Genomic DNA, 53,641 nt, shown 5'->3' on the forward strand with positions numbered 1-53,641 from the left:
TAGATTGCGTGCTGTCCAACGCCATTGCCCTATCCCGCCTATTGGCCGCCGAGCGCCCCTCGCTTGTGCACTGGGTTGGCGCGCATTGTGGGCGAACCGGCTGCGGAGGATGTTGCGCAGAGCCTCTATATGCGCATCCAGCGGGTCGAGGATAACTCACCGACTGTCAACACGCGCGCCTATCCGATCGTCGGCGATCGAAACGGAGGGCCAAGAGCGTTTAAATGCCCTCCCCCGTCATGTTGAGTGCCACGCTATTTGGCCGCCTGTTGCCATGATAAATGGCCAGTATGGATTCTGGCAGCAAAGATACGCGGGCCGCGCTAGCTGAATTGACGCCGAAAGATCGCGTAACGGCGCTCGCGCGGTTTTCGCAGCTCCACCCCCATCTGGAGGAAGGGAAACCGCTGCTGGCGGTGTGCCGTGAAGCGGGCTTGGCATATCGAATTGGCCGCCGATGGCGACAGCTCTATCTCGATCATGGGCTATCCGGCCTGGTTCGGAGACCACGCAACGATCGGCATACGCGCCGAGCGATGCCACCTGACCCGTTGAAGCTTGCGGAAGGGTTGGCGCTCCAACGACCCGCATCCAGGGTTCGGGAGATCACGCGGACGGTGGAGAAGGCGGCGGCGGAGCGTGGCGTGTTTGCCCCGAGCTATCGAACCGTGGCACGCATAGTCGGCGCGATCTCGCCAGCGCTGGTCAGCCTGGCGCACGATGGGCCAAAAATCCACAGCCACCGCTATGACCTTGTGCATCGCCATGAGGCGGATCGACCGAACGCGCTTTGGCAGGCTGCCTTTGGGCGGAGAGGGAGACGGGGAAGCGGACGCGGCCCTGGCTCACGATCATCGTTGACGACCATAGCTGTACCGGCTCGCAATGATGATCGCCCGGGACTGCAATAAAGGGCGGTTTGCGGCTCACATTACGTGAGCCGGATCGGCGCGGCAGACGCATGATCGATGAGACGCAAATCACGATCGTTGCGACGGACGCACAATACTGACCGGGCCACGCGCCATACCTGAAACCGTCAGAAAAGCCGGTTGGCAGGGACCAAGCACGCACTGATTTCGGGATCGGGTTTCTTGGCGGCAAAACCTGCTGTGACAAGGGCGTTCACCGCCCGCCAGAAAACCGGTCGTTTTCCTTGCGGCAACCGTTGGCGTGGCCTATGTTACATGTAACGAATTGAAGTGGAGTAACCCCGGTGCCGGCACCAATAACACAACGAGTCCAGAAGCGTCGCGATGCCCTGCGCGCGGCCGGTCTGCGCCCCATCCAGATATGGGTTCCCGATACCCGACGACCGGGGTTCGCGGAAGAATGCCGGCGACAGGCGCTCGTGGTCGCGGTGGCCGACGCGGCGGATCATGATCTGGCCGCCTTCATGGATGCGGCCCTGATCGATCTCGACCCCGAGGGCGACGCGTGAACCGGGGCGACCTGGTGACGATCGCGCTGCCCGGCGATTTCGGCAAGCCGCGACCGGCTCTTATCATCCAGTCCGACCAGTTCGACCAGACCGGCACTGTCACGGTACTACTGGTGTCGGGTACGCTGGTGGACGCGCCCCTCATCCGCACGACGATCGACCCGACACCGGCCAATGGCTTGCGCAAGCGGTCGCAGGTCATGGTGGACAAGGCCATGTCGGTGAAGCGCGACAAGATCGGGGCGCCGATCGGCCACCTCGATGCCGAAGCCATGGTGGCGGTCACGCGAGCTCTGGCCGTCTTCTTCGCCATCGCCTGATCCGACGATGACGAAAAATGCGGCTACCCCGGATAACGGGCTCTTTCCTCTCGAGGACAGGATGGGTTTCGCGGTTCCGGTTTCACCCGCCCATGCGCTGCTGCTCCTGAACAGCTACATGCGAACGGACCTGCTGCTCGGCATCCACGGGCACGTTCATCAAATGAGGGACCAAAACGCGGCGGGATCGCCGATCCACCATCTGGCGGACAGCATCGTCCATGTCATTGCCGCTTATGACGGCATCAATCTGTTCGAGTGCGTTGCTCGCAACACCCTGCACATCGATCCCGATTTCGAGTTCTGCCCCGAATCTGACTATGCTCATGACATCAAACTCATGAAGCATCATCTCCGTTGTCTGCGACGGACAATCAAGGATTTGGCGCGCTACGACTGAGGCGTGGCCGACCGGTCGAACCTGTCGTTTCGGGTATGCCTGGATTTGAGAAGCGGCTTGCCCGCCAACCCCAGCTATACTCGCGTGTCGGTTTCGTTCACTCGTATCGGCCGCTCGGTGCCGACAAGTTGGTTTTCCTGCCCAGTGCGCTTGGTCTGGAGCTGCCGAGAGACTGCACCATTGCCGCTGAAGCGGTGAGCGCGGTCCAGCGGATCACTTCGGGCAATTTTCGTCTCGCGCTTCGGCTGTTGAGCCAGGCTGGCCGAATCCTGGCGGTGAACGGCATGAGCGTCATCACGCAAGCGGTTGTCGAAGCCGCGCGGGTGAGTTTGGTGATCGGGCGCGCGTGATATGGCCAAATAGCGTGGCAAGCCTTGGCCATTTATCGTGACAGACCACATTTCGCTATGCGGGATTCACGCCCCGTTCTATATGTGATAAAGGACATTATCACATATTATCGGAGAGCGTTGTGCGAGCGGAACACGGAAAGATCGAAGGCCCCTTTGCCATCGAAGAGGATATCGCCCTTTATGGCATGGTCGCCGGCGATGCGACGCTGCGCCGGGGCGTGCGCTTCATCCTGCACGGCACGATCGCGGGCAACCTGACGATCGAGCGGGGCGCGCGCGCGATCATCCACGGCACGGTAGCGGGACGCATCTACAACGAAGGTGGTCGCGTCGAGATTTTCGGGATCGTCGATGCCGTCGTCAACGGCTCGCGCGACGCCATCACGATCATTGATCCCGCCGCCCATGTCCGGGGCCGGCCATGACCGAGATCAGCGGCGTCCCCGACATGCACGACGAAGACGACTATCCCTATGACAATCCGGTGTCCCGCGCCCAGGCTCAGGGCTTGCGTGAGCAGGCCCGCGCGGGCGGGTTGCGGTTCGAGGCCTACCTGCCCCCTGCGCTGGCCGACTGGCTGCTGGAGCGGATCGAGCGCGGCATGTTCGCCGATCCTTCGGAAGCGATGTTCGCGATCGTCGGAAACTTCCGCGATCTGGAGCCGCATCGCGACCTGCGCGACGAGCTGCTGCGCCGGCTGTTGCAGGCGGCGGTCGATGATCCGAGACCCGGCATTCCCCATGAACAGGTGCAAGCGGAGATGGCGCGCCGCCGCGCCGAACCGCGCGCCGCGCCTGCACGCTGGCGGAGGGAGGGGTAATGGCCCAGCTCGCCCCCCTGGCCTTTCCCGGCCTTGTATTGCCAGCGCTGGTCGCGTCGGCCGATGATCGGGCGCAGCTTCGCTTCCTCGAATTTTTTGCCGTCACGATCCGCAATCCGCATACGCGCCGCGCCTATGCACGCGCGGCGGGCGCGTTCCTGGCGTGGGTAGCGGAGCGCGGGGTCTCGTCGCTTGGCGGTGTGCAGCCGCTGCATGTCGCGGCTTGGATCGAGGCGCTCGGGCGAGAGGTCAGCGCGCCCAGCGTCAAGCAGCAGCTCGCCGCCGTGAAGCATTTGTTCGACTGGCTGGTGACGGGCCAGGTGGTGCCGGTGAACCCGGCGGCATCGGTACGCGGCCCTGTGCACAGCGTCCGGCGTGGCAAGACGCCGGTGCTCGATCCCAGGGAAGCGCGGGCGTTGCTCGACGCGATCGACGTGACGACGCCGGCAGGCCTTCGCGACCGTGCGCTGATCGGTCTGATGGTCTATTCGTTCGCGCGGATCGGCGCGGCGCTGGCGATGCGCGTCGAGGATGTGTTCATGCAGAATCGGCGGCTATGGGTGCGGTTGCACGAGAAAGGCGGCAAGCGCCATGAGATGCCCTGCCATCATAATCTGGAAGAGTATCTGATCGCTTATCTTGACGGATGCGCGCTGCGCGACGACCGCAAGGGGCCGCTGTTCCGCACGATTGCGCGCGGCACCAAGCGACTAAGCGATACCCCCCTGCCTCAGGCCAATGCGTTCGCGATGGTGCGCCGGCGCGCGGCAGCGGCCGAGATTGGAACAGCGATCGGCAACCACTCGTTCCGGGCAACCGGGATCACCACCTATTTGAAGAATGGCGGCACGCTGGAGACGGCCGCGACGATGGCGAACCACAGCTCGACCCGCACCACCCAGCTCTACGATCGGCGGCCCGATGACGTGACGCTGGACGAGGTGGAGCGGGTGCTGATTTAGCGCTGGCCGGTGACGGCATCTCATATACCCTTCGGGAGAGAGGGCAGCTTTCGTAGGGATTCATTACATATCTCCTCATCGGGGTCGGGTTGCTTGGCGTCGTAACATTATTCGTCGGAAATCGTGCAATCGCATTCCGATTCCTGATCGCATTGCCTTGCTATGCGGCGATCCTCTTCGCTCATTTCAATATAAAGCTCGAGTGTCCTTTGATATAGGCCATGCCCGATCATACCGAACCCGCAACCATCCGGGAATCCGCTACGGAGTTTTCGGACAGACTGAGGTGAAACCCGCCATCACGCGGCGGCGATCGGCGCGCATTCCCAGCGGTCCCCTGCCCTATGGAATCCGACCCGCTGCGCGTTGCCGATCGCCGGCGGTTCGCCTTTGCGCCAGAAGCCGAGCATCTTGGCGCGGTCGTCCAGATGAGCGTCGGCGACGATCGCGCGCGCGGCCTGGATGAACTGCCCATGCCCGAATACATAGATCAGCGAGTCCGCAGGCATGGCGGCGAGGCGGGCCAGCGCCGCCTCACAGCGGCGTAGCAAGGTGCCGAAGCTCTCCGCCCCTTCCCCGTCGCAATAATCCGGGTCGGCCTCGCTCCAATAGCGTTCGAGGTGCGGCATCCGTTCGGCGCTGGCCGTGCCGTTCCAGCGTGCCGGTTGCAGATAGGTGAACTCCTCTATCGGCCAGACTTCGACTGGGACGGCGGGGAATCTGGCGATGGTCGGCGCGGCCGTTTGCCGGGTGCGGGTATAGGGCGACGTGACGATGAGCGCGGGCGCTTGCGTCCAACTCGCCGCGACTTCGAGCGCCTGCGCCTGGCCCAGCTCCGTCAGCTCGATCGCCGCGAGATCGTGGCACGGCACGCCGGCGTTGCCGGTGCTTTGGCCGTGGCGGATGAATATGGCCCGCATGGCTATTTCAGTAGCAGGGCGTCGGTCCCCTGCCCTTTCAGCAGCTTCACCGCTTTCCTGTCGAACGACACAAAAGTTTCGCCGCCGTGGAATCGGCCGTCAAAGGCGATCACCCCATCCGCGAAGTCGCCGCCAGCATCGAGGACAGCAAGGCCCGCTTCGACTATAGGGCGGTTCACCACGACATTGCGCGTGTTCATGAAACGGCGGATCGCGGCGGCAACGTCGGGCCGCGCCGCATCGTAGCTCCGTTCCATCACCCATGCGAGTTCACAGAGGGAATGGACACTGATCGCCACGGAATCCGCTTCCTTGAGTGTTTCGATCGCGAGCTTTTGTTGCGCTTCATCGCCGGGGACGACAAGGCGCAGCAGCACATTCGTATCAGCGGTAATCTTCATTTCTTGCCCATGCCGGCCATGCCGGCGGCAGCGCCCGCGTCGGCGATCGCGTCGTTGATTTCTTCAATCGACAGCCGCGCGCCATTCGTCTTTCCGGCGAAAAAGTTTCGCAGATCGTCCCAGGAGCCATCGGGTTCATCGGCCTTCAGCTCCGCCCTGCCATCGGGCAGCAGGTCGAGCCTGATCTTGTCACCGGGCCGGATACCGAGATGCTTCAAAACATCCTTCCGGAAAGTTACCTGGCCCCGCGCGGTTACGCTTAAAGTCGTCATGGCTATTACCTCCGTATCGAGCAGAGGTAATGCATAATAGCATTATTTCAAGGCCGAAACCCTGATAGCCAAAAGGATTAGGTGTTTGATCCCACGGTTTGACGGTGCGATCCTGTCGTTGGGATGGGAACCCGTATATAACAGGTTCGTTATGGGCTAGCCTGTAGTCAGTTTAGGGTATAACCTATCCGGACGTCAGGCGGTCGCGGTAAAATATGTCAGATAAGAGCCGTCTTTCGAATTTGTTGACATATGGTGACCGACATCTAAAGCTCTAACCTGACATTTTGGGCATCAGGGGGTAAAATGAAGGGGCAAAAGATCGGCTATGTCCGGGTCAGCGCCTTTGAACAGAATGTCGACCGTCAGTTGGATGGCATCGCCCTCGATCGGGTCTTCACCGATCGCGCCTCCGGCAAGGATGTCGGCAGGCCGCAGCTAGCCGCCCTGCTCTCCTTCATCCGCGAAGGCGACACGCTGGTCGTCCACAGCATGGACCGGCTGGCACGTAATCTCGACGACCTGCGCAAACTGGTTCAGTCGCTCACCCGCCAAGGCATCCGCATCGAATTCGTCAAGGAAAGCCTCTCCTTCACCGGCGAGGATTCTCCGATGGCCAACCTCATGCTCTCGGTCATGGGCGCCTTTGCCGAATTCGAGCGCGCCCTGATCCGCGAACGCCAGCGCGAAGGCATTGCGCTCGCCAAGCAGCGCGGTGCCTATCGCGGACGCAAAAAGATGCTGTCAGAGGAAAGGGTCGCCGAACTGGTGCGGCGGGTGGGCGATGGCGAGAAGAAATCCGTCATCGCCCGCGACATGGGGATCAGCCGGGAGACGCTTTACCAATATTTACGGGCGGTTGCCTGAGCCCCGAAAGGGTCGGCTTCACTGTGCCGGCTGGCCGCGCGTAGTTTGCTCAGCCGCGACTTCGAAGGGCGAGGTGGTATTGGCGGTCGGGTCATAGGACCGATCGATCCGGTTGCGGATCCGGTTCTGCACCCGGTTCTGGATTCGGGTGTTGACGCGGCCCATCGGCCCGGTGTCGATGGCCGTGGCGGTTTGGCGCTGCCCTACCTGCCCTACCGCCGACTCCGCGATCTGGCCGGGGCGGTTTATCTCCTGCGCCGGGTCAGTTTGGCGCTGCTCCATTTGTCCCATCGGCAATTGAGTGATCTGGCCGGGGCGGGTCGTCTGCTGCGCCTGCACGGCGGAGGCTATGGTTAGCAAGGCCGTCGCCATGCCGAGGCTGGATATGCGAAGTTTCATGACGCTGTCCTTGCGGGCGCGGGGCGGAGCGCGATACGATCGATTTGCCCCGACACGCCCCCAATGTCATCGGTCGAACGCGCAACCAGCGCCAGCATCTGCACCGGGCAGTTAGCGGGCACGCGGATGGCCCCTTGGAACCGACCGCCGGCCTGCGAGGAACTGGGCAATTCGACCCGGCCGATCTCCCCGTCGGTTTGGCAGCGCACTATCCAATAGGGCCGCGAGCGCGCGGGCTGCTCGATCCCGATACTATGGCCTTCCAGTATATAATCGCCGGCGGGCAGCATCTGAAGCTGTTGCAGCAGGGGGCCGCCATTGCCCATCGACACGGTAAAGTCGAACAGGCCGTTTTGTGCCTCCGGCAGGATCGCTGTCGATACGCCGACGCCGTTCACCGCTGTCCAGTCGAGCACAGTGCGCGCTTCGACCGTGTTCGTGAAGGCGGGATCGCGCGACTGCCGCCGGTCGCTGCCGGGATGAGCACCCGCGTAATAAGCCCAGGCATCGTCGAACAGTTGGGCCGCCAGCAGCCGGTTGATGACCGCCACGCCGGCTGCATCGGGCACGGGAACGCGTCTTGCCTGCAAAGCCCGGAAGAAAGCGGCGCTCGCTGCCGGATCAACCTCGCTTCGTGCCGCATGATGGATGAACCCGGCCGCCCACTTGGGTTGACCACCAAGGGTTCTGACCAGCTCTGTGCGGATCGCGGGGTCAGGCAGGGCAGAGGCTAGCACCGGAAAAAGCAGCTCAGGCGCATTCTTCTTGGTACGAAGCGCGATATCATAATGCCGCAGCGCACCGGGAATGTCGCCCTGCGCCACGGCCAGCTCGATCGCCATCAACTGCGTGCGCAGGTCCCGCCGTGACAGTTTTTGCGAATAGGCAAGCAGGCGCTCGCCTTTGGCCTGGTCGCCGCGCGCGAATGCGTCGGCGGCCAGCGTTGCTACCGCTTCAACGGCTGTCGGATCATGCTGTAGCGCGTCGCGTGCGATGGTAACTGCGCGTGCCCGGTCGGCTTCGCTTGCGCCGGGGCGATAAAGCGTCTGCGACAGGCGTCCGGCAATACGTCCATTAGTGGGCGCAAGCGCATAGGCTTCCTCGATCCGGCTGTCGGGCAGCACCAACGCCACCGACTGCATGACCGAGAGATAGCCGATCCAGCCGACCGCCCCGGCCAGAACGAGGCGAACGCCCCACTCAAGCGGCGAGCGCCGCTGCCGGGAGCCTCTGTCCTTCATCAGGCGGCGTCAGGCTCCGCCTTGCGGCCGTAGCGATAGCCATATTCATAGCCATAGCCATAGCCATAATGGGCCTTCTTGGCATCGAACTTGGTCAGTACGCAGCCGATGATCCGGACATTAGCGGTGATGAGACGGCCGAGCGCCTCCTTCACCAGGCCGGTGCGGATGCCATGGGATTCGACGGCATAGATGACGCCCTCGACCTTGGCAGCGATGAGCGGTGCGTCGGCAAGGCCCATGACCGGCGGAGAGTCGATGACGACATGATCGTAGGTCTCGAGCAGTTGCACGATCAGTTGCGAGAGGCGGCTGCCGGTCAGCAATTCTGCGGCATTGGGCGGCAGCGGCCCTGCCGACATCGCGGTAAAGCCCAGATCCTCCATCGGGAAGGTCAGGGCGTCGATATTGTCTTCGCCGGTCAGATAGTTGCTGAGGCCCCGATCATGCCTGACCCCGCCCAGATGATGGACCGACGGATTACGCATGTCGCCATCGATGAGGATGACGCGCTTGCCGCCGCGCGCCAGCGTCGTGGCGAGGGCGAGACAGGTGGTGGACTTGCCTTCCCTCGGCCGTGTCGAGGTGACGGAGAAGGAACGCGGCACGCCATGCTCGGTAGAGAAGGCAAGGTTGGTCTGCACCGTGAGATAGGCGTCGACCAGGTCGGATTTGCGGTCGAGCAGGATGTCCTTGGGCGCTTCGTCGATCTTGGGGATCGAGCCGAGCAGCGGCAGGCCAAGCTCGCGCTTGGCTTCTGCCGGGTCGGTGATCCCTTCGTCGATCTGCTCGAGACCAAAGGCGAGCGCCGCGCCAATACCGAGGCCAGCGAGGATAGCGATGGCGAGATTGATCAGGAGTTTGGGGCTTGATGGCACTTTCGGAGCTTGGGCTGGATCAACGATCGAAATATTGTTGACGCCGACGCCGCCAGCAACGCCGATTTCCTTGAAGCGTTGCAACAGGCCGTCATAGAGCGCTTGGTTCGTGTCTACTTCCTGCTGGTAGATATTATATTGGATGCTGCGGCGACGCAGGTCGAGATAATCGCCCTTGAGCTGCTCGACCTTGGCCTGAAGTGCTTTTTCCTGCTCCTCTGTTCGACGATAGTCGGCGAGAAGTGATGAGGTCACGCGGCCTTCCTCGCTGGCGATGCTGCGGTCGAGCTGGGTGATCTGCGCCTGAATGGCCTGAGCAGTGGGATAGCCCGGCTCGAACTGCGTCATCAGCCGCCGATACTCGGCAGCGAGTTCTGCGCGGCGCTGGCGCAAGCTGTTGATCGCCGTATTGCTCAAAGCTTCCGCTGATGCGCCCGCTCGCCCGCTTTGCTGATAACGCGCCTGGGCTTCGATACGGCTCGCTGTCGCTTGCGCCAGTGATGCATTGAGCGCGGCCAGATCGTCGACGACGATCGAACGCTCCGAACTGGATTGGCCGTTGCCCGATTGCGCGGGCAGATTGATGATCTTGGCGGAAGAGGCGTAATTGACCAGCTGCCGCTGCGATTCATCCAGGCGTTGCTTTAATTGCCCCAACTGTTTTTGGAGCAGATCGCGGCCATAGGAGGTCGCCTGTATCTTGCGTTCCAGATTGGTCTGGATGAAATTTTCGCCCCATGTGTTGGCGACCTTGGCTGAAAAGGCAGGGTCGGGGCTTGTGAATTTGATCTCGACCAGACGCGACATGCGCGTGGGGCTGATGCTTAGATGCTCGCGTAGGATTTCGCCGGCGACACGCTGCCGGTTGGCGCGGCCCGAAGCGGGGTATCGACCATTTGCAAGCTGGAAGGTCGGATCATCGCTCTCGAAACCGAACATTTCGAAGAAATTCTGGGATTCCGTCAGCTTGAGTTGCGTAGCCACGCGCTCGGAAAGCGCACGGGACTCCAGCAAGCCATATTGCGTCTGGTAGAATTCCTGGTCGGCAATGCCGGCCTCGCGCTCGACCCCCTGAAGATCCGTGACCTTGTCCGCCTCGCGCGAAATCTCGATCGTCGAGGATGCCGTATATTGCGGCGTCATCAGCAAGGTCGCGATCAGGCCGATCAGGAAACAGACGGCGACCGCGCCGAGAATCACATAGCGCCAGCGCATTGCGATGCGCAGATATTGGCGCAATATGGGCGGGCCGCTATTTTCTGATTGCGCCTGCAACAGGGCTGCCGGGATCATTGGGTTGCCCGGGTTCAAAGCGATATTAGTCATAGGACTGCAGGCCTCAGCGCAGGACCGCGACAAGGGGTGCCGCGAGTAGAGGTGCTAGAGAAACGACATCCCGGAAAAGACGACGCTGCGGGGAATCTCCGATGATGACGACATCATTGGCATAGACCGGTGGGTCGGCATAGGCGCCCTGGCGGATTGCGGCGATATCGTACAGGCCGGCCATCCTTTGATTGTCGACGGTGCGCAGGATGACGACCTGTTCCTGCTTGGCAAATTCCGACAGGCCCTTGGCCGAGGCAATGACGCGCATCAGCGTCATCTGGTTAGTGACCGGATAAAGTCCCGGTTCCTTGACTTCGCCATCGACCGTCACGACCTGACTGACCGAGCTTTTGATATTGACGGTTACTTGCGGGTTACGGACATAACGCCCCTGCAGCGAAGCTTCGATCGCGCGCGCCAGCTCATCCGCAGTCTTGTTACGCGCATCGACGGTGCCCACCAGCGGCATGGAAATGCGCCCGCTTGCATCCACCTGCATTTCGCGGCTGAGCTCTGGCACGTTGAAGATATCGACGTTGATCGTGTCAAGCGGACCGATCAGCGCGGGCCGGTCAGAGGCCGCCAGATCGCTGCGATTAGGCGCGGGTAGGCCCTGGCTGTCGGGGATAACGGTCAGTTGCGCGCTGGACTGTGGGGGCGGCGTGCCTGCGCAGCCGGCAAGGCCGGCAGCGATGATGATCGAAACAAGAATTTTGCGCATGCGCTCCACATCTTCCCGCTGAAGAGACTTTCGCCTTAGATGCTGATCGCGATCAGGTAAAGTCGGCCCTCATGGACGCTGTCTTATTGGGCAGAGCCATAAGCCAGCAATGACGATCATCGCCATCATCATCGGCGTGCGCGCCGGATAGTCGAAGGCGCTTGCGACAAAGACGAGAAATAATATGGCCGACCCCAATTTGGGCAGGACAGAGTGTCGTCCACTTCCCCGCCAGGCACTCACGCTCGCCATTCCATACCATCCGATTGCAACGAGCATGAGCAGAAGCGCAGGCAGGCCACCGTCGAGCACGATCTCCAAAAAATCATTATGGGCATGATTGAAATAGGTCGGCTTGAGCAACTGAAACGGCTCATGCAGGCGAAAGATTGGATCGAAACCGCCAAAACCCGCGCCGGCGGGGAAATAGGCAGTGATCATCGACAGCACCGTCGGCAGGCCGCGCGTGCGCATATCCTGCCCGGGATCGATCTCGAACGCGCGGCGAACAGATTCCGCCCTATCGGCGGCGATGCTGACCAGGATGAACAGGGCGACGACGCCGATGATCGCCGCGATCAGCGTCGGGAACACCCAGCGCGGCGCTCCGTGTAAGGCGCGACGGACGTCCTGCCAGCATAAGGCGAGGCCCAGCACCAGTGCCAGCAGGCCGGTCAGGATGCCGGCGCGCGATCCGGTTGCCAGGATGATGAGCGCGAAGAGCGTCATCAGAGCCAGCGTGACCGGCGCGCGCCACCTTGCGCTTCGTTTTCCGGCAAAGGCCCATACAGGCGCGATCAGGCAGCCCATGGCCAGGAACAGCGCGAAATGATTGCGATTGGCGAATGTACCGCCGACGCTGCCTTTTGAGTCATTGATGAACGGATTGTCGATGATGAAGCCGGAGAACTGGAGCAGTCCGACCAGCATCGAGAGGAATATGGCCCCGAGCATAATCGCCGGTAGCCATGCCCTCTCCTCCTGCGGCATTGCGCTGACGAGATAAAATGTGACAACCGGCACGATCAGGGAAGAAGCGGCGTTGATCGTCGTGGAGGGCGTGAGAGACCAGGGACGCCATGTTTCCTGGCTTAAGGGCGCGCTGAGGAAGAATTCCCGGCCCGGCAGCGCCGTCCAGAGGCCGGGGGGCAAGGGCACAAGCTGCAGCAGAACCAGCAGCACTGTCGCCAGCAGCAACCAGAAAACCGGCCCCGTGCTTCTGCCCATGGGCCGCACGCCGCACAGGATCGCCAGCACCAATATCAGCCACGTCGCGGTGCGCGTAACGACCTGACCCGTGACATCGGCATGAGAAGCGCCGCCTGCGACCCATAATGTGCCGAGCAGCAGCAGGAAGAGGAGGAGCGCAGGGCTCAAGCGATAGGACGGAAAGGCAGACCGGATAGGCATTTTCAGGGCAGCGTTTCTTCCGTGCGCGCGGCTTCCTTCAACACATCGCCTATGGCCTGCGAAACGCGCGTCATATCGTCGGCAGAGAGCGTGGGGTGGACAAGGAACATGAGGCTTGTCTCGCCCAGTTCGCGCGCGACCGGCAAGGGCGCCTCGGGACGCCAGCCGGTCCCGTCAAATGCCTTTTCCAGATAGACTTCGGAGCAGGAGCCCTGGAAGCAGGGGATACCCCGCTTGCCGATTTCAGTGACGATCTGATCCCGAGACCAGCCGGGAGCCAGATTTTCCGGCCGGACATAGACATAATATTTGTAGAAGGCGTGGACCGACCCTTCCGGCCAACTCGCGTCCTGGCCAAGCGGGCCGCCCAAGCGGATGATCCCATCACGTCCTGCAAAGGGCGTCAGCGCATCCTGAAGGATCGTCGCATTGGCCGTCCGCGCACGCGTCCACTCCGCCATGCGGCGAAGCTGGATGCGGCCGATCGCGGCCTGCATCTCCAACATTCGCCAATTGGTGCCGATGCTTTCATGCAGCCAGCGGAAACCCGGCGGGTGCGCGCGTTCATAGACCGCGTCCCAGCTCTTGCCATGATCCTTAAACGACCACATGCGCGACCAGAGATCGCGATCGTTGCACGTTACCATGCCGCCTTCGCCGCCGGTCGTCATGATCTTGTCCTGGCAAAAGGACCAGGCGCTGACATGGCCGATCGACCCGACGCTGCGTCCCTTGTAGCGCGCGCCATGCGCCTGCGCGCAATCCTCGATCACCTTGATACCGCGCGCGGCGGCGAGGTCCATGATCGGGTCCATATCGCAAGGCCAGCCCGCCAGATGCACCGCGACGATCGCTTTCGTGCGCGGGGTCAGGACAGCGGCAATCGTTTCCGCCGAGATATTGCCGCTGGCGCGCTCGACATCGGCGAATACCGGCTTGGCGCCGGCATTGGCGACGCAGGAGATCGACGCGATGAAGGTGCGTGGCGTCACGATCACCTCATCGTCGGCGCTGCCGCCATTGGCACTGCCGATGCCGAGCCCTTGCAACGCGAGATCGAGCGCGACCGTGCCGTTGGCGACGGCGATGGCATGGTTGCTCTCCGACCAGGCGGCGAACTCCCGCTCAAAGGCGCGGCATTCCTCGCCAGTCCAATAGTTGACGCGGTTGGACAGCAGGACGGCGGAAACGGCATCCGCTTCTTCCTGCGTGAAACTTGGCCAGGGCGCGAAGGAGGTGTTGAGCATGTCAGTTTTTCTCGAGAATGCGGGCGGGGTTGCCGACCACGGTTACGCCTGGAGGAACATCCTTGGTCACGATCGCGCCCATGCCGACGACGGCGTCCGCGCCGATCGTCAGATTTTGGCGGATGACCGCGCCCGAGCCGATATAGGCGCGATCGCCTATCCGAATATTGCCGTTGCAGCGTACCCCCGGCGCGAAGGTGACATAATCGCCGATCACGCAATCATGCTCGACATAGGAATAGAGGTTGGCATGGAAGCAGCGGCCGACTTTGATATTGGACGTAAAGGTCACATAAGGTGAGACGAGCGCGCCTTCGGCGATCTCGACATCGTCCATCACGATAACGTCCTTTGCCCAGACGGACAGCAGCGGCAACCCGGCTTCATCGCATTTTCGCGCCATTTCCGCGCGAACCGCTGACGCAGCCACAGCTAAGGCAACATGCTTATCGTCCGCTTCCTCTTCCTTGAAGCGAGCAAAGGACGTGACGGCATGGCCATTGATATGGCTTTGCGCTGCGCCATCGTCGATGAAGACAAGCCGAGCGTCTTCGGCAAGCGGCATGGCCCGCGCGAGCGGCATGATCCCGCGGCCGCATCCACCGGCGCCATATATGCCGATCAGACGCCTCACAGCCGGGTTTCGCTTCCGGTGAATTTCGGCATCGTTGCTTCCCCGGCGGCGCTGATGCCATCACGCACGAGCACTTTACGCACTGTGAGTAACAGGATCTTCAAATCGAGCTTGAAGGAGCGATGTTCGACATACCAAAGGTCGAGCGCGAACTTTTCATCCCAGGAAAGCGCGTTGCGGCCGTTCACCTGCGCCCAGCCAGTGATCCCGGGCCGCACTTCGTGCCGTCGCGCCTGCTGCGGGCTGTAAAGCGGCAGATATTCCATCAGAAGAGGGCGCGGCCCAACCAGGCTCATATCGCCCTTGAGCACGCTCCAGAGGCCAGGGAGTTCATCCAGGCTGGTCGAACGAAGAAAGCGGCCAAAGCCGGTTATGCGGTCCGCGTCGGCAAGGGGAACGCCGTCGCGATCATAGGCATCGCGCATAGTGCGGAATTTGAGCATCTGAAATGGCCTGCCGTGAAGGCCGGGGCGAAGCTGGCGAAACAGGATGGGCGCACCAAGATTCAAGCGAACCAAAAGTGCCACTATGACCAGCAGCGGCGACAGCAGGATCAGCGCGGTAGCCGCAATCATCATATCCAGCAGGCGCTTCATTATCAGCTTCCTGCCGATATGGCGGGTGGCGGCGCGGAAGCATGTCTCTCACGGCTATGAACAACACCTTCCGTAACCCAGTCGACCCACTGTTTTGAAAGATGCTCACGGTTCATTGGCCCGCATGCGAATGTTTTCGCTCTTTGCCCCATCTGCTTCAAGGCGGCACGATCATTAGCTGCTTTTTCCAGCGCATCGGCAAATGCCGCTGGAGAATCGGCTTGTATGGCGAAGCCCAGCTTCTGCTCGCCTATCATGTCGGCGAGCCAGCCTGGATAGTTGTTGAGGACTGGAAGTCCTGCAGACAGGTAATCGAAAAATTTATTCGGCGACGTCCCATAGGCAAATTCGGGAATATTCTGCAAGATCTGCAAGCCAAGGTCCGCTTGAGCTAGGAGACCGGTCAAGCGTGTTTTGGAAATGGGATCGAGAAAGCGGACATTGTTAAGATTTTCTGCCTTTGCCCGTTCCATCAGCTGCGCTTTTTTCTGACCTTTGCCGACGAGGATCAGCAAAATATCATCTCGGCCGCGATTGCGGAGTTCGATCCCCGCGTCGATGACCGCGTCCAGTCCATTCGCCAGTCCATGCGTGCCGCAATAGACCGCCAGAAGCTGATCGTCCGGAATAGCGAGATCGCGCCGAAAATCCTCTTTTGTGTCAGACGACGTGCCGGCGAAAAGGTCGACATCGCATCCGTTGGCAATCATCGCGATGCGTGACCGATCAACGCCCCGGCGCGCGATGCCATCGACGATGCCTGGCGACAGGCCGATGCAACGCGTCGCCGAGCGATAGGAGGCCCATTCCAAAACCGACATGGCCTTGAGCACGAACGGATTTGTGATGACACCCATCGCGCGGGGTAATTCGGGCCACAGATCGCGCACCTCGAACACGAAAGGCTTACCCCTTAGCCATTTAGCGAAAATACCGGGAATGCCGGCGGTAAGGGGCGTGGTGGTGGCAAATAGCACATCATATTTTTCGGAAAATGCCAGGCGAATGGATGCGAGCGCGAACTTGATGAAAACGCCTGACCGTCGCGCAAAGCTATCTTCATTGGCATATTGCAGGTCAAATTCAATGACATCGATGCCATCGACAAAGCCGCGGCGAAAGCCTTTGCCAAACGGGGTGGTCAATCCCGTTTTGCCTTGGGCATAGGAACCGCAGACCATCGTAACGCTATGGCCTTCGCGCAGCAAACGGCGCGCCATCTCATAGGAGCGGGTGCCAGCGGCACCATCTGGCGTCGAGAAATGCTGATGAAAATATAAAATATGCACGTTAGAATTTACCTGTTGTGTCGATCCGGCAAGGGCGCTTCAACCTAATCTCTAGAACTGGGATTTCCGCCTGATGCAAATAATAACGGGACTCTGCGCCCGTGGTCAGGTGCATAGTGAAATTGGGATCGTCGCAGCTTATCGACAGCCGTAAATGCGCCCCGATCAGATGATGGCCTTCCAGCTGATAGAGACCGGGCAAAAGGCGCCAGCGCAAGATCGCGTTATCGAACGGCCCTGAGATCGTATCGACACAGGTGAAGCCATCCGGCTGAAGTGACACGTTCCGATGGTGGAACATACCCCGATCGTCGGTAAAGGCGGCGGCGCAGCGATTGTCGGGATTACGGATCGAGCGTACCTCGCGCGCTTTTGGCCAAGCGCCGAACAGGAAGCGGCTAAGCCGGGGCATTTGGTCACGGCCATTAAATTCGATGCTGTTATGCGCAGCCGTTCCCGCAAAATAAGCGCTGATATCGGGTGCCGCATTATAGCTGAAACTTCCCGCGTCGCGCAGCAGGTTGCGTCCGTCGGCCCAAAGATCCAAGTGCAGCAAATCGGACTGACTGGGGCGGAAACGGAACCGGGGGTAGCGCAGACAGGCCATCGCCCGATCATTGCGCAGCACATGAAACCCACCGTTGTCGAAACTGGCGCTCACTGGCTCCGGCGCGAGTTCGATGGCCGATGAAAGGCCCAGCCAATGGAGTTGGTCGTCCCACGGTCCAGCATCTTTTATTGCGCGCTGCCCCCGGAACAACACGGACGCTAATTGCAAGGAAGGACGGAAGTCGCGATAATCCGTCTCAGTGAGCGGCAGGATATGGGCTCCGTCATTGGCCCCTAGATTGGGCGTATCGCCGGAAGTGCGTTCGACCATCCCATCGAGCCATGCTGTCGCCGCATCCAAGCGATTGCGCATCGTCGCAGAGAAAGGAGCGAGGTCATGCCGCCGCCGCCACACTTCGACAAAAGAGAAAGTGTCGAGCATCAGGCGGTGATAGACGATCGAATATTGGCTGAAACTGCCATCAGGCGCGATCAGATGACGCGCCCTATTCTCCAGCCAGCGGCGCCCCGTTCTGGCCCATGTCCGAGCTTCGCGCCAACCGAGCGCGGACAGAAAGCTGCCTCCGATGAACATGGCGGCAGCTTCCGATGTGCCATGATTATTATCCTGCCCGATCGCATAGGACATAGTCGGCGCGATACGTTTCAAATGTAACGCAATCGTTGCAGCGAGCGTCGGTTGCGGCGTACGATCCTGATCGAGGACAAGTGCGGCTGCCATGAGGTGGATGACCCGCAATGCAGCTTCCTGCCCGCATTTCCAGTTGACGCCGCGATAGGGCGGATTGTCCTGTAGCCAGGATTGCAGCCAGTGATTGATCGTTGCAAGGGCCTTGGTATCGCCATGGGCCGCTTGGGTTGCGCAGGAGGCGAGCCACCCGAAGCGCGACAATTCCCATACGCCCTTGATATCCCCGGAACCCGCAAAGTCGGGGATCGTCCACCAGGGGCGCGTCCGATCGCCTCGCGCATTGGTAAAGGGATTGAGGTGCCAATCAGGCGTACCTTCGGACCGCTTCATGCTGAACCAGCCGAACCACCACAGGCGATCTGTCCAGCGCCTGTTAGGCGGCGGTAGACCAGGGCGGGCCTGCGGTGTAGCGAACAACGGCCCGGCCGGCACATCGGCGACAATCCGCTGCACCGGATGCCGTCCCGATTTCAGGCCTAGACGATAGAAGCCGACGCGCGCGATAGAGGCGGGGCCGAGTGCCGCTAACGTTTTCAGGGATGTCCAGTGCTTCATTTTATCGCTGCGCGCGTAGCATATCCGCTGCTTCGATGGTTATGCGGGCGACTTCCTCCAATTCGTCGAATGGAATGGGCGCTGGCCCCCCGTTGCTGATGGCAGAAAGGAAGGCGGCGGCGCAGGCTTCCTGCCCCTTGTCCTGCCGCCAAGACTTCTGATTGCGGAAGCCGCGCCAATTATAGCCGCGCAACCGCAGGAAATTATCGAGTTGCAGCGTACGGCCCGCAGTGAATATTTCCACCCGTTCCTTGGGGAAGGACGCGCCGCCGTTGGCAAGATAATGAATGGTGCCGAACGAACCGTCGGCAAATCCGAGCGTGAGCACGGCCTTGTCTTCGGTGATTTCTACGGCATGATTGTCCCCCATCCTGCGCGCGGACATTGAAACGATCGGCGCGCCGACCAAGAAGCGCATCAGGTCGATATGATGGCACGCTTCCCCGATGATGCGGCCACCGCCAGTCGTCTGGTCCTGCGTCCAATGATCTGCCGGAATAGCGCCTGCGTTCATGACCATGATGATCGATTTGGGTTCGCGCACCGGGTCAAGTTGACGCTTCATCGCCTGCACCAGCGGCGCAAATCGGCGATTGAAGCCTACCATCACCAGCCGATTGGCCGATGCATGGGCTTTCTTGACCGCCTCCAGTTCCTCCAAATTGAGCGCCAGTGGCTTTTCGACGAAGATGTGCTTCCCGGCATGGAGGGCGTCGATCGTCAATTTAGCGTGGCTGTCGTGGCGCGTGGCGATGGCGACAGTGTTGATGGCAGGCTCGTTGAGCAAGCCGGCCGTGTCGGACGTGGCATTTGTGAAACCGAGCCGCTTGCCCTGTACGACGCTGCTGACGCCGCCCGCGGAGGCGATGCTGTGCAAGGTCGCCCCGGCTTTTCGGAAAGCGGGGATGAGCATGCGTCCGGCATAATTGCCGGCGCCGATGAAGCCGACGACGGGCGCGGAAGGGGCGATAGTCGTTACCGTCGGGTGCAACTCTACCGTGCGCTTGTGCCGTTCCTCAACGGCATGCTGATACCCCAGCAGGATGCCCAGAGAGCCCTTGTCGCTGGCAAGTCTTTCATAAGCGGCCGGCGCGTCCTCGAAGGGGAAGCGATGCGAGATAAGCGGGCGGACATCCATCTGGCCGCTGGCCATCAGATCCAGCACGGCCTCGAAGTTGCGCTGCTCGGTCCAGCGGACGAAGCCGATGGGGTAATCCTGTCCCTGATCCTCATAGGCTGGATCGTAGCGACCCGGCCCGTATGAACAGGATACCTGAAAGGACAATTCCTTCTCATAGAAATCGGCGCGATTGAGGTCCAGCCCGGTCACCCCGACCAGCACGATGCGGCCGCGTTTCCGGCACATGCGCGCTGCCTGCGTCACGGGATCGGAGGATTTTGTGGACGCGGTGATGATGACGCCGTCCACGCCCGCTCCGCGGCTAAAGGCAATGCCCGCTGCGATCGGGTCTTCGCCCTTGGCTGGATTGCATGTGTCCGCGCCAAAGCCGCGCGCGATGGCAAGCTTGGCCTCGTCAAAGTCGATCGCGAGCACGCGGCAACCCTGCGCGCGCAGAAGCTGAATGGTGAGCAGGCCGATCAACCCAGCACCGGTCACGACAAAGGCTTCGCCAAGCGTCGGGCTCGCCAGACGGATGCCCTGCAGACCGATGGCGGCGACGACCGTGAAGGCCGCCTCTTCATCGCTGACACCATCGGGGATGCGCGCGCACAGATTGACCGGCACCGACACCACATCTGCATGCGGCCCGTTGGACACGACCCTTTCGCCAGGCTGGAAACCATTCACCCCAGCCCCGGCTTCGCGCACGACACCGACATTGCAATAGCCAAGCGGGATGGGCTGTCCAAGCTTCGAGCGGACCGCCTCCATGGTGGTCAGCAGCCCATCCGTGCGCACCTTGTCCAGAACCTGCGCGACCTTTTCCGGCTGCTGCCGCGCCTTAGCGACAAGGCCGGCGCGCCCGAAGTCGACCAGCATGCGCTCCGTCCCGGAGGAGATCAGCGAGACGGCCGTGTCGATGAGCAACTGTCCGCGCCGGCTTGTCGGCGCGGGGCAATCGACGAGTTCGGTTCTGCCTGCCGAGAGGTCTTGAAGGATTTGTTTCATGGTTTTTCAATCTCATCGATGGCGCCAGCAGGTATATCATTTACGACAAAACGCAGCTTGCCACGCTTTGTCCTTTCAATTGCCTGGACATACGCCACGTTGACTTTCATGCTGGAGCCAAGACGAGATGCAAACTGCCGCCGCATTTCAGCTTCGTCGCCATCGTGATAGCGGGCTGATTTCACGATCAGTACGGTGACTTCGCCTGGCTTCGATTGCCTGATTTGGGCCTCGCGCACCCCTTCCAAATCCTTAAATACGTTGCCAAGACGACCGACTTTCGCACCGGTGGCAGTGATGACATAGTCGTCCTTGCGCCCATCGATCGTTTTAACGATCCGGCCAGGTCGACCGCACAAGCAGGATTGTAATGACAACTCGGCCTGATCGCCAACTTCGTAACGCAGTAGGGGAGTTGCCAAGTTCGACATATTCGTCCCCACGATTCGATAGATGTCTTCCTGCCCAGTCTCGAGAAACTCGACTGCAGCGAAATCTTCATCGACATGCAACCGGCCAAGTTCACATTGGGAGATATTCGCTATCGCTTCGGCCATTCCATAGTGCTGCAATGGAGCACGGCCAAATGCTGCCTCTATCAATGCTACTTGATGAGGTAATAGATTCTCCGCGCCAATCGTAATCCATCGAGGCTGGTAACCAAGCTCAAACCCGGTTTCTAGAAGATGGGATGCCAACACAGCAAGCTGGGACGGAAAACCATGTAGCCATGGGGGCTGCCGCATTCTCAACTCATTAAGATAATGCGAAAGATTCTCAGGCGTAGCATGATAAGCACTGAACAGAATTTGACGCCCAGGATGATTAATCCTCCAGAAAGGAGGACGATCCTGTGCAACAGGCACGATCGGACGCCACCCGAAATTTGCGGACCATGTTCCTGGGCGAATGCCGTGCCAGTCCCAGTACCGCCACCAGACCGCCCATAGCTCATGTTGGGCCTCAGCTGTGGATAAAAACTGAAGTCCAGATCCAGTCGTACCGCTCGTATGAACAGAAATTAATGCCCTCTCGGAAATTACATCAGATCGGAAGCGCTCCGGCTCGTCCTGGACCTGTGCTTTGTTCAAAACCGGCAAAGCCTTCAAGTCATCTAATGTTTTAATATCCTCTGGCCGCAACCCAAGTTTTTTAAACAGATCTTGATAATAGGGCACAGTTTCGACCGAATGGCGGACAAAACTATTAAGGCGTATATCCCTGAATACCTCCGCCCCCAGCAAACCAGCGCTACCTCTTGCTTGGACAGCCGTGAACATCTTCCAAAATGACGATGAATATCGCGTCTTTTGTATTTTCCACCCTTGGAGGCTACAGATAGCATTCTGGATCGATACAGGAAGCCGACCGTATAATTGCTCAACTGTCATTTATCAAGTCCAATAAAACCGAATATATTATTAAATACATACTATAAAAAAGCATAGCCGCCGTCAACTGTCACATAGTTTAGAGCATAAGCCACAAATGACCAACTGGCGACACAGCATAACATTCCACAAATAGCATGTAATGGATATATCTTTATTAACCGCGCCATCATCAGAAAAGCGCCTGCTTTAGATGCAACCATTAAGACAATAATTTTATAAAGCCCGAGTTGTTCTGAAGCAACTATCAGATAGATAAGGCACATAAAGGCTGGAGCAAGAAGGCTAACCGACAGGCTTCGATCCATAGACCGACTTCGAAGAATAGCTTGACCAAAATATCCTAGGGTATGCACACCGAAAGATGAAAGCAAACAACAGAAAACTAAAAAAAAGTCTTCAATCTTGTCTCCTAAATACCATATGTAAATTTCTTTTCCATAAAACAAAAATAATATAGATACGCAAATTATAGATGCCGAAATGCAAATTCCTGCAACAAGAAATATCTTCGCTTTTTCATGGTATCTGCACAATATAGGATACGACTGTATAGTTATCAATTGCGTGAAAAAGTTAGCTCTGCTAGCAATATCGGATACAATTATATATTTTCCGCTTCCTGTCACAGGAAGATAAAGCATAGCTAAAAGTCTATCACCAAAATCAATAACCGATCTTCCAATATTTTGGATAAGAACATTGAATACTTCAATCCAATAAGTTTTATCTATGCTCCAGCCGTTCTTTTCTAACAAGCTTCGGGACAGATAACAAAATATAAATCCTGGTACTAAATTTGCCATTATCAAGCTTGCGTATATCACTTCATCACGGCCAGTAAGCGCTCCTACGCCCAGCGCACTGTACAAAAACGCAACGGATAGAGACCTAATCAGATATGTATCTGAAACCCTAAGGTTAGCATTAAGCAAGCCCCAAAACGGAGAATAAATTCCGTATATAATTACGCAAAACCCTATACTCAAAACTAAAGGAAAATATAAATCTGGTAAATAAAAATACCCTGTTGATGTAAAAACCAAAGAAATTATGATTGATGACAAGAACGAAGGAATAAATAAATTATTTATGGTCGCAAATTTTGGATTTAAAGAGATTCTTCTAATAATGATTGGCTTAAAAAAATCTAAGGTACCCATTAACCCATGAGCTAAAAGCGCACTTGAGGCGAGCGTGAGTTGCCTCTCATCCCAAAAACGAGTCATTAAGGGGGGAGAAAGAATCGCTGCAACTGCAACAAATCCAATTCCCAAAATGATTTTAATTCCTTTCATAAATAACTATCTCAATTCTCAAAAATATTTCTTTAATTTGAGATCGCATATATATGATTTCCGTAACTATGATGCATATCTTTTTATTTAGGACGCAGAGGATCATTTATTAGGGGGGCAGTTACACCATTATCCCCACATCTGTTAACTACCGCCATTCCTGCAAAAGCCAAGCCTAGGTAGAGCTGGAAGGCAGGAAGCTTATAACTAGCAGCAGTTACGGTAAGTATTAAATAAGACACCATTATGTAATCAGATTTACCAGAATATATGCGAGAATAAGAAATTATAAGGATTAAAAATATAGACAATCCTAACAGGCCACCCGATGAAATAACATAAGCCATGAGGTTGTGTATTGTATATGCTTGGTAAAATCCACGATCATACGATGAACCAAATCCGATGCCGAATATGGGATTGTCTATCAATGATAAATGAGCAATATATATCTCATATATTCTTTCAAACTCCTTTGGAAAAAAAAGATATACCTCCCTCCAATTCATTGCGACGATAGAATTTATAATAACAATAAGACTAACTAATACCGCTGATGCCCAAACTCGAGAATAAGTCGTTAAAAAATATCGAAGAGGCAGAGCTATAGCTAGGAGCGCGAGCCAGTTCGTATACTTAGTGGAGTATATGTATATCACTAAAGCCCACAATTTCCATTGAGTTATAGACCGCAGTCCATACCGCCAAATTAATAGCATAGCTGCAAAGGTAGGTAGCGGGTTTACTGACCTAAATTCCGTCCACGTAAATCGAGAGTTGCCAGTTATAGAATTAATAAATTCCGATGGATGCCCTAGTATTAGCGCAAAACAGAATAATAAAGATGCATTTACACATATGCTATCAACGTCTAATAGAATCCAATCCTCTCGAGATATATTAATATTTCTCAAAAATGCATATGATATAGGAAGTAAAAGAAAAGAAGCAGTGCTTATTACTGGTCCAAATGAATTTGAAAAAGAATAAGAAATTAAAGACGAAATTGATGCGTAAAAGACAAATGCCAAGCTGATGTACAATTGAAAACCAGAATATACATAGTTTTTCTTAGAAGATCTTGTAAAGACTATACATATTATAAATAGTAAAGCTGAAAATAGAGATATAGCTATGTATATATAGTCTACTTCATTCCCATTGACACCGAGAGATAATGCAGCTATGCATAGGGCGAAGAGTGCATTCCCGAGACGCATATTAAAATCCGTAATAGCTGCAGGGCAATTTCGTTAAATGGAAAAAGTCGGTTGGCGCCGTCTTTATATTTAATTTTTCCATGCGTTTCGACAATCTATGACACACTGGGATGGCTTATTTCTGCCACGGAACTCGCGATGATCTACAAGCAGCACATGCACGTTTGCAATTCCAGCCTCATTTTGTCTGACTAATTTGATCCCATTTAGCTCTACAGGGAGAGCTTCTATATTTGGCTCTACCGCAAGCACCTGCCCAAGATGCGTTTGCGACAGCGCCTTCACAATTTCCACCGCCGGGCTTTCCCGCAGGTCATCGATATCCGGCTTGAACGCCAGCCCATAGCAGGCAACCGTCACGTCCGCTTCGTTCTGTCCTGGGTTCGCGTCCAGATGCCGCGCGATAGCTTCTTTGATCTTGTCCAGAACCCAGTGCGGCTTGGCGTCGTTCACTTCCCGCGCGGTGCGGATCAGGTGGGCTTCGTCCGGGGTCTTTGATACGATGAACCACGGGTCGACCGCGATGCAGTGTCCGCCGACGCCTGGCCCGGGTTGCAGGATGTTGACCCGCGGGTGGCGATTGGCCAGCGCGATCAGCTCCCATACGTCGATATTCAGCTTGTCGCAGATCATCGACAGCTCGTTGGCAAAGGCAATGTTGACGTCGCGGAAGCTGTTTTCGGTCAGCTTTGCCATCTCGGCTGTACGGGCGTTCGTGACGACGCATTCGCCATCGACGAAAATCTTGTAGAGCGCGACTGCGGCGGCCGAGCATTTGGGCGTCATGCCGCCGATCACGCGGTCGTTATGAATGAGCTCCTGCATGACCTTGCCGGGCAGAACACGCTCGGGGCAATGCGCAACGCGGATATCTGACGCTTCGCCTGCTGCCTGCGGAAAGCTCAGGTCCGGACGCGCGGCCGCCAGCCACTCGGCAAGCTGTTCCGTCGCGCCGACGGGCGAAGTCGATTCCAGAACGACCAGATTGCCGGCCTGAAGGACAGGCGCGATCGCGCGGGCCGCTGCTTCGATGTAGCTAAGATCAGGATCATGATCGTCGCCCCGGAACGGTGTCGGCACCGCGATCAGAAAGGCGTCTGCCGGCTCAGGCGTGGTGGTGGCGTGCAGGAAGCCCTCAGTGACGGCCGCATGGACCGCGATGTCGAGGTCGGGCTCGACAATATGAATTTCGCCACGATTGATCGTCTCCACCGCTTTCACGTTGACGTCGACGCCGATCACCTTGACCTTGCGCGACGCGAACATGGCGGCTGTCGGCAAGCCGATATAGCCCAGGCCGATGACGGAAATGGTGGGGCTGGTCATGCTGCCTCGCTATCCTTCTTCTGAAAATGTCGTTCGGCCCAATCGGCCAAGGCATCGGCGATGCGCTTGCACGCAGCGCCGTCGCCATAGGGGTTATGGGCAAAGCTCATCCGCGTATATTCTTCTTCATCTGTTAGAAGACGGGTGACTTCCTGTACAATCAATTGCGTATCGGTGCCGACGAGCTTGACAGTTCCGGCCTCAACGGCCTCGGGACGCTCGGTCGTGTCGCGCATGACGAGGACGGGCTTGCCCAAGGATGGCGCTTCTTCCTGTACGCCGCCGGAATCGGTCAGCAAGATATGCGCGCGATCCATAAGATATACGAAGGGCAAATATTCCTGCGGCGCGATCAAGTGGATGTTTGGGATATCTACCAGCAGCCGGTTGACCGGCTCCTGCACCTGCGGGTTGAGGTGAACCGGGTAGACGATGTCGACGTCCGGGAAATCTGCAGCGATCTTCGCCAGCGCCTGGCATATGCGTTCAAAGCCTCCACCGAAACTTTCGCGTCTATGGCCTGTCACCAACATCATGCGGCGGTCATTGTCGAACTGCGGCAGCTGCGCCTGAACCTCGCGCACAAGGAGCTCGTCAGTCTTCAGCCTGTCGACGACTTGTAAAAGCGCATCGATAACGGTGTTGCCCGTCACCAGGATATTGCTCTGATCCACGCCCTCGCGAAGTAGATTGGCTTCAGACGATGGCGTCGGCGCGAAATGCAGTGCGGTCAATGCGCCGGTAAGCTTTCGATTGGCTTCCTCGGGCCAAGGCGAGTAAAGATTATGCGTCCGAAGACCAGCTTCGACATGGCCGATCGGGATTTGGTGATAATAAGCAGCAAGGCTTGCTGAGAAGGTCGTGGCGGTATCGCCATGGACAAGCACCATGTCCGGCCGGAACTGCTGGAAGACCTCACGCATTCCCAGCAAAACCGCGCTGGTTATATCGCTAAGATCCTGCTTCGGCCGCATGATCTCAAGATCGTAAGACGCCTTGAGATCGAAAATATTGAGAACCTGGTCCAGCATCTGGCGATGCTGCCCTGTAACGCATATCCGACAGTCAAAACGCTCATCATGAGTAAGCATAAGGGCGAGAGGAGCCATTTTAATGGCTTCAGGACGCGTGCCGAAAACAAGCATAACCTTTATTTTCATCAATAACCGTCCTATTAAATGATTACAATCAGATAGTTACAATGCACCCATAATAAATTATGGATATTATCTTAATTTGCCATTTCTAGAAGAACTTTGGGCGAATATTCTGGTACAAGCCTCAGTAAAATGCTCAGTGCTTCTGGCACATCGCCCTGTCTTAGATAATCTTTTAGATCGTCCAGGATTTCCGACAATGAATTCCACGGATGCACCACCTCGCGCGCCTGCATGATCCGCGAATGCATAGTCGGCGCTGGATTGTCGCCGATAAGAAGTTCCTCATACAGCTTCTCGCCAGGACGCAATCCGACCTCGACGATCTCGATGTCGCCCTCCGGCATCGCCGCATCGCGGACTGACAAGCCCGACAATTTGACCATCGTTTCGGCGAGATCGCGGATGAGCACTGGCTGGCCCATGTCGAGGACAAAGACCTCACCACCCTCGGCCATGCCACCCGCCTGGATCACGAGCTGCGAAGCTTCCGGGATGGTCATGAAGTAGCGGGTGACGTCCCTGTGTGTGATCGTCACCGGGCCGCCCGCAGCGATCTGCTTCTTGAACAGCGGGACCACTGAGCCGCTCGATCCCAGCACATTGCCGAAACGGACCATGGTGAAGAGCGTCTTGTCCTGCACCTGCGCGCGCGCTTGCAGGATGAGCTCGCAAACCCGTTTGGACGCGCCCATGACATTGGTCGGGCGCACTGCCTTGTCGGTGCTCACCAGGATGAAGCGTCTGACGCCCACGGCCTCGGCGGCGAGCGCGCAATGGAGCGTGCTGAAGATATTGTTACGCATGCCCGCAATCGGATTGCTCTCGACCAGCGGCACATGTTTGTAGGCGGCCGCGTGATAGACGGTTTCGGGCTGCCAGCGATGGAAGATGCGGAAGACGGAATCCCTGTCGGCGACATCGGCCAGCTCGGGGATCAGCTCGACCTCCCAGCCTTCGGTTAGCGCCATTTGACGCAATTCGCTCTCGATCGCGTAAAGAAGATATTCCGATTGTTCGACCAGGATCAGGCGCTTGGGACGCGAGCGGATGATCTGACGGCAAAGCTCGCTGCCGATCGAGCCGCCAGCGCCCGTCACCAGCACATTTTTGCTCAGAAGCGATTTGCCCATCAGCAGTTCGTTGGGCGCCACGGCATCGCGGCCGAGCAAATCCTCGACCTGCACGTCGCGAATGTCGCTGACAGCGAAATGACCATCGATAAGCTGGCCGATGCCCGGCAGCATGCGCGCGCGAATCTTGCGGGTCTGCAGCGTCGTCACGATCTCGCGCCGCCGGACGCGTAGCGCGCTAGGGATCGCAAGGACGACCTCGTCCACCCGTCGTTCTTCCAGGACGCGATCGAGGATAGAGGAATGCCAGACGGTGACCCCGTCGAGCTGCTGGTTGCTTAGCCGCTCGTCATCGTCGATATAGCCGACGAGCATTAGATGCGGCTCCTGCCGCAGCGAGTTCGCCAGCTGCTGGCCACCGCGTCCCGCGCCATAGATGAGCAGTCGCCGCCGCTCTTCGGTCTTGCCACGCGCGAGATGCAGAAAATCGCTGACAACGAAGCGCATGGCAAGGCGCAGGAAAAGCATTGCCAGAAAGAAGATGATCGGGTGCAGGATGGCGATCGTACGCGGAACGCCGTTTATCTGGATGAAGCCGAAAATGGTCACTAGCGGCACCGCCAGCAACGCGCAGGCATAGAATAGCCGGCCCGATGCGCGGGCGCCGGAAAAGCGGATAAGGTTGCGATAGACCCCGGCTGGCCAAGCGATCATCGCCCAGAAGAAGAGCGTGGTAGCCGTCAGGATCAGCAATGCGCGCAGATCGTTCGGCCATTCGCCTAGGCGCAGGGCGAGCGCGATCCAAGCCGCGACGAGGCAAAGTAACCCGTCAAAGCCGAAGACCAGCCATCTGCGGAGCGAGCGCGGCAGGCTGGTCAGGGATTCCAGCATGGTAAGAAGGGCGCTGCGCGTTTCCTTCGTCATGTGCTTCAACTGTCCTTGATTATCATACGGCGGGTCCTCACTCCACCGTCACCGATTTCGCCAGGTTGCGCGGTTGGTCTACATCGGTGCCTTTTATGACAGCTACATGATAGGCCAGCAATTGCACCGGCACGCTGTAGACCAGAGGGGCGATTAGCGGGTGGACCTTGGGCATGGTGATCGTTGCCAGACAATCGGTGCCTGCGGCTTGGATGCCGTCATAGTCGCTGATCAGCACCACCTTGCCGCCGCGCGCCTGCACTTCCTGCATGTTGCTGACGGTTTTTTCAAACAGCGGACCCGAAGGCGCGATGACGATGACGGGCACATTTTCATCAATGAGCGCGATGGGGCCGTGCTTCATCTCGCCTGCGGCATAGCCTTCGGCGTGGATATAGCTTATTTCCTTGAGCTTGAGCGCGCCTTCAAGCGCGATCGGATAGTTGGTCCCACGGCCCAGATACAGCACGTCGCGTGCCATCGCGATCTCGGCGGCGACCGTCTTGATCGTGTCCTCATAAGCAAGAGCGGCATTGAGCGCGGCGGGCGCTTCAGCCAGATGCTTGACGACGGCATGCTCGTCTGCAGGCGTCAGCCGGCCCTTGGCACGCGCCAGATTTGCGGCGAGCGCAGCAAGCACCGCCAGCTGGCAGGTAAAGGCCTTGGTCGAGGCAACGCCAATTTCAGGACCGGCATAGGTCGGCAGCAGCAGATCGGCCTCGCGCGCCATGCTGCTGGTCGGCACATTGACGACGACGGCGATCTTCTGCCCCTCCTCGCGGGCATGGCGCAGCGCCGCGAGCGTATCGGCGGTTTCGCCCGACTGGCTGATGAAGAGCGCCAGGCCACCCGGCTCGATTACCGGCGCGCGATAGCGGAATTCAGAAGCCACATCGAGGTCGACTGGCACGCGCGCGAACTGCTCGAACCAGTAGCGCGCGACCATGCCGGCATAAAAGCTAGTGCCGCAAGCGACGATCGTCACCCGTTTGATAGCCGAGAGATCGAAATCGGGGATCGGCAGAGTCAGCGTCTCGTCGATGCGCTGGAGATAGGAGCGCAGCGTTTGGGCGACGACGATCGGCTGCTCGTAAATCTCCTTGATCATATAATGGCGATGATTGCCCTTGGAGATCAGTTCGCTATCGACCCCGGACTGGGTAATAGCGCGTTCGACCGGCTGATTGCCCTGATCGAAAATCTGTACCTTGTCGCGGTGGCAGGCAGCCCAGTCGCCTTCCTCCAGATAGATGACCCGCTGGGTGAGCGAGGCCAGAGCAAGCGCATCCGAGCCAAGATAGGTCTCCCCCTCCCCGACCCCGACGACCAGGGGCGAACCCAGCCGCGCGCCGATCAGCAGATCAGGCTGGTTGCGGAAGAGGATGGCGAGCGCGAAGGCGCCGCGCAGCTGCGGCAGCACGTCGCGTACCGCGTCGATCGGATCGGCGCCGGCTTCGAGCTTTTCGCTGATCAAATGGGCGACGACCTCAGTATCGGTCTCGCTGGTAAACACGCGGCCGCGCGCGATCAGTGCGTCGCGTAAGGGCTTGAAATTCTCGATAATGCCATTGTGGACGACGGCCACCTCGTCTGTGGCATGGGGGTGGGCGTTGCTCGTGGTCGGGCCGCCATGCGTCGCCCAGCGCGTATGGGCGATGCCGACGGCGCCGGGCAGCGGCTCAGCCTCCAGCACCTTGGCAAGGTTGCCAAGCTTGCCCGATGCCCGGCGTCGTTCGATCGCGCCGCCATCGACGGTGGCGATGCCAGCGGAATCATAGCCCCGATATTCAAGGCACTTGAGACTATTGAGAAGCCGCGCGGCAACATCTTCTTGCCCGATAATGCCCACTATTCCGCACATGGAAATTCAGCCCCCGAAACTGTGGGCGCTTCTTACGCATATTAGGCAAATCAAAGCAAGTTGATCGCGTCATTGCCTATCCCGCTTTGCCACCGGCGGCCACCGTTCAACGAAGCTGATCATCAGTGGCCAGAACAGGGTGTTGGCGATATCCCAATAGGTGTCGGTAGGTCGCCAGCGATAAGCCATATAATCGAGGATTTCATTGCCCGCCTCGGCCAACGCGACGCACAGAAGCGGCACGAAGCTGCGATAAGGGCGGCGTGTTACGAGTCGCGCCAGTAGGAATATGATGAACCCGCTATGGATATGGAGAAGATTGTCGGCAAGGCCTGTCTTTTCGCTGACCCACAGGATCAAGCGATGATAGTCCTGCGGGATAGCGGTCAGGTCGGGAATGAGAAAAGCCATTCTTGTTTGGAGTGGGACATGCGCGGATTGCGCGCAGTGGCCAAGGCTATGGCACCCTATAATGTGTCGTTTTGCAGGATGGTTAAATAGGAAGAACCGCAAGATGCCGGTTTAAAGTCATGCGGCTTTATATTATAGGTATCATAGCGGCGCGACAGCAACAGGGATGAAACTTCCGATGATATTTCAGGATGGGGAACTGCGTCAGGTCGAGAATAGCAAGCCGATGCTGTTTGACGGATGGGCCTATGTTCCGATGGAGACCAGATCCGTCGCCGTCGAGGCGCAGTTGATGACGGAACATGAACTGGCGACGCGGGACGCGCTGCCCGCACCCGGTTCCAGATAAGATACATTATCCGGTAAGCGGCATGCCGATCCTGGGTTGGGAGCGGCACGTTGCTTGGTGCCCAGCGCAGGCGGATCGTGCTTTCCCCCGCGTGCTGACGCGATGCGAAGATCAGTCGCTCAGGTTTGCCCAGATCAGGCAGGGCTTTAAAAGCCCTCCGTCCAGCATGGGATGGAGGGCAAAAAAATGGCGGCTAGAAAGCCGCCATTTTATTTCGCATTCAGCAAAGTTTTAGTTGCTGTCAGAATCGTCATCGTCGAGCAGAAGAATTCCGCCGATGACGACGATACCAACGCCGGCGAGGGCAACGCCACCATTGAGTTTGCTCGCCTTCTTGGGCGACGTCGCTGCCTTCACGTTGCTCGCCTTGGCGACCGAAAGGGCCGAAGCGGAGTTCGCCATCACCGGAGCGGCAACCAGCGACGATGCCATCAGGCCAGCAATAAGAAACTTCAAACGCATGTCGAACATCCCTTTCGAGAAACAAGTTAGGCGTCGCTATCATTGTCATTGCAGCCATGCAAGCAAATTGTCGTGCGAGCGCATGGGGTCCGGCCAAAAAACACACTCTATGTTACGACTGTTCCGACCTTTTCTTGAATAATCCAGCGGTTGGAACCTTCAAACGCCATCGCGCTCAAGATGCCGGAGCGATAGGCACCGGTATCCAGGCCGATGCGACCTGGAAGTTCGACAACTTTTTCAAAGATGGTATGGCCGTGAACGACTGTCATGCCAGGGATGACGGGCGCGCTGCCTCCGCCTGATTCGTCCAAAAATTCCTCGCGGATCCAGCGCAAGTCGCCGGGACGCTGCTTCTTGAGCGCGACGCCGGGGCGCACGCCTGCATGGACGAAGACATAGTCGCCCTCGACGATCATATCCTCGAAGCCGTCGAGGAAGCACCTGTGCGCGGGTGGAACGGCGGCCTGCAGCATCGCTGAGAGTTCGGCATAGTCAGCCGCGTCATAAGCCTCAGGCGTGATGCCATAGCTCAGGATCGTCTCGGCCCCGCCGACGCGATCGAAAAAGCGGATCGCCTCGCGATTGCCGTCGAGCGCGGTCAGGAACAACTCTTCATGATTGCCGAGCAAAAAGCGCGTTTCGGGGCGCTGCGCCCTCAGGTCGATCAGCCGATCGATCACCTGCGCCGACTGCGGCCCGCGATTGATGAGGTCGCCCAGGAAAATAAGCTCGCCCGATACGCCGCCTGTCCTTTCATCGGCGAAAATCTGCGCCAGCAGTCCGTCGAGCAGATCGAGATGGCCATGAATGTCGCCGATCGCATAGATGCGGCGTCCCTCGGGCGCCTGAGCGAGCGGCGCGGGGGCTTTGGCGAAGTGGGAGAATAATTTTGCAAGCATCGAAAGCGGTGATATCTTTCGGACCCTTAAGCCCGCTAAAAATGATGATAATGGCCAAGCATAGCAGGATCGCGATCATAAAGAGCGGGAAAAATGGAGGTGCGCTTCTGCTGCTGGCCGCCGCCGCGATGCTCGTGATGGGCGCGCCGATATCCGCGCAGGAAACGCCCGATTTCGAAGCCATTCGTAGCGTCGACACGGACATCGCGGCGATCGGCTATCGTCTCGCCACCGCCAATGCTTCCTTATGTGACCAGCAGGAGCCAGGCCTTGGCCTGCTGTTCCACACGCCCGACCAATATGCACGCGATGTGCGCGGCGCGGCGATCCGCCACTTCCGTTTCGCAGGGCTAGTGGGGGTGGAAGCGGTGCTGCCTGAATCGCCCGCGGCCGCTGCCGGCGTGCGGAGCGACGACACGTTGCTGGGCATCGGCACCATGCGTTTCAAGCCCGCCGATCCGCAGGCCAAGGCCGGCACCGCCGCGCTGATCGATGCGACCCGTGCGGTCATGGCCCTGCCCCCTGCCCGCCCACTGACGCTACGCCTGCGCCGGGGCGGGGTCGATCACGACCGCAGTGTCATTCCCGTCCCGGCCTGCCGCTCGCGCTTCGAGGTAGTGCTGGGCAACAGCTTTCTCGCGCAGGCCGATGGCGAGCTGGTGCAGATCGGCAGCCGTTTCCTCGCCGATTATCCACAATGGGTCGCTGCGCCGATCGCGCACGAATTGGCGCATAATATCCTGCGCCACCGCGAACGGCTGGAGGTAAAAGGGGTAAGCTATGGCCTGTTTTCGGGTATCGGCCGCAATGTCGGCTATTTCCGGCAGACGGAATTGGAGGCCGATATCCTGTCGGTCTCGCTCCTCGCCAATGCAAATTATGACCCGCATATCGCTCTCGCCTTCTGGCGCGCCTATGGCCCCGCGCATGCCTCCAATATTTTCAACAGCCGCACCCATCCCGGCTGGAAGACGCGCGTCGCGGTCATCACCCGCGCAATCGCGCAACTAGGTCCTGAGCGCCCGCATCGCCCAGCGCTCCTCGACGCGCGCGAACGCCCGCTCGATGGCGACTGGCAGTCCTTGCTGGGAAAAGCCGCTGACCGTTCCGGCAGCAATATATATGATGCGTCGGCGGGGGTACGGGGATAGGGCGAAGTAACGATGAGCACTGGCGCTTCGGCCCAACGCGCCGCGACCGGAACCGCCTGTTCCTAGCCCCGCTCCGTCAACTCGCTCGTCGCAAGATCGTGACAGGGCACGCCGGCGTTGCCGGTGCTTTCGCCGTGACGGATGAATATGGCCCTCATGGCGCCCGTCGCTCGATCCTCAATTTAGTTGCAGGGCGGTGTCATGATCCTGTCCTGGGCCGATGATCCGATAGACGAAGATGCGGTCCGGCTCGACGGAATAGAGAATCCCATATCCCTTGTGGGAACGACGCCTGATCCCATGCTGTTCATAGCGCGGGACCAGCGGGAAGGCGCGGGGCATATCGCCTATGCGCTTCGCGGTATCGCGCAGATCGCCAACGAACGAGATCGCGCGGCCGGGATTATCCTTCTCGATATATCTGCGGATGCCTTCGAGGTCGTGCTTGGCCCGGGTGGACAGCGTGACCTTCATTGACGCGATGCACCGCTCGCTGCTTTCTCAATGTCGGCAATGATCGCGTCGCAAACTTCGTCGAGATCGTGACCGCCACCGGCCTTCATCTCCTGAAGGCTTTCATCAATCGACGCATCGAGTTCCTTCAGCCAGCGTTCTTCGTCAACGATCGTGCTCTGATCGCGGCGGATCAGGTCGCGCACATAATCGCTGACGCTGGCATATTGGCCGCTGTCGATGCGGTTCTGGACATAGTCCCGCATGGGATCTGGCAGAGAAACATTCATTGTAGCCATCGGCTGATACCTCCAATCGCCCTTGTATGACAAAAATTGCCATTATATTCAACCATGCCCTCTCACTTCTCCTCCTACCGATCCCACTTCGTTCAAGTATCTATTATCTGTATATCATAACGCTACCGCTATGCATCCATTTCGATATTAGAAGGAAATACCGGGCACCGCCCTTCAGGCACGGCTCTATCTCCGCGTGACCGCTCCGACCAAGGCAATCGGCGAGTGCTGGGATAACCGCCTGAGCGCGCACGAGCATTTTGAAATCTTCATTTGCCCGGACCTAGCGCACGCGCCCGACGCCATGCCGGCGCAGATCGCAGCCATCCTCGCGCACGAGCTGATCCATGCCGCTGTCAGCATCCCAGCAGGTTATGGGAAGGTGGTTAAACGGGTCGCGCTTGGCCTTTGTCTGGTCGGGCCGATGCGCGCCGCCACCCCCGGCGATGCCTTTCTTGCGGCTGTCGCGCTGATCCTCGCCGATGTCGGCCCTCTCCCCCATGCCCGTCTCGACACGGACGGGGAGTCGCCCGCGCCTAAGAAGCATAAACCCCGGATGCTCAAATGCGAGTGCGCAACGTGCGGTTATACCGTCAGGACCGCGCGCAAATGGCTGGAGCTGGCCGGAGCGCCGCTTTGCCCGATCGAGGATCATGGGCAGATGGAGCATGAGCTGCTGGACGACGAGGGCGAATAATCGCCGCGATCGAATGTATATCGTCTAGCTTTACAAAGGATGCTATAGCGCATGCATATTGCCAGCGGAGCGAGAGCGGAATGATATTGGTAGTCGGGAACACCAAGGGCGGCGTCGGCAAGACCACGCTCGCCGTCAACCTTGCGGTGGCGCGCGCGCTCGCGGGCCGCGACCTCCTGCTGGTGGACGGCGACGAGCAGGGGACCGCCCTCACCTTCACTCAGCTTCGCGCCGAACGGCTAGGCGAAGCCGGCTATACTGCCGTCGCGCTCACCGGCGCTGCGCTGCGCAGCCAGGTCCGCCAGCTCGCCGCCAAATATGCCGACATCATCATCGACGTGGGCGGGCGCGACACCGGCTCGCTGCGCGCTGCACTCACCGTGGCTGACACGCTGCTGGTGCCGGTGCAACCGCGCAGCTTCGACGTGTGGGCGCTGGATCAGGTGGCGACGCTAGTGGCCGAGGCGCGCGAGATCAACGAGGGGCTACGCGCCGTCGCGATCCTCAACGGTGCGGACTCGCAGGGCGGCGACAACGAGGCGGCCCTGCAGATGATCGGCGACATTGAGGGGATCGAGGTGCTGCCCACGTCGATCGTGCGCCGCAAGGCGTTCCCGAACGCGGCGGCCGAGGGCAGGGGGGTGGTCGAGCAGACCCCGCGCGACGCCAAGGCGATCGATGAATTGACGGCGCTGATCGGCGCGGTATTTGTATAGCATGATAATAGCGGAGTGAATTGTGATGGCTATCGCTCGTAAACCGAACAGCAAGCCCAAACCCCCCGGCGATGACGATGCGGCGGACGCCTTCATTGCCGGGGCCGCCAAGCCCGCGACGCGGGCGATCGCGACGGCGGCCGAGGATGGCCCGCGCAAGTCGCCAGTCATGCTACGCTTCGACCGCGCCTTGCTGGCGAAGGTCGATAGCGCCGCGAAGCGGCGCGGTATCAGCCGCAGCGCATGGATTCAGTTCACCGTGAGCAGGGCGCTCGACGCCGGCGAAGGGTGAAGCGCTGGGGGTGAAGCGCAGCGGATCGTAGCGCGCCGCGCGAAAGGTGAGTTTTGGGGTAGGGGCTCACCGTTCGGCGGCGGGCAGGTTGAAGTCCACGAGCACCGGCATTTCGGGAATACCGCCGCGCATCTTCGCGCGGCGGACGATGCTGTGCTGATCGATCAGGTTTTGCGCGTCGCGGCGACCGCTCGATGTTTTGGACATCCACAGCATCGCGACCTTTTCGACCTTGCGGCCTTTCTTGATCGGCGTGAAATCAACATAGAAAGGGCAGAGCTTGTTAATTTCCTCCTGGGCGACCTTGAGGCAATATTTGTTGAGATCGGCGAAGCGTTCAAGCTTGCCTTCGGGCACATTGAGCAGTCCGCGCAGCTCCGCGATCGTGAATTCTTCGCTTTGCTTGTATTCGAGGCCGATCCGGCGCTCGATCATCTCATAGAGGCACAGCGCGTATTTCGACTCGAAACAATACATCACTTGCGTCTTGAGGCGCGCATAGACCTCGCTGTTGCGCAGTATCTCGATCAGTTCCTCGGGGATGCGGTAGTGGAGGAAGCCGTCCTTTTCGAGGCTTTCATCGCTGGGGCCGAGAAGCTGGACGCGGCGCTTGTAGCTCTTGCCGGCCTTGCGGATGGTGACGATCGCGATGGTGCCCATTAGGCGCAGCAACGAGCTTTCGATGCGCTCATTGCCCTGGTGCGTGCCCTTGAGCGCGGTCTTGGCGATGCGATGGATGACCGGCTCGCCGATGCGCTCCCAGGCGTTGGCGATCAGCAGATTGTAGATTCGGCGATCGGCGAGGGTGAGGGGGGTCAGCTCGACAATATCGACCAGCTCGCCGGGTTTGACGATTTCCCCGTAATTGGCCGGATCGAACGGGTTTCCGCGCCCTTTTTGCGCGAGGGTGCGGGCAGGGGTATCGATCAGGGCAAGCTGTGCCTTTGCGCCGTCCAAAGGTGAGGTTGCATGGGACATGCGCTCACCTTAACACCAATGGTGAGCCAGGCAATTCTTAAAACTCGCCGTTCGAGCGAACGGTGAGGGGCTACCCCAAAACTCACCGTCGATCGGGCGACTACCCCAAAACTCACCGGACTCGACCCCAAAACTCACTTTTACCGACCCCAAAACTCACCGAAGGCTACCCCAAAACTCACGCGACTCGACCCCAACGCTCACTTTTCGCGGTCATTCCCCTAGGGTTTCTGCGGACTTGAAGGCCCCTGAATCTTGAATCTAAGAAGAATCCTTGAATCAGAAGGCGAACGGTGAGTTTTGGGGTAGCCCTGCCTGTGGATAACTTCGGTCCCAATACACCGGCAGCGCCGGAAAAGAAGAAAAACACCGCCTCTTGGGGCTTCGCCCCGCCGGCTCGCGGCCTGTGGCCGCCCCGGATCGCTTTAGCGATCCTCCCACCCGGCATCCCCATGATGAGCCGGCTTCGCCGGCACGCTATCTGTTTTGATTGGAGATTGTTTAAACACTGCGCCTCACCCACTGCCACAGCGCCAAGCGCCACCCTTGCAAATTGGCTTTCCAGGAAAGCCAGGCGGATAGGACGGCGATCCGATCGAGAGGGCGGGGGAGGTGGAAACGTCGCCACAGGCGCGATTTGCGGGCCGCTCAGCCCTGTTTCGAACTTCTGATAGGTATAGGGAGAGGTCAAGCTCCAAGCTGCGCTCCACAGCCTTCCTGGGCGGCCTAGTCCGGGTGAAGATCCTCGGGGTATCACCCGCCACGTCAATGGCTGGCGACTCGCCACCGGTGAGTCCATACCCCAAAACTCACCTTTCGCCCGCCAGAGGCCGACTTTTCCGCGTTCGGGCGCGATTCTCTCAGCGAATGGATATCTCCTCGCATATATAGCGATATGAATGCATATCGTTATACATTCGATAGCATTATGATTGCAATTTAGCCGGAGGGTGGCCATTCAAACGCTGTCAGGCGGGATCGAACTTCCCGGCGAACTCGGCCCAGTCGGCCCGAAGCTGCGATTTTGGTCATCTTGGAGAACACGTCGGGAACGGGCTGGTTGTTGTTGACGATCGCCCATGCGAGGAACGACGTTCCGCTCCGATAAGGGAGCGGCGTTATGAGCCTTGGCGTTTCGAGTGGGGATCTGATCGGCTCCTGGAGCCTGAGTTTTTCGGACATCGCGTTCGTGACCGGCAAAGCGGAGACGGCACGACTGGGATTGGCGGTTCAGCTTAGATTTTTCGCCGGGCATGGCTTCTTTGTGCCGGATCATGCGTCGATACCCTCCGACGGTGTCTTGTATCTGGCGGAGCAACTTGGTCTCGATGCCAAATCCGTGAACCACTATGATTTTTCCGGGCGCACCGCCCGCCGGCATTGCGCGGAGATTTTGCGGCATCTCGGGTTCCGCCGTATGACGCAGACGGATCGCAGGGCGTTGTCGAGGTGGATTTCCGACGATCTTTGTGCGGGCGGGCAGCCGATCAATGCCATGCTCGAGCATGTTTTCCTGTGGTGCCGCGACCGCCGTATCTATGGGCCGTCGCGCAAGGAGCTGGAACGCCTCGTCCGTTCGCAACGACACCTCTATCTGGAGGCCCTGTTGGCCCGAGTCCGCGATCGGCTTGCGCCGGATGCGGTCGCCTTGCTGGAAGCCTCGCTCGCCGATCCCGATGGCCCGACCGGCTTCAACACGATGAAGGGGGATGCAGGTCAGGCGACGCTCGAAAACATTCTTGGCGTGACCGCCAAACTCGCCTTTATCCAACGGCTTGCTCTTCCCCGAGATTTCCTATCGGTCACGGGCAAGGCATGGGTCGATCAGATCGTTCGCCGGGTTGCCGGCGAGAAAGCCTCGGAGATGCGCCGGCATGTACCGGCGCGCCAGCTCGGGCTCTATGCCGTTTATCTGATGGCGCGGGAAGCTCAGCTTACGGATGCGATGGTCGACCTGCTGATCGAGACGGTCCATAAGATCGGATCGCGCTCGAAACGCAAGGTGGTGGGCGATATCGCGAAAGACATCGAGCGGGTCTATGGCAAGGAGCGACTCCTGGTCGAGATTGCCAGCGCTTCGATCGACGATCCATCCGGGCGCATCTGCGATGTCATTTTCCCAATCGCCGGCAAGGACAAACTGGCGGCGATCATCAAGGAAAGCCAGGCAAAGGGCGCCTTGGATCGGCGGATCTACAAGGTGATGCGGAGGTCATGGGCCAATCATTATCGCCGTATGCTGCCAAGCCTGCTTTCGGCACTGGAGTTCCGGTCGAACAACGCCGTGTGGCGTCCGGTGCTGGCGGCCCTGGACTGGATCAGAAGCAAAGTGGATGATGGATGCCGCTACGTGCCGCCGCACGCAGTGCCGGTCGACGAGGTCATTCCGGCGAGATGGCGCAGTTCCGTCATTGATGAAGAGGGGCGCGTAAACCGGATCAGTTATGAGCTTTGTGTCCTCGCGCAACTGCGCGATCGCATCCGTTCTAAGGAAATCTGGGTTGTCGGGGCGGACCGATACCGCAATCCCGATGACGATCTTCCCAAGGACTTCGATGCGCGGCGAGAAGCATATTACACAGGATTGAACCTGACGGCGGATGCGCGTGCATTTTCAAGCGCCATCCGGGAAGAGCTTGCTCAGGAACTGTTGCTCCTCAATGCCAATATTCCCCGGAACGACAAGGTTCGGCTGCTGTGGCGCGGCGAGAACCGTATATCTCTCACCCCGTTCAAACCCTTGCCCGAACCCAGGGGTCTCGCCTCGATCAAGACCGAGATCGGCCAACGCTGGCCGATGACCGGGCTGCTCGACGTACTGAAGGAGGCTGCCCTTGATACGGGACTTCTCGAAGCGTTCGAAACATCGGCCTCGCGTGTTGCACTGCCGAAAACCGCGCTGGATCAACGTCTCCTGCTATGCCTCTACGGCCTGGGAACGAATGCCGGGCTCAAGCGGATCGCCGGCGCCACCCCCGATGTCAGCTATGAAGAGCTGCTGCATGTCCATCGCCGCTTCGTTCATGCCGCGGCGCTCAAGGAGGCGTGTGCCAGGGTTGCGAATGCGACCCTGGCAATCCGCAATGCTGCAGTCTGGGGGGACGCCGGCACGGCCTGTGCGTCAGATTCCACAAAGTTCGGAGCCTGGGATCGCAACCTGATGACGGAATGGCATGCGCGTTATGGTGGACGGGGCGTCATGATCTACTGGCATGTCGAACGACGCGCGACATGCGTCTATTCCCAGCTCAAGCGCTGCTCTTCCTCCGAGGTCGCCTCCATGATCGAGGGCGTGCTGCGCCATTGCACCGACATGGAAATCCAGCGACAATATGTTGATAGTCATGGCCAAAGCGCGGTTGGCTTTGCATTTTGCCGGCTTCTCGGATTTGAGCTTGCACCCCGCCTGAAAGCGATCGCTCGCCAGAAGCTGGCTCTTCCCGATGTCGGCATGCGAACGCGGCTTCCCCACTTGCAGCCGATCCTCTCCAGTCCGATCAACTGGGATGAGATCGAGCAGCAATATGACGAGATGGTCAAATATGCAGCCGCGATGCAGACAAAAACCGCCGACCCGGAGGCGATCCTGCGCCGGTTTAGCCGCTCCGAGGTGATGCACCCGACCTACAAGGCGTTGAGTGAGCTGGGCCGCGCGGTCAAGACGATCTTCCTGTGCCGGTATCTGCGCGAGGAGTCCTTCCGCCGCGAAATTCATGAAGGCCTGAATGTCGTTGAAAACTGGAACAGTGCCAATGGGTTCGTTTTCTTCGGCAAGGGCGGCGAGATCGCCACTAACCGCATCGATGAGCAGCAGCTCTCGGTCCTGGCGCTACATTTGCTGCAAGCGTCGCTTGTCTATGTGAACACCCGAATGCTTCAGAGCGTGCTGGTGGAACCGAAATGGACGGGCCGGATGACGCCGGATGATTATCGCGGCCTCACACCGCTGATTTACAGCCACGTCAATCCTTATGGCCGCTTCGACCTCGATCTGAATAGCCGGATCGATTTTGGGCGGCTTGCTGCCTGACCGGGGCCTTTCCGCTCGCACCATTTGGGTGCACCCGAACGTGACGATCGGAAGTGACATATACGACATGTCACAAAAGGGTGGTTCCGTCACCAATGTTACTGTACGAGGGCAAAGCCACCCTAATGTGACGGATTTGCCCATGACCCGCGTCGGCTACGCCCGCGTCAGCACCATCGACCAGGATCTCGACATCCAGGTTGCCCGGTTGAAGGCAGCGGGCTGTGAAATCCTCCGCTCCGAAACAGGCTCGGGCGCATCGCGCACTGGACGCACGGAGCTTGAGACGATCATGCAGTTCCTGCGCGCCGATGACGAACTCGTCGTCCTGCGTCTCGATCGGCTCGGTCGCTCCACACGCGATGTTCTCAATCTGGTTCATGAACTCGACCAGAAGGGAGCCTCATTGCGGGTGCTTGAGCCGGAGGTGACGACGGCCGGAAGCATGGGGCGGATGGTGATCACCATTCTGGGCATGGTCGCGGACATGGAACTGACGTTCATCAAGGACCGGCAGCGCGCCGGGATCGAGGCGGCGCGCGCCGAAGGCGTCTACAAAGGCCGGAAGAAAAACATCGATGACGATGAAATCCGACGCCGGATCACCGCCGGCGCGAGCAAGGCCAGCGTCGCGCGCGACCTCAAGATCTCAAGAATGACCGTCTATCGGGCGCTTGACGTCATTCCTTCAAGGATCGGGCTGCCGGAAAAGCCGCCTTCTGTCACCATCGCCCTGCATCTGACCATCGAGAACTTCAACAAGCATGGTCGTGGCAGAAAGCCCGCTCGCGAGCGCATTGAGGCGATGCTGGAGCGGGATTACCAGATGCAAAAGACCGGGAACTGCGATTACACGCTGACCGTCGCCTATGATCAGGGTGCCGATGGCGTCAGCCTCGATGATGAGATCGCATCTCTCCAGACAGAGATGTTCAACATCGCAGAGAGCTACAGGTGCTCGATCGAGACCGATGTTTACGAGATTGGAGGACAAGAGCGAGCCTGGTAGATCGCCATGTTCAATCTTTGTTCTCCAACATGGCCAAAATCGCAGCTTCGGGCCGACTGGGCCAACTCGCGATCAGCATAGTAGCGCAGCTTGGCGGCGACGATCGGCCGTTGCCCCGCAAGGAACAGGAGCTGCAAATCCTCGCGCAGCGTGCGGACCTCATCGGGCGTGAGCAGGGGACGGCCGACATGCTGCGCGCCGAACGATATGCCGGTTTCCTCTGCGTCGATCGCGCAGCTCATCGTCTCGAACACGACCGTTTCCTGGCCGAGCAGATCGGAGACCAGCCTGGCGCTGTCATGATCGTTGACCCCGAACACCTGTAGCACGCCGGCGTTGGACAGGAAGGTGCCGGCGCGGCGCTCGTAGAGCGCGCGGAGCTGATGCACGTCCTGGAGGATCGGCCAGAGCTGGATGCCGTAGCCAGCCATGAGGCCCATGGCGCGCTCGACGGGTTCGAGGCGGCCCAGCGCGGCGAACTCATCGAGCAGGAACAGGACGGAGCGGGCAGGGGAGGCCGGCGCGCGGGCCAGATCAGTCAGCCCTTGCGCGAGCATCAGGCGCAGCCAGCGGGCATAGGTGGCGAGCCGATCGGGCGGCAGCACCAGATAGACGCTGGTAGGCTGCGCCTTCACATGGGCGAAGGTAAAATCCGAGCGCCCCAGCACCGCCGTCATGCGCGGACTGTCAAGGAAATGGGTATGGCGCTGCGCGGCCGACAGCACGCCGGCGGCTTCGCGATCGGATTTGCCGAGGTGGCGATTGGCGGCGCGCGCGACCAGGCCGCCGTGCGATTGCATGTCGGTGAGCATGTCGGCGAAGGCTTGCGGCGCGAGGGTGAGGCGGTCGCGCAGCGTGGCGAGATTCCGCGTCGCCGGTGGCTCGCTGGCGACGATCGAGGGTCGTGCGGCTGAGCGGAACAAGAAAGTGTCGTAAGGGGCATTATTTCTTTTCAAAAGTCCCATTCGGAATTAGGTTGGCGTAGCGGTCTGAGGCCGCCGTTTGCGACGGCGTCGGGCACGGAGAAGTCGTAGCTCCCGAGGAAATTGATGTGACGCCAGAATATCGGCGAGAGTCGAGCGATATCGGCGGGCAGCGGTGGCGCCCCGGCCTCGCTGAGTTGGCGCACGGTTTCCTGCATGTAGACAGCGTTCCAGTGGACGATGGAGTTGAGGGCGAGACCGAGGACCCCGAGCTGCTCCTCTTGGCCTTGACGCAAAGGGCTTCTGATTTCGCCCCGATCGCCGTGATGGACGCGCCGACCGAGCTTGTGGCGCAATTCCTGCCGGTTGAGCTGAAACAAGATCCGTCGGCGGAACGGTCGGTCGTCGATGTATCGCAGGATGTGCAGCGTCTTGATGATGCGCCCCAGTTCAGACAGGGCCTTGGCCAGGGTCGTTGGGCGGTCTTTGACCTGCAGCATGCGCATGACGCCTGCGGCCTTGAGGTGGCCGAGCTTGATCGACCCGGCCAAACGGATCAGGTCGGACCAGTTTTCCCTAATCAGATTGATTTTGATCCTGCCCCAGGCAATCTCATCGAATTGTCCGTAGCTCGCCTGGCGGTCGATGCGCCACAGCTTCGCGCCGCCGATGTCCGCCAGACGGGGGCTGAATCGGTAGCCCAGGAGCCAGAACAGGCCGAAAATTGCGTCGGAATAGGCAGCGGTGTCGGTCATAATCTCCAGAGGATCGAGCTCGGTTTCCTGCTCCAGCAGGAGAGCCAGGACGACCAAACTGTCGCGCAAGGTGCCGGGGATGACCGCTCCGGCCAGCCCGCTGAACTGATTGGAAATCATGTTGTACCAAGTGACGCCGCGCTCCTGGCCATAGTATTTGGGATTGGGGCCGGCATGTATGGCGCTCGACGGAGCGACAAACCGCATTCCGTCCGCGCTGGCCACCTCTCCGGCGCCCCAGTGGCGAACGATATCCAGGCGATTGTGGGCGGCAACGATCGCGGCGTTCGCCGCAGCTATGGTCTCAGGCCGAATGAAATTCTGATTGACCCAAGACAGCCGGTCGCGACGCAGAGCCGCAATTTCCGGGCGCACAACTGGCTCAAGACCGATGTTGCAGGCGCCGCCGACCAGGGTTGCGCACAGGCTTATCTCGAAGTGCTCGACGGTGGCCTGACGCTCGCTCAGATGGGTAAAGGACTTGGCGAATCCGGTTCGCGCCATGACTTCAAGAAAGATGTCGGGCATCCCCGCCTTCGGCATGCGCGTTTGGACGGCGCCGCGCAGCGCACGAAGGCTCTCGGATTCATCAAGCTTGTCGAGGGGCGTGACCACAATCCCGGTCTTGTCGGCGACCGTCTCGAAACGCAGGTCAGGATTGTGGCCGGCGCGCGCGACGACATGTCGATATGCCTCGTCGAGAAGGCGGGAGAGACCGTCAATCTCAGTGTCGGCTTCCAGAGATCGGCCCAGGGCGCGTGCCACCATCAACCTGGAATTGTGCCAGGACTCGCCCTCGAGCATCCCGCGCCGAGGATCTCCGTATCGGATGCCGGGCTTGGCGAACACATCGCGATGCTTGATCGCGAGACGCCATGCATCGATGATCGCGAAGACATAGGCTTTCGGGTCCCGCACACTGCCTTCATGATCCAGGACATGTTGCCTCCACGCCTTTGGGATCGCAGCGGTCGGTGCGCCGCGCATCTTGGCGAGAGACGACCAGTCGTCTACGCCCTTGAGGTAGCTGATCGCGGCCTTGACGTTTTTGCCGCCCGGGGCGGCGTCGGTCTCGATGCGGTTGGTGATTTCGAAGAACAATTTCCGGGCACCCCGCCACTTTCTCCGCAGTTGGTCGTAGGGCTTGCTCTCTGCGGGCTTGGCGATCGCCTCCACCTTGGACATGGCGGCCTCGATGTCGGGACGGGGCAACCGCTCGAAGAGCACATCTCTCCATTCATTGAGGGGCAGGACATCGTCGGTCAAAACCAACAGACCCATCGCGTGGAGCAGCATCGCGGCGCCATCGAGATCGCGCAGACTGCGCAGACGGTCCTGTTTGTCGGCGGCTTCGGCCCCCTTCACCAAATCGGCAAGCAGAACCTCGGCCAGCTCGGCGGCATCGTCCTGGGCCGCCGCTTCGAGCGTATGGAAGAGCGCGGCTACAGTCGCGGTTCGACGAGGCTCCTGAAGGGCCGCAATGGCCGAAGGCTTGCTGACACGCGCTACCCGCGCGAGCCGCTCAAGGGTTGTCGCGGGAACACCCCTTGGTGGCGCCGGCCGCAGATTGAACGCCCGGACCGCATCGAGCCGATCAAGGTGACGGAAGAGCTCGGTCGGCATGCGCTTGGAGGGCACTGTCCGCAGCGCGTCCAAGGCGGCGAACGTGGATGTGTCGCCATCGTCAAACAGGGCGGCGATGCGCGCGCGTTGGTCATCGCTCAAGCTGGCGACCAGATGGCGCCAAAGCCTGGTCCGCGCACGATCGCGGATTCTGCCGACCAATCGCTCGACGACCGTGACGCCTGGCAGCAGCACCTTGTTGGCGATCAGCCAGGCCGCCGCTCGATCAATCAAGGGGCCGGGCCGCTCGTCGCCGCTCCAACAAAGGGCGTAGAGCCATCTGGTCAATCGGAAACGCGCCACCGCGTTGTCGCCAAAGTCCGTGAAGCCGCAGTGCGTCCGGATGAGCGCGAGGTGCCGGATGCGCCGGCTTCCCGCAAAATAGGCGTCCACGTCCGTGGCGGGCTCAAGAGCGAGTTGTTCGATCACGGTCGCCAGGACCGACGCGGGGATCTCGGAAGGAGAGACTGGAAATGCGCCCAGAAACCGGGCGCTCGTCAGCATCACGGTGAAGCCGAGCCGATTATGGTCTCCGCGCAGAGTTCCAATGAGGTCGCGATCAGTTTGGTCCAGATGGAAATATCGCGCGAGTTGGTCGGCCGACGGTTCGCCGTCGAAGCGAGAAAAGCCCTGACGCTGGGCATCAGTGAGGTGACGGGTGGGCATACCGTGCGAAACTTCCAACTTTTGCGAAGGGGACGGCCGATGCCGATAAACAAGGCGAATTTCTTCGCAAAATATATGTGCGAAATAAAGTCGTTTTGCAGCAACTTTCGCACAATGGCGGGAGCCTCCGCATGAAGCTCGGCTACGCGCGCGTCTCCACCGAGGATCAGAACCTGGACATCCAGTGCGCTCGGCTCTCGGAGGCTGGCTGTGAAATGATGTTCGACGAGAAAATATCAGGGGCCGCTCGTGGCCGGCTCGAGCTTGAAAAGCTGATGGGCCACCTGCGCAAAGACGATGTTCTCGTCGTCACCCGCCTCGATCGTTTGGCGCGATCCACCATCGAACTCTTGCACATCGCGGAACGTATCAGGGAAAAGCAGGCAGGATTACAATCGCTTGATGAACCTTGGGCCGATACCACGTCCCCGTCTGGCGTGATGATCATGACCGTATTCGCCGGGATCGCCCAGTTCGAGCGGTCTCTAATATTGAGCCGAACCGACGAGGGTCGAAAGGCGGCTATGGTGCGCGGCGTGACCTTCGGACGCCCAAAGAAAATGCGACCCGATCAGGCCGAGCTTGCTCGCCAACTTGTTCTGGAGGGCAAATCAATCAGCTCCGTCGCCAGGACCTTCAATGTTCACCCGGCCACTATCTATCGCTGCATTGAGCCAAACGGCTCCTTATGACACTTTTCTGTTCCGCTCAGCCGCACGACCCATCGACAGGATGATGCCCGAGATCAGCGCCTTGGCTTCCTCGTTCCAGTGCGCCTCGCCGGCCTCGCCGGGGGCGTCATAGACCAGCGCGTCGGCGAGCGTCATGGCATCGTCGGCGAGATCGAGGCCGGCAGGGTCGATCCGGGCGAGCGGATTGAACGCGGCCCCGACCATGCCCGTCACCCCGAACGGATCGAGGACATGGACCGGGCCGAACCTGGCGCGGTAGTGGGCGGTGACGCGGGCGTTCTCGCCCTTGGGGTCGATGCACACGACCGGGCCGGGATAGTCGAGCAGATTGGGGATGATGGTGCCCACGCCCTTGCCGGTGCGCGTCGGCGCGATCGTCAGCAGATGGGCGGGGCCGGCATAGCGCAGCGGCTTGCCCGATTTTCGGTCGCGGCCGATCAGCAGGCCGTCGCCGTTTTGGGCAAGCGGGCGGGTCTCGCGATCGGTAGCGAAGCGGGCCGAGCCATGGGTGTCGTCGCCCTCGGAACCGCCGTAGCACAGGATGAGGGGCTGGAAGAGGGCGCGCAAACCGACGAGGATGATGACGAGGGCCGTCAGCATCATGCCGATCTGGTAGAGATTGGAATCGCGCGCCAGGCCGAGCAGCGCGTGCAGGACGAACTGCATCCCGCCAGCAAGGACCAGGCCGACGATCAGGAACAGGATCGCGACCCGGAACAGATGGCGGATGAGCGCGATCGGGCTGAGGGTCAGCGCCGTGATCGCCCATATCGGATTCTGGCGCGACAGGCGGGCGAGGTTGCGGATCGCGCGGCCGAGCTGGCGCAGCCATTCCATCGTCAGGATACTCCTTCCTGTGCGTCGCCCGATCGGCGGCGCAGATCACGGACGGAGCCGACGAACGCTACCGCATAGGGATGCAGGCTTTTCGCCGTGCGTGTCATCCGCAAGGTTCCCGCGCGCTGGAAAAGCCGGCTGTCGGCCTTCACTTCCATCGCGGCGATCGACGCCTGCATGTCGCGCACAGTCCGTTTCAGGCGGCGGCTTGCGGTCAGCAGGTTGCCCGTCTCGGCAATCTCCACAAAGGCTTCGAGTTCGGCCATCGTATATTTGTGCAATAGGTCGAACGACACGTCAGGATGCCCCGTCTGGCGTGCCGGCGGGCAGATGATGGAGATCGGCGCGCATCGTCATCCGATCGTCGCCGGCGAGATCGCCAGCGCGGGATCGGCGTCGGGATGGCCGAGCAGCCTGAGGATGATCGCGGTGGCGAGGGGAGGGGGCACGGCTTCGTCGCGCAGCATGTCGAACAGGGCATCCTCATCGGGCGTGAGCGCCATGCCTTCGATCGCGAGATTGGCGCGCGATTCCGCATCGTCCTCGCGCCACATGGCGACATCGGCCGGCGTGCCCGCCACGAAATCGAGCGCGCGGACCTGGGCGCGGATCGCTTCGACATCGAGCCTGGTCATGCTGTTTCACTCCCTTCCGCTTCCGCGTCGAACGCGCGTTTGCCGCGCCGTTTCCAGAGCGCGAGCGCATCGCCATCGTCGCGCGCCTTCGCCGCCAGTTCGAGCATTGCGCCGTAGAGGGTGGCGCGATCGTCGTCAGCGAGATCGACCAGACCGGTTTTCTGGACGAGGCCACCCAGCTCGATCAGGTGGCGGGTGCGTTCGCGTCGCTGCACAACCCATCCTCTCGTATCGGTGCGCCGCTGTCCGGCCTCAGCCCTGCGAACCGCTTGCGCCAGCTTCGCTTGCGCCCTGGCCGTTGCCTGCATCGGCTTTGCCAACCTTACGCCCGCGCCGCTGAAAGAAGGCAGCGCCATCGGAGCGCCACGCCTCCCGGTTTCCCGCAACCTGCGCTTCGGCAACGATGTGGAGCAATGCGCCGGCCAGCACATCGGCATCGAGCGCATCGGCCCCGGTGGAGGTGACGAGTTCGCCGAGCTGCTGGACTTTCTTCGCCTTCAATGTTCTGGCCTTGTCGCCGAGCGCTTTCAGCTCCGCGTCATAGTCCCGCACCTTGCGCATCATTCTCTCCCTCGTGTCCAACAACCGGAGCTGCAGGATAACACAGCACGCGCGAAAAAACCGGACGCATCGAAAAATGCGGCGAAGTCAATCATGCGAACGGCAGAGAGTGTGAGTGCGCGCTTATACGTCGTTGCCGACGTGCGCTTAGAAGTGCAGAATGCGATTCGTTATGGCGATCTACCATTTCTCGGCCAAGGTCATCAGTCGCGCCAGCGGATCGAGCGCGGTTGCGTCGGCCGCCTATCGTTCGGCGTCCGAGCTGCACGACGAGCGGCTAGGGCGCGATCATGATTTTTCGAACAAGGCCGGCGTCGTCCATTCGGAAGTGATGTTGCCCGAAGGCGCGCCGGAGCGTTTAAACGATCGCGCAACGCTGTGGAATGAAGTCGAGGCGGGAGAGAAGCGCAAGGACGCGCAATTGGCGCGCGAGGTTGAGTTCTCGATACCGCGCGAGATGAGCCAGAGCCAGGGCGTTAGCCTTGCCCGCGATTTTGTCGAAAAGCAGTTTGTGGAACGCGGCATGGTGGCGGACCTCAATGTGCATTGGGACATCGGCAAGGATGGCGAACCCAAGCCGCACGCGCATGTCATGCTGTCGATGCGCGAGGTTGGCCCCGAGGGGTTCGGGCAGAAGGTGCGCGAGTGGAACAGCACGCAGCTCTTGCAGGGGTGGCGCGAGGCCTGGGCCGATCATGTCAACGAGCGGCTCGCCTCGCTCGATATAGACGCGCGCATAGATCATCGGACCTTGGACGCGCAGGGCATCGCGCTTGAGCCGCAGCACAAGATCGGGCCGGCGGCATCGCGTATGCCCGATCAGGGGCTTGAGGCCGAGCGGGTCGAGGATCATGCCCGGATCGCGCGCGAGAATGGCGAGAAGATCATCGCCGAGCCGGAAATCGCGCTCGACGCGATCACCCGGCAGCAGGCGACGTTCACGCGGCGCGACTTGGCGCAGTTCGCGTTCCGGCATAGCGACGGCAAGGATCAGTTCGACCAGGTGATGAGCGCGTTGCGGACCTCGCCCGAGCTGGTGGCGCTGGGGAAGGACGGGCGCGGCGAGGACCGCTTTACCTCGCGTGACATGATCGACGCCGAGCAGCGGTTGGAACGCGCCAGCGATCGGCTTGCGGGAAGAGCGGGGCATGGTCTGCCGGCGGCGTCTCAAATGGGGGGGCGAGACACCGCCGAGAGTGGAAGCCTTGCGCTGGGAGGCCAGCAGAAGGATGCGCTGGCGCATATCACCGGCAAGAACGACCTGGCAATCGTCGTGGGCTATGCCGGCACCGGCAAATCGACCATGTTGGGCGTTGCGCGCGACGAATGGGAGCGCGCCGGCTACCAGGTGCGCGGCGCGGCCTTGTCGGGGATCGCGGCCGAGGGGCTTGAGGGCGGTTCGGGCATCGCCTCGCGCACGATCGCCAGCATGGAATATCAATGGGACCAGGGCCGCGAGCAGCTTGGCCCGCGCGACGTGCTGGTGATCGACGAGGCCGGGATGATCGGCACGCGCCAGATGGAGCGGGTTCTTAGCCAGGCCGAACGGGCCGGCGCGAAGGTCGTGCTGGTCGGCGACGCCGAGCAGTTGCAGGCGATCGAGGCCGGCGCGGCGTTCCGCAGCCTTGCCGAGCGCCACGGCGCGGCCGAGATCAACGAGGTTCGCCGGCAGCATGAGGACTGGCAGAAGGAGGCGACGCGGGCGCTCGCCACCGGCAGGACCGGCGAGGCTGTCCATGCCTATGAGCGGCATGGCATGGTGCAGGCGGCCGAGACGCGCGAGCAGGCCCGCGCCGATCTTGTGGACCGCTGGGACGCGCAGCGCGTCGCCGATCCGGACAAGACCCGGATCATCCTCACCCACACCAATGCCGAGGTGCGCGACCTGAACCTGTCGGCGCGCGATCGGCTGCGCGCCAGCGGCGAGCTGGGCGAGGACGTGCGCGTGTCGGCCGAGCGGGGCGCGCGGGAGTTCGCCAGCGGCGACCGCATCATGTTCCTGAAAAACGAGCGCGGCCTTGGCGTGAAGAACGGCACGTTGGGCGAGATCGAGAAGGTGTCCCCCGGCAGCATGGCGGTGCGCCTCGACGATGGCCGCAACGTCGCGTTCGACCTGAAAGATTATGCCCATGTCGATCATGGCTATGCCGCCACCATCCATAAATCGCAGGGCGTGACGGTCGATCGCGCGCATGTGCTGGCGACCCCCGGCATGGACCGCCATTCGGCCTATGTGGGGTTGTCGCGGCACCGGGACGGGGTGCAGCTCCATTACGGCCGCGACGACTTCGCCGATCAGCGCCAGCTTGTCCGCACGCTCGGGCGCGAGCGGGCGAAGGATATGGCGTCCGATTATGGCCGCGCCCCTGATAGTCGTGATCGCAATGCCGAGGTCCGCGACTTTGCCGATCGGCGGGGCCTAGCGGGCGAGATCCGTTTGCCGGATGCGCCCCGCGAGCCAGGGCGAGATCCGCGCGCGGAGATCTCACCCACGGGTCCGGCAGCGCCGGAGCGGGAGGCTGTGGGCAAGACACGGCCGCGGCGCGGTATGTTCGACAGCTTCAAACCGCGGCCGATCGAGCGCACGGCTGATGTCGAGCAGGGCAAGGCCGCCCCGAAACGCGGCATGTTTGACGGGTTGAAGCTGTCGGCCGAGCCGGCGAAGGGCGCTGAGCGCCCGCCCCAGCGTGCCGATCGTGGCGAGGATCGTGATTACGCCCGCGCCGTCGAGCGCACGTCGCGTTCGGCCGAGACGGTGTTGCAGGCGCGGGCATCGGGCGGGCCGGTGCTCGAGCACCAGAAGGTCGCGCTCGAGCGCGCGACCCAGGCGCTCGATCAGATCAGGCCGGGGGCCTCGCGCGACCTGTCGGCGGCGATGCAGCGCGATCCCGCCTTGCTGCGCGAGGCGGCGGCGGGACGCAGCGGCCCGATGATGGATGCGATGGCGCAGGAATCCCGCGTACGAGCCGATCCGAACCTGCGCGCCGATCGGTTCGTGGAACGCTGGCAGGGGCTCAGCGCCAATCGTGACCGCCTCTATCGCGCCGGTGACATGGCGGGCCGCGAGAAGGCGGGCAAGGAAATGGCCGGCATGGCGAAAAACCTTGAGCGCGATCCCCAGGTGGAATCGATCCTGCGCGGCCGCATCCGCGAGCTGGGGCTTGAAATGGGCATGGAGCGCGGTCGCGGAGTGGGTGGTGGTGATTTGGGCCGCCAGTTGACGCAGAATCTGGAGATCGGCCGCGATCGGGGAATGAGCCGCTGACGCTTTTGCGGATAAGCGCCTATCATGCTAAGATGGTATGCGTTTAATCAGAGAGTCGAAACCATGAACGGTATGACCCGCTGGACCGTTTCGGTATCGAAAAACACCGACATTGCGGTGCGGAGCTTCCTCGCGCAGCGCGGCATGAAGAAAGGCGATCTTTCCCGTTTCATCGAGGAAGCGGTCAAATGGCGCGTTCTGGATCAGACCATCACCGAGGCGCGGAGCAAGTTCGAGGAGATGGCCCCCGACGAGTTGGACGCGCTGATAGGGGAGGCGGTGGCCGCCGCACGTCAGCCCGCAGGTTGACCCGTGCGCGTCGTTGTCGATACCAATGTCCTGATAAGCGCGCTGCTTTCGGGCAGATCGCCGCCCGCGCAGATCATCACGCTCTGGCGGGAAGGGCCGCCCATCTTGGCACCGGCGACAAGCGGGATTTGCTGTCGATGGTCCGTTACGAGGGCGGGCGTATCATCGCCGTGCGGGACTTTTTGGCGATGTTCGGGCGGTTGCAAGGTGAGCGGACATGAGCGAACAGGATGAAGACGAGGATGGCGCGGCGCGGGCGTTCGCCCAGCTCGGGCGCGAGGTGTCGTTGCTGCGCGCGGCCGTCGAGGGGCTGGCCGCCGCGCGCGAGTCCATCGACATTCCCGATTACGAGCCGACGCTGGAGCGCACCGAGAAGATATTGACTGCGCTCGCTCAGCGGATCGACCCCATCGCCAAAAGCCCGCTGCTGTCGATGACGCCGGACTCTATGGCGAGCCAGATCGCGACGGCGGCGATTGGCGCGCGCCGCGAAGATGCGCGGCTTGTCGCCGAAGCGCGCGCCGGACTGGACAATGCCGCGCGCGAGATCGGCAACCGGCTCGCATCGGCGCGACGAGGCGACGAGCAGAACCGATGGCTGTACATCGTCGGCTGTGGTGGCCTGGTGCTGGGGCTGTTGCTCTATGCGATGCTCGCGGGTTCGATCGCGCGTTCGACGCCTGATAGCTGGCGCTGGCCCGAGCGCATAGCGACCCGCGTTCTCGATGAGCGCGGCCCCTGGGAAGCGGGACAACGGTTGATGCAGACGGCCGCGCCGGAGAGCTGGGGGTTGATCGTCGCGGCCTCACCACTCGCCGATGGCAACCGTGAAACGGTGCAGGATTGCCGCGAGGCGGCCGAGAAGGCGAAGAAGCCGGTGCGCTGCACGATCGAGGTGAAGCCGCCAGTGGTGGCGCAATAGCGGTTTA

52 protein-coding genes and 2 pseudogenes are annotated in these 53,641 nt (G+C 60.1%); 19 read left to right on the forward strand and 35 right to left on the reverse strand.

Annotated elements, in window-relative coordinates; translation table 11 throughout:
* Window positions 1-323 precede the first annotated feature (323 nt).
* Window positions 324-482 (reverse strand): hypothetical protein, encoded by a 159-nt coding sequence (locus sphantq_RS23630; protein WP_272800817.1) that lies wholly within the window; start codon window positions 480-482, stop codon window positions 324-326.
* Window positions 483-1,216: 734 nt separating this feature from the next.
* On the opposite strand from sphantq_RS23630, the gene sphantq_RS23635 reads away from it, so the two are divergent.
* The 7 genes from sphantq_RS23635 to sphantq_RS23665 all read left to right on the forward strand — a co-directional run bounded on the left by sphantq_RS23635 (window position 1,217) and on the right by sphantq_RS23665 (window position 4,296).
* A complete protein-coding gene (locus tag sphantq_RS23635; protein WP_272800818.1) occupies window positions 1,217-1,441 on the forward strand; it encodes an antitoxin MazE family protein in 225 nt (74 codons plus the stop codon).
* Window positions 1,438-1,761, forward strand: coding sequence for a type II toxin-antitoxin system PemK/MazF family toxin (locus tag sphantq_RS23640; protein ID WP_272800819.1), 324 nt, complete (start codon window positions 1,438-1,440; stop codon window positions 1,759-1,761). Before sphantq_RS23635 ends, sphantq_RS23640 begins: the two co-directional genes overlap by 4 nt.
* A 7-nt stretch (window positions 1,762-1,768) precedes the next feature.
* Window positions 1,769-2,161 (forward strand): hypothetical protein, encoded by a 393-nt coding sequence (locus sphantq_RS23645; RefSeq protein ID WP_272800820.1) that lies wholly within the window; start codon window positions 1,769-1,771, stop codon window positions 2,159-2,161.
* A gap of 128 nt (window positions 2,162-2,289) precedes the next feature.
* Window positions 2,290-2,511: a hypothetical protein gene (locus sphantq_RS23650; protein WP_272800821.1), complete on the forward strand. Its 222-nt coding sequence runs from the start codon at window positions 2,290-2,292 to the stop codon at window positions 2,509-2,511.
* A gap of 122 nt (window positions 2,512-2,633) precedes the next feature.
* A complete protein-coding gene (locus tag sphantq_RS23655) occupies window positions 2,634-2,939 on the forward strand; it encodes a hypothetical protein (protein ID WP_272800822.1) in 306 nt (101 codons plus the stop codon).
* Window positions 2,936-3,334, forward strand: coding sequence for an antitoxin PaaA2 family protein (locus sphantq_RS23660; RefSeq protein ID WP_272800823.1), 399 nt, complete (start codon window positions 2,936-2,938; stop codon window positions 3,332-3,334). Before sphantq_RS23655 ends, sphantq_RS23660 begins: the two co-directional genes overlap by 4 nt.
* Window positions 3,334-4,296 carry a tyrosine-type recombinase/integrase gene (locus sphantq_RS23665; RefSeq protein WP_272800824.1) on the forward strand — a complete coding sequence of 321 codons (963 nt, stop codon included), beginning with the start codon at window positions 3,334-3,336 and terminating at the stop codon, window positions 4,294-4,296. The genes sphantq_RS23660 and sphantq_RS23665 overlap by 1 nt, the downstream gene beginning before the upstream one ends.
* Window positions 4,297-4,595: 299 nt before the next feature.
* Here the strand turns inward: sphantq_RS23665 and sphantq_RS23670 are convergent, their stop codons facing one another.
* The 3 genes from sphantq_RS23670 to sphantq_RS23680 are packed head-to-tail and all read right to left on the reverse strand — an operon-like array spanning window position 4,596 to window position 5,889.
* Complete coding sequence (locus tag sphantq_RS23670; protein WP_272800825.1) at window positions 4,596-5,216, reverse strand: histidine phosphatase family protein; 621 nt, start codon at window positions 5,214-5,216, stop codon at window positions 4,596-4,598.
* Between the two features lie 2 nt (window positions 5,217-5,218).
* Window positions 5,219-5,617, reverse strand: coding sequence for a type II toxin-antitoxin system VapC family toxin (locus sphantq_RS23675; protein WP_272800826.1), 399 nt, complete (start codon window positions 5,615-5,617; stop codon window positions 5,219-5,221).
* Entirely contained in the window at window positions 5,614-5,889 is a 276-nt protein-coding gene (locus sphantq_RS23680) for an AbrB/MazE/SpoVT family DNA-binding domain-containing protein (protein ID WP_272800827.1), read from the reverse strand. Before sphantq_RS23680 ends, sphantq_RS23675 begins: the two co-directional genes overlap by 4 nt.
* 306 nt (window positions 5,890-6,195) lie before the next feature.
* Here sphantq_RS23680 and sphantq_RS23685 point away from each other — a divergent pair, with 306 nt between their 5' ends.
* Window positions 6,196-6,756, forward strand: a complete 561-nt coding sequence (locus sphantq_RS23685; RefSeq protein ID WP_272800828.1) for a recombinase family protein — start codon at window positions 6,196-6,198, stop codon at window positions 6,754-6,756.
* 18 nt (window positions 6,757-6,774) lie between these two features.
* On the opposite strand, the gene sphantq_RS23690 is transcribed toward sphantq_RS23685, so the two are convergent.
* From sphantq_RS23690 to sphantq_RS23775, 18 genes are all read right to left on the reverse strand, one after another.
* The gene (locus sphantq_RS23690; protein WP_272800829.1) at window positions 6,775-7,155 is read right to left on the reverse strand and encodes a hypothetical protein; all 381 of its coding nucleotides are present in this window, start codon (window positions 7,153-7,155) and stop codon (window positions 6,775-6,777) included.
* Window positions 7,152-8,396, reverse strand: a complete 1,245-nt coding sequence (locus sphantq_RS23695) for a tetratricopeptide repeat protein (protein ID WP_272800830.1) — start codon at window positions 8,394-8,396, stop codon at window positions 7,152-7,154. Before sphantq_RS23695 ends, sphantq_RS23690 begins: the two co-directional genes overlap by 4 nt.
* Window positions 8,396-10,567, reverse strand: a complete 2,172-nt coding sequence (locus sphantq_RS23700) for a GumC family protein (protein ID WP_272800831.1) — start codon at window positions 10,565-10,567, stop codon at window positions 8,396-8,398. Before sphantq_RS23700 ends, sphantq_RS23695 begins: the two co-directional genes overlap by 1 nt.
* 46 nt (window positions 10,568-10,613) lie before the next feature.
* The gene (locus sphantq_RS23705) at window positions 10,614-11,324 is read right to left on the reverse strand and encodes a polysaccharide biosynthesis/export family protein (protein ID WP_272800842.1); all 711 of its coding nucleotides are present in this window, start codon (window positions 11,322-11,324) and stop codon (window positions 10,614-10,616) included.
* A 69-nt stretch (window positions 11,325-11,393) separates the two neighbouring features.
* Entirely contained in the window at window positions 11,394-12,581 is a 1,188-nt protein-coding gene (locus sphantq_RS23710; RefSeq protein ID WP_272800832.1) for an O-antigen ligase family protein, read from the reverse strand.
* Window positions 12,582-12,736: 155 nt separating this feature from the next.
* Window positions 12,737-13,981, reverse strand: a complete 1,245-nt coding sequence (locus tag sphantq_RS23715) for a DegT/DnrJ/EryC1/StrS family aminotransferase (RefSeq protein ID WP_272800833.1) — start codon at window positions 13,979-13,981, stop codon at window positions 12,737-12,739.
* 1 nt (window position 13,982) lies between these two features.
* A complete protein-coding gene (locus sphantq_RS23720; protein ID WP_272800834.1) occupies window positions 13,983-14,615 on the reverse strand; it encodes an acetyltransferase in 633 nt (210 codons plus the stop codon).
* Window positions 14,612-15,211 carry a sugar transferase gene (locus sphantq_RS23725; RefSeq protein WP_443021594.1) on the reverse strand — a complete coding sequence of 200 codons (600 nt, stop codon included), beginning with the start codon at window positions 15,209-15,211 and terminating at the stop codon, window positions 14,612-14,614. The genes sphantq_RS23720 and sphantq_RS23725 overlap by 4 nt, the downstream gene beginning before the upstream one ends.
* A 2-nt stretch (window positions 15,212-15,213) precedes the next feature.
* Window positions 15,214-16,500, reverse strand: a complete 1,287-nt coding sequence (locus sphantq_RS23730) for a glycosyltransferase family 4 protein (protein WP_272800835.1) — start codon at window positions 16,498-16,500, stop codon at window positions 15,214-15,216.
* A 1-nt stretch (window position 16,501) separates the two neighbouring features.
* The gene (locus tag sphantq_RS23735) at window positions 16,502-18,214 is read right to left on the reverse strand and encodes a heparinase II/III family protein (protein ID WP_336314471.1); all 1,713 of its coding nucleotides are present in this window, start codon (window positions 18,212-18,214) and stop codon (window positions 16,502-16,504) included.
* Between the two features lie 103 nt (window positions 18,215-18,317).
* Entirely contained in the window at window positions 18,318-20,447 is a 2,130-nt protein-coding gene (locus tag sphantq_RS23740) for a bi-domain-containing oxidoreductase (protein ID WP_272800837.1), read from the reverse strand.
* Complete coding sequence (locus sphantq_RS23745) at window positions 20,444-21,838, reverse strand: phenylacetate--CoA ligase family protein (protein WP_272800838.1); 1,395 nt, start codon at window positions 21,836-21,838, stop codon at window positions 20,444-20,446. Before sphantq_RS23745 ends, sphantq_RS23740 begins: the two co-directional genes overlap by 4 nt.
* 41 nt (window positions 21,839-21,879) lie before the next feature.
* Complete coding sequence (locus sphantq_RS23750; protein ID WP_272800839.1) at window positions 21,880-23,136, reverse strand: hypothetical protein; 1,257 nt, start codon at window positions 23,134-23,136, stop codon at window positions 21,880-21,882.
* 1,289 nt (window positions 23,137-24,425) lie between these two features.
* On the reverse strand, window positions 24,426-25,682 hold the full coding sequence (wecC, locus tag sphantq_RS23755) for a UDP-N-acetyl-D-mannosamine dehydrogenase (protein WP_272800840.1): 1,257 nt from the start codon (window positions 25,680-25,682) through the stop codon (window positions 24,426-24,428).
* Complete coding sequence (wecB, locus tag sphantq_RS23760; RefSeq protein ID WP_272800841.1) at window positions 25,679-26,842, reverse strand: non-hydrolyzing UDP-N-acetylglucosamine 2-epimerase; 1,164 nt, start codon at window positions 26,840-26,842, stop codon at window positions 25,679-25,681. The genes wecC and wecB overlap by 4 nt, the downstream gene beginning before the upstream one ends.
* Before the next feature lie 71 nt (window positions 26,843-26,913).
* Window positions 26,914-28,836 (reverse strand): polysaccharide biosynthesis protein, encoded by a 1,923-nt coding sequence (locus sphantq_RS23765; protein WP_272800799.1) that lies wholly within the window; start codon window positions 28,834-28,836, stop codon window positions 26,914-26,916.
* A gap of 37 nt (window positions 28,837-28,873) precedes the next feature.
* The gene (glmS, locus tag sphantq_RS23770; RefSeq protein WP_272800800.1) at window positions 28,874-30,697 is read right to left on the reverse strand and encodes a glutamine--fructose-6-phosphate transaminase (isomerizing); all 1,824 of its coding nucleotides are present in this window, start codon (window positions 30,695-30,697) and stop codon (window positions 28,874-28,876) included.
* A gap of 69 nt (window positions 30,698-30,766) precedes the next feature.
* Complete coding sequence (locus sphantq_RS23775; protein WP_272800801.1) at window positions 30,767-31,108, reverse strand: hypothetical protein; 342 nt, start codon at window positions 31,106-31,108, stop codon at window positions 30,767-30,769.
* Between the two features lie 178 nt (window positions 31,109-31,286).
* Here sphantq_RS23775 and sphantq_RS23780 point away from each other — a divergent pair, with 178 nt between their 5' ends.
* A complete protein-coding gene (locus sphantq_RS23780; protein WP_272800802.1) occupies window positions 31,287-31,457 on the forward strand; it encodes a hypothetical protein in 171 nt (56 codons plus the stop codon).
* A 231-nt stretch (window positions 31,458-31,688) separates the two neighbouring features.
* Here the strand turns inward: sphantq_RS23780 and sphantq_RS23785 are convergent, their stop codons facing one another.
* Complete coding sequence (locus tag sphantq_RS23785) at window positions 31,689-31,919, reverse strand: hypothetical protein (RefSeq protein WP_272800803.1); 231 nt, start codon at window positions 31,917-31,919, stop codon at window positions 31,689-31,691.
* A gap of 107 nt (window positions 31,920-32,026) precedes the next feature.
* Entirely contained in the window at window positions 32,027-32,821 is a 795-nt protein-coding gene (locus tag sphantq_RS23790) for a metallophosphoesterase (protein WP_272800804.1), read from the reverse strand.
* A 50-nt stretch (window positions 32,822-32,871) separates the two neighbouring features.
* Here sphantq_RS23790 and sphantq_RS23795 point away from each other — a divergent pair, with 50 nt between their 5' ends.
* Window positions 32,872-33,972 carry a M48 family metallopeptidase gene (locus sphantq_RS23795; RefSeq protein WP_272800805.1) on the forward strand — a complete coding sequence of 367 codons (1,101 nt, stop codon included), beginning with the start codon at window positions 32,872-32,874 and terminating at the stop codon, window positions 33,970-33,972.
* On the opposite strand, the pseudogene sphantq_RS23800 reads toward sphantq_RS23795, so the two are convergent.
* From sphantq_RS23800 to sphantq_RS23810, 3 genes and pseudogenes are all read right to left on the reverse strand, one after another.
* Window positions 33,945-34,130 (reverse strand): annotated as a pseudogene (locus tag sphantq_RS23800) (phosphoglycerate mutase family protein); the annotation flags it as partial. The gene sphantq_RS23795 and the pseudogene sphantq_RS23800 overlap by 28 nt on opposite strands.
* Window positions 34,131-34,149: 19 nt before the next feature.
* The gene (locus sphantq_RS23805) at window positions 34,150-34,446 is read right to left on the reverse strand and encodes a type II toxin-antitoxin system RelE/ParE family toxin (protein WP_272800806.1); all 297 of its coding nucleotides are present in this window, start codon (window positions 34,444-34,446) and stop codon (window positions 34,150-34,152) included.
* Entirely contained in the window at window positions 34,443-34,724 is a 282-nt protein-coding gene (locus sphantq_RS23810) for a type II toxin-antitoxin system ParD family antitoxin (protein WP_272800844.1), read from the reverse strand. Before sphantq_RS23810 ends, sphantq_RS23805 begins: the two co-directional genes overlap by 4 nt.
* 196 nt (window positions 34,725-34,920) lie before the next feature.
* Between sphantq_RS23810 and sphantq_RS23815 the strand changes: the two genes are divergently transcribed.
* The 3 genes from sphantq_RS23815 (at window position 34,921) to sphantq_RS23825 (ending at window position 36,429) form a co-directional block, all read left to right on the forward strand.
* The gene (locus sphantq_RS23815; protein ID WP_272800807.1) at window positions 34,921-35,421 is read left to right on the forward strand and encodes a transcription elongation protein SprT; all 501 of its coding nucleotides are present in this window, start codon (window positions 34,921-34,923) and stop codon (window positions 35,419-35,421) included.
* An 80-nt stretch (window positions 35,422-35,501) separates the two neighbouring features.
* A complete protein-coding gene (locus sphantq_RS23820) occupies window positions 35,502-36,137 on the forward strand; it encodes an AAA family ATPase (protein ID WP_272800808.1) in 636 nt (211 codons plus the stop codon).
* Window positions 36,138-36,162: 25 nt separating this feature from the next.
* Complete coding sequence (locus sphantq_RS23825) at window positions 36,163-36,429, forward strand: hypothetical protein (RefSeq protein ID WP_272800809.1); 267 nt, start codon at window positions 36,163-36,165, stop codon at window positions 36,427-36,429.
* Between the two features lie 66 nt (window positions 36,430-36,495).
* Here the strand turns inward: sphantq_RS23825 and sphantq_RS23830 are convergent, their stop codons facing one another.
* Window positions 36,496-37,407, reverse strand: coding sequence for a replication initiation protein (locus sphantq_RS23830; protein ID WP_272800810.1), 912 nt, complete (start codon window positions 37,405-37,407; stop codon window positions 36,496-36,498).
* A 1,120-nt stretch (window positions 37,408-38,527) separates the two neighbouring features.
* Here sphantq_RS23830 and sphantq_RS23835 point away from each other — a divergent pair.
* Both sphantq_RS23835 and sphantq_RS23840 read left to right on the forward strand, forming a co-directional pair.
* Window positions 38,528-41,437 carry a Tn3 family transposase gene (locus sphantq_RS23835; RefSeq protein ID WP_006961814.1) on the forward strand — a complete coding sequence of 970 codons (2,910 nt, stop codon included), beginning with the start codon at window positions 38,528-38,530 and terminating at the stop codon, window positions 41,435-41,437.
* A 142-nt stretch (window positions 41,438-41,579) separates the two neighbouring features.
* Complete coding sequence (locus tag sphantq_RS23840; RefSeq protein WP_006961816.1) at window positions 41,580-42,446, forward strand: recombinase family protein; 867 nt, start codon at window positions 41,580-41,582, stop codon at window positions 42,444-42,446.
* A gap of 59 nt (window positions 42,447-42,505) precedes the next feature.
* On the opposite strand, the pseudogene sphantq_RS23845 reads toward sphantq_RS23840, so the two are convergent.
* Window positions 42,506-43,342 (reverse strand): annotated as a pseudogene (locus tag sphantq_RS23845) (type IV secretory system conjugative DNA transfer family protein); the annotation flags it as partial.
* A gap of 56 nt (window positions 43,343-43,398) precedes the next feature.
* Window positions 43,399-46,413, reverse strand: coding sequence for a Tn3 family transposase (locus tag sphantq_RS23850; RefSeq protein ID WP_059153620.1), 3,015 nt, complete (start codon window positions 46,411-46,413; stop codon window positions 43,399-43,401).
* Window positions 46,414-46,544: 131 nt separating this feature from the next.
* Here sphantq_RS23850 and sphantq_RS23855 point away from each other — a divergent pair, with 131 nt between their 5' ends.
* A complete protein-coding gene (locus tag sphantq_RS23855) occupies window positions 46,545-47,105 on the forward strand; it encodes a recombinase family protein (RefSeq protein ID WP_059153619.1) in 561 nt (186 codons plus the stop codon).
* On the opposite strand, the gene sphantq_RS23860 is transcribed toward sphantq_RS23855, so the two are convergent.
* The 5 genes from sphantq_RS23860 to sphantq_RS23880 are packed head-to-tail and all read right to left on the reverse strand — an operon-like array spanning window position 47,100 to window position 49,138.
* On the reverse strand, window positions 47,100-47,942 hold the full coding sequence (locus tag sphantq_RS23860) for a type IV secretory system conjugative DNA transfer family protein (RefSeq protein ID WP_336314470.1): 843 nt from the start codon (window positions 47,940-47,942) through the stop codon (window positions 47,100-47,102). The two genes, sphantq_RS23855 and sphantq_RS23860, sit on opposite strands and share 6 nt — an antisense overlap.
* A 2-nt stretch (window positions 47,943-47,944) precedes the next feature.
* A complete protein-coding gene (locus tag sphantq_RS23865) occupies window positions 47,945-48,238 on the reverse strand; it encodes a LysR family transcriptional regulator (protein ID WP_272800811.1) in 294 nt (97 codons plus the stop codon).
* A gap of 57 nt (window positions 48,239-48,295) precedes the next feature.
* The gene (locus tag sphantq_RS23870) at window positions 48,296-48,577 is read right to left on the reverse strand and encodes a hypothetical protein (RefSeq protein ID WP_272800812.1); all 282 of its coding nucleotides are present in this window, start codon (window positions 48,575-48,577) and stop codon (window positions 48,296-48,298) included.
* Entirely contained in the window at window positions 48,574-48,792 is a 219-nt protein-coding gene (locus sphantq_RS23875; protein WP_272800813.1) for a conjugal transfer protein TraD, read from the reverse strand. Before sphantq_RS23875 ends, sphantq_RS23870 begins: the two co-directional genes overlap by 4 nt.
* Window positions 48,793-48,829: 37 nt before the next feature.
* Window positions 48,830-49,138 (reverse strand): conjugal transfer protein TraD, encoded by a 309-nt coding sequence (locus sphantq_RS23880; RefSeq protein ID WP_272800845.1) that lies wholly within the window; start codon window positions 49,136-49,138, stop codon window positions 48,830-48,832.
* 172 nt (window positions 49,139-49,310) lie between these two features.
* Here sphantq_RS23880 and traA point away from each other — a divergent pair, with 172 nt between their 5' ends.
* From traA to sphantq_RS23895, 3 genes are all read left to right on the forward strand, one after another.
* Complete coding sequence (gene traA / locus sphantq_RS23885) at window positions 49,311-52,403, forward strand: Ti-type conjugative transfer relaxase TraA (RefSeq protein ID WP_272800814.1); 3,093 nt, start codon at window positions 49,311-49,313, stop codon at window positions 52,401-52,403.
* Between the two features lie 63 nt (window positions 52,404-52,466).
* The gene (locus sphantq_RS23890) at window positions 52,467-52,712 is read left to right on the forward strand and encodes a ribbon-helix-helix domain-containing protein (RefSeq protein WP_272800815.1); all 246 of its coding nucleotides are present in this window, start codon (window positions 52,467-52,469) and stop codon (window positions 52,710-52,712) included.
* Between the two features lie 217 nt (window positions 52,713-52,929).
* Window positions 52,930-53,634, forward strand: coding sequence for a DUF6118 family protein (locus sphantq_RS23895; RefSeq protein ID WP_272800816.1), 705 nt, complete (start codon window positions 52,930-52,932; stop codon window positions 53,632-53,634).
* Window positions 53,635-53,641 lie beyond the last annotated feature (7 nt).

It is taken from the genome of Sphingobium sp. AntQ-1, from assembly GCF_028538045.1.
In the GTDB taxonomy this organism is placed as follows: domain Bacteria; phylum Pseudomonadota; class Alphaproteobacteria; order Sphingomonadales; family Sphingomonadaceae; genus Sphingobium; species Sphingobium cupriresistens.

What these genes read in the sequence shown, in the direction of transcription:
- sphantq_RS23660 (WP_272800823.1), top strand. Translation starts at nt 2,936, where the DNA reads ATGACCGAGATCAGCGGCGTCCCCGACATGCACGACGAAGACGACTAT.
- sphantq_RS23780 (WP_272800802.1), top strand. Translation starts at nt 31,287, where the DNA reads ATGATATTTCAGGATGGGGAACTGCGTCAGGTCGAGAATAGCAAGCCG.
- sphantq_RS23810 (WP_272800844.1), bottom strand. Translation starts at nt 34,724, where the DNA reads ATGGCTACAATGAATGTTTCTCTGCCAGATCCCATGCGGGACTATGTC.
- sphantq_RS23855 (WP_059153619.1), top strand. Translation starts at nt 46,545, where the DNA reads ATGAAGCTCGGCTACGCGCGCGTCTCCACCGAGGATCAGAACCTGGAC.
- sphantq_RS23785 (WP_272800803.1), bottom strand. Translation starts at nt 31,919, where the DNA reads ATGCGTTTGAAGTTTCTTATTGCTGGCCTGATGGCATCGTCGCTGGTT.
- sphantq_RS23805 (WP_272800806.1), bottom strand. Translation starts at nt 34,446, where the DNA reads ATGAAGGTCACGCTGTCCACCCGGGCCAAGCACGACCTCGAAGGCATC.
- sphantq_RS23725 (WP_443021594.1), bottom strand. Translation starts at nt 15,211, where the DNA reads ATGAAGCGCCTGCTGGATATGATGATTGCGGCTACCGCGCTGATCCTG.
- sphantq_RS23645 (WP_272800820.1), top strand. Translation starts at nt 1,769, where the DNA reads ATGACGAAAAATGCGGCTACCCCGGATAACGGGCTCTTTCCTCTCGAG.
- sphantq_RS23740 (WP_272800837.1), bottom strand. Translation starts at nt 20,447, where the DNA reads ATGAAACAAATCCTTCAAGACCTCTCGGCAGGCAGAACCGAACTCGTC.
- sphantq_RS23630 (WP_272800817.1), bottom strand. Translation starts at nt 482, where the DNA reads ATGATCGAGATAGAGCTGTCGCCATCGGCGGCCAATTCGATATGCCAA.
- sphantq_RS23695 (WP_272800830.1), bottom strand. Translation starts at nt 8,396, where the DNA reads ATGAAGGACAGAGGCTCCCGGCAGCGGCGCTCGCCGCTTGAGTGGGGC.
- sphantq_RS23835 (WP_006961814.1), top strand. Translation starts at nt 38,528, where the DNA reads ATGAGCCTTGGCGTTTCGAGTGGGGATCTGATCGGCTCCTGGAGCCTG.
- sphantq_RS23840 (WP_006961816.1), top strand. Translation starts at nt 41,580, where the DNA reads ATGACCCGCGTCGGCTACGCCCGCGTCAGCACCATCGACCAGGATCTC.
- sphantq_RS23700 (WP_272800831.1), bottom strand. Translation starts at nt 10,567, where the DNA reads ATGATCCCGGCAGCCCTGTTGCAGGCGCAATCAGAAAATAGCGGCCCG.
- sphantq_RS23880 (WP_272800845.1), bottom strand. Translation starts at nt 49,138, where the DNA reads ATGCGCAAGGTGCGGGACTATGACGCGGAGCTGAAAGCGCTCGGCGAC.
- sphantq_RS23820 (WP_272800808.1), top strand. Translation starts at nt 35,502, where the DNA reads ATGATATTGGTAGTCGGGAACACCAAGGGCGGCGTCGGCAAGACCACG.
- sphantq_RS23685 (WP_272800828.1), top strand. Translation starts at nt 6,196, where the DNA reads ATGAAGGGGCAAAAGATCGGCTATGTCCGGGTCAGCGCCTTTGAACAG.
- sphantq_RS23795 (WP_272800805.1), top strand. Translation starts at nt 32,872, where the DNA reads ATGGCCAAGCATAGCAGGATCGCGATCATAAAGAGCGGGAAAAATGGA.
- sphantq_RS23745 (WP_272800838.1), bottom strand. Translation starts at nt 21,838, where the DNA reads ATGACAGTTGAGCAATTATACGGTCGGCTTCCTGTATCGATCCAGAAT.
- sphantq_RS23850 (WP_059153620.1), bottom strand. Translation starts at nt 46,413, where the DNA reads ATGCCCACCCGTCACCTCACTGATGCCCAGCGTCAGGGCTTTTCTCGC.
- sphantq_RS23775 (WP_272800801.1), bottom strand. Translation starts at nt 31,108, where the DNA reads ATGGCTTTTCTCATTCCCGACCTGACCGCTATCCCGCAGGACTATCAT.
- sphantq_RS23890 (WP_272800815.1), top strand. Translation starts at nt 52,467, where the DNA reads ATGAACGGTATGACCCGCTGGACCGTTTCGGTATCGAAAAACACCGAC.
- sphantq_RS23715 (WP_272800833.1), bottom strand. Translation starts at nt 13,981, where the DNA reads ATGCTCAACACCTCCTTCGCGCCCTGGCCAAGTTTCACGCAGGAAGAA.
- glmS (WP_272800800.1), bottom strand. Translation starts at nt 30,697, where the DNA reads ATGTGCGGAATAGTGGGCATTATCGGGCAAGAAGATGTTGCCGCGCGG.
- sphantq_RS23895 (WP_272800816.1), top strand. Translation starts at nt 52,930, where the DNA reads ATGAGCGAACAGGATGAAGACGAGGATGGCGCGGCGCGGGCGTTCGCC.
- sphantq_RS23690 (WP_272800829.1), bottom strand. Translation starts at nt 7,155, where the DNA reads ATGAAACTTCGCATATCCAGCCTCGGCATGGCGACGGCCTTGCTAACC.
- sphantq_RS23680 (WP_272800827.1), bottom strand. Translation starts at nt 5,889, where the DNA reads ATGACGACTTTAAGCGTAACCGCGCGGGGCCAGGTAACTTTCCGGAAG.
- wecC (WP_272800840.1), bottom strand. Translation starts at nt 25,682, where the DNA reads ATGACCAGCCCCACCATTTCCGTCATCGGCCTGGGCTATATCGGCTTG.
- sphantq_RS23830 (WP_272800810.1), bottom strand. Translation starts at nt 37,407, where the DNA reads ATGTCCCATGCAACCTCACCTTTGGACGGCGCAAAGGCACAGCTTGCC.
- sphantq_RS23860 (WP_336314470.1), bottom strand. Translation starts at nt 47,942, where the DNA reads ATGGAATGGCTGCGCCAGCTCGGCCGCGCGATCCGCAACCTCGCCCGC.
- sphantq_RS23675 (WP_272800826.1), bottom strand. Translation starts at nt 5,617, where the DNA reads ATGAAGATTACCGCTGATACGAATGTGCTGCTGCGCCTTGTCGTCCCC.
- sphantq_RS23765 (WP_272800799.1), bottom strand. Translation starts at nt 28,836, where the DNA reads ATGACGAAGGAAACGCGCAGCGCCCTTCTTACCATGCTGGAATCCCTG.
- sphantq_RS23870 (WP_272800812.1), bottom strand. Translation starts at nt 48,577, where the DNA reads ATGACCAGGCTCGATGTCGAAGCGATCCGCGCCCAGGTCCGCGCGCTC.
- sphantq_RS23750 (WP_272800839.1), bottom strand. Translation starts at nt 23,136, where the DNA reads ATGAAAGGAATTAAAATCATTTTGGGAATTGGATTTGTTGCAGTTGCA.
- sphantq_RS23825 (WP_272800809.1), top strand. Translation starts at nt 36,163, where the DNA reads ATGGCTATCGCTCGTAAACCGAACAGCAAGCCCAAACCCCCCGGCGAT.
- sphantq_RS23790 (WP_272800804.1), bottom strand. Translation starts at nt 32,821, where the DNA reads ATGCTTGCAAAATTATTCTCCCACTTCGCCAAAGCCCCCGCGCCGCTC.
- sphantq_RS23670 (WP_272800825.1), bottom strand. Translation starts at nt 5,216, where the DNA reads ATGCGGGCCATATTCATCCGCCACGGCCAAAGCACCGGCAACGCCGGC.
- sphantq_RS23705 (WP_272800842.1), bottom strand. Translation starts at nt 11,324, where the DNA reads ATGCGCAAAATTCTTGTTTCGATCATCATCGCTGCCGGCCTTGCCGGC.
- traA (WP_272800814.1), top strand. Translation starts at nt 49,311, where the DNA reads ATGGCGATCTACCATTTCTCGGCCAAGGTCATCAGTCGCGCCAGCGGA.
- wecB (WP_272800841.1), bottom strand. Translation starts at nt 26,842, where the DNA reads ATGAAAATAAAGGTTATGCTTGTTTTCGGCACGCGTCCTGAAGCCATT.
- sphantq_RS23665 (WP_272800824.1), top strand. Translation starts at nt 3,334, where the DNA reads ATGGCCCAGCTCGCCCCCCTGGCCTTTCCCGGCCTTGTATTGCCAGCG.